Source organism: Pseudoalteromonas sp. Angola-30 (genome assembly GCF_028599215.1).
Taxonomy (GTDB): Bacteria; Pseudomonadota; Gammaproteobacteria; order Enterobacterales; family Alteromonadaceae; genus Pseudoalteromonas; species Pseudoalteromonas atlantica.
Genome location: NZ_JAQREI010000011.1, coordinates 57,672 through 115,342, shown reverse-complemented (window position 1 = coordinate 115,342; position 57,671 = coordinate 57,672). Strand labels below are relative to the sequence as shown.

Below are 57,671 nucleotides of genomic sequence, written 5' to 3'. Positions count from 1 at the left end.
TTAATTGATCCAGAGCTTGTGGCGTCAGACCCTGATGCGGTACTTGCCACATTACAAGCAGCGATGACTGCGCATGGTTCAAGCAAAACATTAAATGCACCTACTTCAAGTTCTGCAGGTTTTTTTGATATAGAAGAAACCACTCATGCGCTATATGCACAAGCTAACTTTGAGTACGAAATGGTACGCGGTAATATTGGTGTGCGTTACATTCAAACAGACGTAGAGTCTACGGGCAACTCAGTTACTCAAGATGGTAGTGGTAATGAACTGGTAACGCGTATTACCAATGAATCAGACTATGACTTTATTTTACCTCGTTTAAACCTTGTCGCTGATGTATCAGAAGATGTACTTGTACGCTTTGGTGTTGGTAAAGATATTCGTCGCCCTGATTATAACGACCTATCAACGTCTATTACCTACAGCACAAGTCCAAATGACGAAGTTGAATTTGGTAACCCAGCACTGAAACCTGAAGAAGTACTGTCTTACGATTTATCGGCAGAGTGGTATTTTGCAGAGGCAAGTGTATTTAGCGTAGGTATTTTTCATAAAACACGTAAAGACTTACACGTAAATCAGTTAACCTCGCCAGTTGAAGACCCTGTAACAGGGTATCGCGACTTAACAGAGCCATGTGAAGGTGGCGGTATATTTAACCCCATTGCAGATATAAACGTATTTGGCCCTGAGAATGGCCGTGGCGTATGTGTTGGTACAGAAACAAAAGTAAACGATAGTGGTGAAACTACCCAAAAAGGGATTGAGTTTGCCTTTCAGTATGACCTATCAGGCTTTGAAAAAGACCTAGGGTGGGCATCTGGCTTTGGTGTGCTAGCTAACTATACAATTCAAGAGTTCTCAGGTGGTGAAACAGAAAATTCAGCAACCTCAAGAGCAAGTAATGTATTTGCAGCAACCACAGGTACGCCAGGTATTGAAGTAAGTGAAATTCAAGGCTTACTTAACCTTTCTGAAAACGCGTATAACTTTACGCTGTACTACGAAAAATTTGGCCTATCAGCACGTATGCGTTACACGTGGCGTGAAGGGTATCGTTCAAATGACTTTGGTAGTACGTCTAGCTTCCCTTGGGGTTTCCCAGTGGTACAGGAAGACCGTGGCCAGCTTAATGCAAGTATTAGCTACGATGTGAACGAGCAACTTAATATTGGCTTAGAGGCTGTAAATATTACTGAATCTGAAATTAGCCAATCATGTGTAAACGAAAGCGCACTATTGTGTTTCCAAGGTTTAACTGACCGTCGTATTACACTGGGTGCAAGTTACCGTTTTTAAAAAGTATGTTGAGAGTGTGTAGCCTTTGAACGGGCACTCAAAAGCAAGCCACATGGCTTGCTTTTTTTTACCTAAAATTAGCGGCAGTTAGGTGGTTAATAAAGGGCCGTGGTTCTTTGTGTTGGGGGTAAAAATGCACCTGTTTGCAAAAAGTAAAGTGTGTGTTGTATTACTTGTTGGTTGTAGCGCATTCCCGTGTGGCTTACATCAAGGGTAATAAAATCACGCGTATTAGTAGGGCGTGTTGGTATTTTATGGTTAAATTTGCAGCAGTGTGTTTGGTTTTTAGGCAAGGCAGAGCCTGTGAAGTGTGGTTATTCCCCATAAATAGGCGATAACGCTGCATAAATGCCAAACATGTGCTGCCCTTTGGGTTCTGCCTAAGGGCGATAAACTCTTTGTTGCCTACATGGATGTAGGTAAGGGGCGTGAGCAGGACGCGGAAGCTTTACTCGGTTTTTACTTATTCTTACAGGGATGTAAGTCATTAGAATAACGCAGGAGCAGTTATCGAGCCCACTAGGTTACAAGCCTCGCGCCGCGATTTAATCGCCCCTAGATTGAACAAATTTCAATCCGCAAAAATCAACACGCCCTCAGTTTGGTTGATTCTACAGACACCAAGCCATCGTTTTTACTTTTAAAATAATGCTGTGTCAGGGTGGATGCTTTAGTACCGGCTATTACGCCTAAATTAATGTCCAGCTCATTTATGGTGTTGCCCAAACTCTTACTGCCTGTAATTAAAGATTGGCTTACACCGCCGGCTATATGCATTAACCATGAACCATTTAAATGATTAGCTAATTCGCTGCCTTTGTTAGGCGTACCAATTAACATGACATTTACAAGTGTATTACCATTAAATACCCGAGGGTTATTTTGCAAGTAGGCTCTAATAACTAAGCCACCTAGGGAGTGGCCGACAAAATGTACTTTACTCGCATTAGCAATACAGGCATTAATTTTTGTGGTTGTTTGCGTAAATACAGCCTCAACACTTTGCCCTAAAGAGGCGTAATTTAGGCTGCATACTTTATAATGAGCACGTTTAAGCTGCTGGGCAAAATATCGCATTGCCCAATCGCTTCTGCCTAACCCATGGGCAAGTACTACCAGCTCATCATCAGGTTTATACTGCACAGGAGGGTTATTGGTACTTTTACAGCCGGTTAGGAAAAGTAAAAGTATTAGGCCGATTACTAATGGTTTTTTCATTACTTTTACACCCTACACACGTTCGCTATTAGTAATTATATTGTCCATTTAAAAGCAGTGTGCTGCTCAGTAACCGCCCATAATTTGCTAAGTACAGGCTGATCTAAAGCAAACGGCTCAAGTTTGCATGTTCCTACGGGGCCGCTCCAATTCCATCTTCCTGATGGGCCATAATACGCACGTTGTTTTAGGTTATGCTCGGTGGCACACATAACCTCAGGGTATGCACCTTGCTCTGCCGATTGCGCTAAGCCCATTTTTACTATTAATGACCAGGTAAATCGGGTTGCAAAGTTAACATTATCGCCAATAAGAGAGGTATTAGCTGCACCTGGGTGACACACAAACACCTGCACATTTTTATTGGCGGCGGCTATTTTATTTTGCAGCTCATAAGCAAACATCATTTGTGCAAGTTTACTGTGGCAGTAGGTCTTATTTGGGTGGTAGTTTTTATTCCAATTCATGTCATCAAATTGAATCGTTTTAAGCCCCATTTTGTAGCCTTCACTGGCCACTACAACAATACGCCCGCTAGATTGCTCTATTTTGTTAAAAAGTAAACCACACAGTAAAAAGTGCCCATAGTGGTTAACCCCTAACTGACTTTCAAAGCCGTCTTTAGTAAATTGCTGAGTCGCGACCTGCGCAATGGCACCGTTACAAATAAGTGCATCTATGTGTGGCACAGTTTGTAATACCTCGTTGGCTGCATGGCGTACTGATGCAAGCTCTGCTAGGTCCATTTTTATAAAGCTCACATCGGTACTATTGCCAAACTCCTGTTTTAACTTAGCAATAGCTTCATCTGATTTTAAAGTGTTACGATTGAGCATAACTACTTTTGCGCCTTTAGCGAGTAATAGTCGGGTTGCTTCAAAGCCTGCGCCTGTATTTGCTCCCGTTATTAGATAGCATTTACCAACTAAAGAACTGAGTTGGTCGGGAGTCCAGCCAGAAGGGCCAAATGGGTTAGTTGCGCTCATTAGTTAAATTCCTATCAATATAAGTATAAATATGCAGTACAGGGCTATGCGCATTGTTCCACATTGCTTGTTAGGTAATATAACTCTCGCTACTAGGTGTAACTAGGCGATATCCTCTTTAAAATATGCCTATTTGTATCGCTGCATTGAGAATGTGTATTTACGGTGCTAGATTGGATTTATTCTATATTTAAAAGGTATGGGTGAATGAGCAAACACCACATTAAGCAACTTATACAAAATAGCCTGTCTTTTAACGATGTAAACAACGATGAAAATTATACCCAAGGGCTAATAGAAACGGGTATTAAAGGTGTTCAGTTGTTTAAAGTAACGCATGCTATGCGCTGTGCACCTGCGGTATACGAGCCGTGTATTGTTGCTATAGTCAGTGGCGCTAAAGAAGCCATACTTGATGGTAAGCATTTTATATACGATGAAAATAATTATATGTGCTGCCCTATGTCTATGCCGGTAGAAGCGGGTACACCCACGGCTTCACCTGAGAACCCCTTGCTAGGCGTTATTGTATCGCTAGATACAAAAGTGATGACCGAATTATCTATTACCATGGCTGCACAAGGTGTAAAAAAACACGCATCAGGCCCCAAAACGCAAGGGCTTACACTCGCTGCGTGGGATGACTCATTTACCGATTCATTACTACGATTGCTGCAACTTGTAGGCAACCCTGTAGATATTGCGGTTTTAGGTGAAGGGCGACTGCGAGAATTATATTACGCCATATTAAACGGACAGGCAGGTAGTAGTGTGCACCAAGCCTTTGGCGTAGGAAACGACATAGCACGCTCAATTGATTATTTGGCATCTCGATTAGATGAGAGCATAACCATAGACGATATGGCAGCAAAAATTGGCGTAAGTAGGGCAGTTTTGCATCGAAAATTTAAGGATGCGACCAGTATGTCGCCGATTCAATTTGTTAAATCTATGCGCTTAAATACCGCCGCGATGAAAATTGCAGCGGGTATGAACGTAAGTTCGGCGGCCATGTCGGTAGGCTATGTTAGCTCATCACAATTTAGCCGAGAATTTAAACGTATGTATGGGAAATCGCCAAAGCAGTGGAGCCAAGCAAAGGAGTTACCTCAGGAGCTTGTTGAGCAATCGATTGTTCAAACAGTTGATCAAACAACCAGCCTGAGGGATTGATCATGGATAATATAGTCATTTTTAGGGTTGTTGGTGCGGTATTAATTATTTTTGGCATAGTGTTAGCTGCCAACCCTGAGCTGATAAGCAATAAGCCAGTTCCTAATGATATTTTTAAGGCCGTAGAGCGCAGAATTTGGTGGGGGTTATTTATTGGTTTTGGCTTATTACTGCAATTTCATCATCAGCTTGTACCTTGGCAAGCTAGCATAGCGGCAACACTGTCATCGTTACTCGTAGGGCTTTTAATTGCAAGGCTTATTGGCATTATGTTAGATGGCTCGGTAGCAAAACAGTGGCTAAATGTGGGTATTGAATTAGTAATACTCGCGCCTTTAATTTGGTGGTATTTAAAAGTACGCAGCTAGTATCAAGATTGTTAATTTTAGAAACTAAAAGTAATTTTAGTTTCTGTGTTTCTTAAAGGAGCGGTAAAGTGAAACTAATCTGTCGTTTACTTTTACCTATGAACTAAATAATGATGAACCTCGATTACCTAAACTTATTTGTCAGAGTAGCTGCAACTAATAATATATCAAAAGCTGGAGCTGAACTTGGCTTGTCATCGGCTGTAGCAAGTGCTCACCTTAATAAATTAGAAGAGAGTATTGGAGTTCGGCTAATACACAGAACTACACGAAAAGTATCGCTTACTGATGAAGGAAAAGAGTTTCTGCCCCACGCGAAGGATGTGCTTGTTACTGCTGATATCGCGCTAACGTCTGTAAAGAGCGAAAGGGCAAAAATAGCAGGCAAATTGAGAATAACAGCCCCTGTTTCTTTTGGTCATATTCATCTCATTCCTGCGCTAAATAAGTTTATGGATCTTTACCCTGATTTAACCGTAGAGCTTCGCCTTAGCGATACAATAGTAGATATGGTTGAAGGTGGGTTTGACATTGCTATTCGTAACGCAGAGCTTAAAGACTCTACATTAGTCGCAAGGAAGCTCGCAACTGACAACAGAATTATATGTGCATCACCAGATTACCTTAACAAGCATGGTATACCTACCAATCCCGAAGCGCTTTTACAACATAACTGTATTAATTTAATAGGCAATGAGCATTGGCATTTTAAAACGCCTAGTGGGTCAAAGACGGTTAAAACCAAAGGGAGCTTTGCCTCAGATAATGGAGAGGCGGTGCGCAATGCGGGTATTAATGGCATGGGGGTAATCATGTGCTCTACTTGGATTGCCTATGAGCAATTAAAAGCAGGTCAATTAGTACAAATTCTAAGGGATTACCCGTTAGAGTCTCATGCTTCTATATGGGCGGTTTACCCGTCTTCAAAATTAGTGGCCCCAAAGGTGCGGGCATTTATCGACTTTTTTTCAGCCAGCTATGGCAGCCCGCCTTATTGGGATAAAGTATTGGAGAGTCAAAACGGTCAGTGAGCGCTGACCGTTTTGAGTGCATCATTATTTTAAATACACTGTTGATATAGTAAACGGTGCGTCAGCTTGCGTGTTGGCCATGTTTGGTGCATCAAACACTGCATCAAAATTTGTAATATACACGGTGTTGCCTCTAACAATCGCTTCTCCAGGTCCGTCTAACTCATTATTTGTACCGTCGCTGTCTTTATTTTTTGTCAGTAAAGTTGTTTTACCATTTACGTCAATACTATAAGCAGCATTGTCAAATAGGTCAGTAATATATAAAGCCTGAGAGTCTTCACTCCACTGAATACCGTCACTTGCAATCAAGCCTTCACTAAATAGCGTGGTTGATTGTTTAGTGCCATTTTTACTAATGGTGGTTTTATACACCGTCCCTTCTTCCATAATACCGGTATATAAGTTACCAAGCCCATCAACAGCTAAACCATTGGCACCAAAGCCTAGGCTTCCATCTGAGTAAAAGACTTCAAATAAATGTTCGTCAAAATTATCTTTTCCTTTATACGCAGCGATCTGTAATGGATTTTTTGGGTCTAATTCCTCTAAACTTACTTTGTACACACCGCTGGTGGTTGAGCTGCCTTTTTCAGTTGCAAGCACTGTATCTGAGATGAATAAGTCGTTACCGTGCCACGCTATGGCATTAGGAAAAGAAAACCCTTTAGCAACAACATCAACTGTGGTTGCTTTGCCGTTTTGTACATTAACGCGTAATAAACGCGATTCGCCACCAAACCATAATTGCATATCGACTACGTAAATGTTGCCATCTGGCCCCATAGCAATACCCATAGGCGTAACAACTCCGCTGGTTGGTTCAAGATCGCGGGGCTTAAATGTATACCATACTGATACGCGATCGTTTTCATCAATTAGGCCAATCGTTGGCGCTTGGGCATTTTGTATGACCCCTTTTTCGATAAGTGTTTGATTATGTAAATTTGGTGAAGTAAATAAAATATTGTTATTAGCATCAAGTGCAAAGCTGGCAGGAGAATTAAACTGCGCAGGTAAATCTTGTAGTGAATAAGTTTGTTGTGCTGGTGGTGTTTGCGTACAAGCAAAAAGTACACCTGAAATAAGCAGTAAACTTACTATTTTTGTGTATTTATTTAAACTTTTCATAGTATCCCTTTAAATGGCAATGGATGTTTAAAACATGGCCGGTAATCATAATCGATATAAAAACCGGCATTTGGAGCTACTAGTTATTTAGCAAAACCACCCAATGGTTTTAGTAATAGTGGCGAAAGTGCAGCATGCATATCTCGTAACTCTTTAGGTAAGTCACCTAAATGGACCATACGTGTTGGGGTTGCTGCTTTAATCCACTGCTCGGCATGGTCGTTCCAATTTTCAATATGAGTGAAGGATGACTCTAAATCACGAAAGCGCTCATAAACCAATACGTCACCTTCATCAGATAGGTAGTATTGATAGTTTAAAGTGCCAGGCTCTGTTTTAGCTCTTTCTACTTGCGAATTCATTACCGCCTTGAATGCTTCAAGTTGGCCTTCGTTTAGTTTAGCTTCAACAATCCAACCAAAATTTTCGAAGGTTGTGCCATTGTCAGTGTTAATCATGCTTGTTTCATCTACTTCTCGAGCAAAGCCACCTAATGGTTTTAGCCATGTTGGTGATAGCGCAGCGTGACGCTCTCGTACATCATCAGGTAAATCGCCAAGATGAAGCATACGAGTTGGCTCAGCAGCGGCTATCCAGCGCTCAGCATGTGCATCCCAGTTTTCAATGTGTTCGTGTGAAGCGTGTGCATCAGCAAATCGCTCGTAAACTAAAACATCGCCATCATCAGACAAATAGTATTGGTAATTAAGCGTACCTTCTTCAGTCAATGCGCGGTTAACTTGCGAATTCATCACCGCTTTAAAGTTCTCTAATTCGCCTTCTTTAAGTTTTGCCTCAACGATCCAACCAAAATTCTTAAACATAATATTCTCCACAGTATAGGAAGATACATTTCTTCCGAATTAATCTACATTGTCTTGAGTTGACGAAAGAGAAGATAACAAAGTTAATTGGTGTTGATAATGAAGGTAATTAAGAATCACTTCGTAGTTTTTGTTGATAATTTATTTTAATAATAATTGTGATTATTTTAGCGATACTGCGAATAACTAAATAAGAAGGTTAGGTGAGTATTATGGTAAAGCTAAAATGTTTATATTTAACCGTGTACAGGTTTCGTTGAATAGGCCAAAGCGCCGCACTTTATTACTTTTAAAAACAGATGCATTAGCACTTAAACACAATAAAACTGCGATGAAAAAATACGTGATGAGATTAATTTAGATGATGGATTTATGCGTAAATGAACACCAATAAAAAAGCACTGTTTGCTCAAACAATGGAGCAGCATAAAGGCATTATTTATAAAGTTGTAAACTCTTACTGTCAAAACCAACACGACAGGCAAGACTTAGCGCAAGAAATACTCACCACCATGTGGCTTGCTTATGATAATTACGACAAAGACTATAAATTTTCTACGTGGATGTATCGAATAGCACTGAATGTGGCGATTTCATATTACCGCAAAGACAGTAAACGAGAAGATAAAGCCAATGAAAGTGAGCAGTGCATTGTGCACATAGCCGACCTATCAGCGCACAATGATAAAAGCGAAGAGGTTAAGCAGCTTTATGAATTTATAGCAAAGCTCGATAAGTTAAATAAAGCCATAGTATTGCTGTATTTAGAAGGCGAATCCCATCAAAGCATAGCGACGAGTTTAGGCATAAGTAAAACCAACGTCGCTACGCGAATTGGCCGAATTAAAGAAACACTAAAAAATCAATTTGAAAAACAGGGGGCTTAAAATGAATTTAGATAACATTAAAAACACATGGCAGCAGCAAAATAGTGTTAACGAATCGGTCATTACAATAAACCAATCACTGCTGAGCGAAACAAAAGTGAATAACCAAATGAAAGAGCTTAATACTATGAAGTGGGCACGTATTATTGAAAGCGCAGCCTTCTTTTTTATTATTGTTTTATTGGGGCAGTACATTGCAAATAACTTTAGTGTTTCAGCGCCTTCAATATCTGCGTTGATACTGAGTGTATTTTCCATTGCTGGCCTTGCAGGTAATATTGGCCAAATAGTGCATATTGCTAACATTGATTATGCAAAGCCAATTAGCCAACTTCAAAAAGACGTTTACCACCTTTGCTCACATAAATTACAACTAACTAAGTTGTTGCTTATGTCAGTTCCTTTTTATATGGCTTATGTGTTTATTGGCTTTGATGTGCTATTTGAAATTGACTTGTATGCACACCTAGAGCAACACATGGTTTGGATTTACAGCGTGTCATCGCTTCTACTTTTAATAATTACAAGCTGCGTCTTAGCTAAACTAAACTACACAAATATCGCAACTCCTTGGGTTAAACGCACCATTGCATTTATTGTCGGTGAGCGTTTAGTAAATATGGCGCAATTTATAAATAATATAGACTCGACAGACAGCTAAACGATTAGATGCCGGATTACTACAGTGCGACTAGAAGTGGATTAGCTAAGGCTTAATCTGTTAGTTATCAAATACGATAACTTGATTTTTACCAGCAGCCTTAGCTTTATATAATAGTTGGTCTGCGTTTTCATATAACCTTTCAAACTTAGAGAGTTTTGTATCACCTTTATCTACACCCGCACTAATTGTGACTCCTGTTAATTCAGGTGATATGTCATTTAAATTAAGGCTAGCAATGGCTAATACAAGCCTATGTGAAATCTTTTTTACGGTTTCAACATCATTGCTTGGAAAGAAAACTACAAACTCTTCTCCGCCATATCGTCCAACAATATCTTTTTCTCTAGTTTGAACTTTTAAAGCATGAGCGACCCTTTGAAGAACTTTATCACCAGCATTATGTCCAAATCGATCATTAATGAGTTTAAAGTTATCTATATCTGCAATGAGTAAAAAACCACTTTGTTTATCTAAGCGTGAAACTTGTTCATGAAAGCCTTTTCTATTTAACACTTTTGTCAGAGGGTCGATTAACGATTCATTAGTGATTGTTATATTAAGTCGTTTTAATTTTTTAATATGACGAATTGAGAAAAACAAAATGAGAATGAAAAGGCCAAGGTTAATAAACAGAATTATATTTAACCTAATATGATCAGCCGCTTTGCTTTGCCAATCAATTTCGCTTGCAAATGCAAAGCTACTAAATAAAGAAAGACTAAATAGTACTAATTTTAAAATATACATTTTTTGATAAGGTAAAAACACAAATTAGGCAACTTATAAACGAATGTAATAACAGGCCTTGAATGCCAATACTTAAATAGGGTCCAATCATCTTAGCATCAGATACATCTAGCAAAACACCCCATGAAACAACCAAGTATAAAAACCCAATTAAGAGTAATGATAAAGATATTGTTTCAGATTTTAATTTACTGACATACATAGAAAATAAAGCTATGAGAAGTAATGAGCCTAACGAAGATACAATAGTCATCGGCTCAAACCATAAACCAGGGGCCTCAATGAAAGAGTGATTTGCATTAGCTTCCCAAAACTCAGGAAAAGCCAAAACTTTTAGAATATCGACGTGTGAAAATATGAGCAAAAGTTCTTCAAATTTCACTCCTGCAACAGACTCGTTAAAAGCAATAAAGGTGATAAAGCCATTCGAGAGCCATATAAAAAACGCTGAAGTAATGGCTAAAAGCAAATTGTATAATTGTGATTTATTGCTATAGCTTTTCAATTATTAGTCCGTTTTTTCTTTAAACTCACACAAGTCTTCAATAATACAACTGCCGCATTTAGGCTTGCGTGCTACGCAGGTGTAGCGCCCGTGTAGTATTAACCAGTGGTGTACGTCTACTTTAAATTCTTTAGGAACAACCTTTTCAAGTTTTTGCTCAACGGCGACTACATCTTTGCCCATAGCAAATTTGGTGCGGTTTGAAACACGAAAAATATGCGTGTCTACGGCAATGGTTGGCCAGCCGAAAGCTGTGTTGAGCACGACATTTGCGGTTTTTCGGCCAACACCGGGTAGGGCTTCTAGAGCTTCGCGGTTCTCGGGAACAATGCCGTTATGTTGATCAACCAATATTTGGCACATTTTGTACACGTTTGCGGCTTTTGAATTAAACAAGCCAATGGTTTTTATATAATCGCGAAGCGCATCGTGGCCAATATCTAAAATGGCTTGTGGCGTATTAGCAACCGGAAATAATTTACGGGTGGCTTTATTTACCCCTACATCGGTGGCTTGTGCAGAGAGCGTAACGGCTACTAGTAGCTCAAATGGGCTTGAATATTCAAGCTCGGTTTCTGGGTGTGGGTTATCATCGCGTAGGCGCGAGAGTATTTGGTGACGTTTTTCTTTATTCATGCAACTTAAAACGCATTAGCTAATAGCGTTAATGCGTTTTCCCCTTAAGTTAAGCTAGTAACACGTGCGCGTGGGCCTTTTTCGGCTTCTGGCGGCGTTACTTGTTTTGATTTTATTTGTGCGTCAATAACATTTTTTGCTGCTATTAGCAGCCCAAGCCCTAAAAAGGCGCCGGGTGGTAAAATAGCGAGTAAAAACTGGCTATCGAAACTAAATATTTCCAAGCGTAGGCTTTGTGCCCATGGCCCTAGAAGCAAATCGGCTCCATCAAATAATGTACCTTGGCCTATCAGTTCGCGCATTGCACCGAGTACTAACAGTACGGCCATAAAGCCTAAGCCCATCATTAGGCCGTCGAATGCAGACAGGTGAACAGGGTTTTTAGAGGCATATGCCTCTGCACGGCCAATAATGGCGCAGTTAGTTACTATTAGTGGAATAAATATGCCTAATGATTGATACAAGCCAAAGGTGTACGCATTCATAAGTAGCTGAACTATGGTCACAAAGCCTGCAATAATCATGACAAATACCGGAATACGAATGTCTTTAGGCACCCAATTACGCACAACTGAAACAGTAATATTAGAGCCTACTAAAACTAATAAAGTAGCTAACCCTAGGCCGAGCGCGTTGGTTACAGTTGATGTAACAGCTAAAAGCGGGCATAAACCGAGTAGCTGTACTAGCGCGGGGTTATTAGCCCATACGCCTTCTTTGTATAAGGTTTTTAACTCACTCATTGGGTTACCTCTTGGCAAGCATTAGGCTGTTTAAAAATGGCGTCAAAGTTAGTTTTTGCAAATAATACGGCATTTTTTACCGAGCCTACCACGGCGCGAGGGGTAATTGTTGCGCCGGTAAATTGGTCAAACTGGCCACCATCCTTTTTTACCGCCCAACGGGCATCGTCTTCACTTTGAACCGTTAAATCGTTAAATGTAGTGATCCACAGCGACTTTTTAACTTCTACTTTATCGCCTAAGCCGGGCGTCTCTTCGTGCTTAGTAGTACGAACGCCGGCAATGGTGCCATCAGCAAGTACGGCGGTTAATAAGTTAATATCGCCACTGTAACCACTAGGTGTTATGTGTCTTATTACAAGTGCAACAGGTTGCTGATTTTTATAAGCGCGGTAAATAACTTGCTCGGGGTAAGGACCCAGTTGTTCATCGCTCATAATTACGCAATTTGTATTGAGCTGATTATCGTAGCTGCTTGGGTTTAATACCTCTTGTAATTGTGAGGTTAGTTGCAAGCGTTCTTGCTCGGCAATCTTATCGGCGGTAAAGGCATCAATTGAGGCAACTAAGCCTGTTGTTATCAGTGCAAAGGCGGTTAATATCGCGCCATTTTTAGCCATTGATGAAATAATCATTTTACTGCTCCGTGGCCATAAGTGCGTGGTTGGGTGTAGTAATCAATCAGCGGTACGGCAATATTAATTAATAATACACTAAAGGCTACCGCATCAGGGAAGCCACCAAAGGTGCGAATTAAATACACCAACAAGCCAATTAACGCACCATAAATTAAGCGCCCTTTATTGGTGGTTGCAGCCGAAACAGGATCGGTGGCGATAAAAAATGCGCCCATCATGGTTGCGCCACTTAATAAATGAAATACCATACCCGGCTCGGTACCCGGCGCGGCAATATAGCCAATGGCACTGCACAGCGCTAGTGAGCCTATAAAGCTTACTGGAATATGCCAGTTTATAATTTTAGCTTTTAATAGGTATAAACCACCGGCTAAAAAGCTTAGGTTAACCCATAGCCAACCAAGCCCAGCCCATTGAGAAAAAATCGGTTTTTGCATGCTTTCGCTAACAGTTAGACCATGAGCTACATCGGTTTTAACTGTATCAAGCGGGGTGGCCATGGTGAGGCCATCAACGCCGGCACGGACTTGATCAACACTAAAGCCCAGAGCGGTAAAATCAGTAAATATAAGGCGTAATTGGTCAATAAAGCCAATTGGGGCATTAAGTAAATCGGTAACGGGTAACCAAGCGGTCATTTGCACCGGAAACGAGACTAAAAGTAGTACGTATGCGGCCATTGCTGGGTTAAATAAGTTAAACCCAAGCCCACCATAAAGTTGCTTTACAATCACAATGGCAAATAAACAGCCAATAATAATGACCCACCAAGGCGCCAGCGGCGGAATACTCAGTGCTAACAGCACACCAGTAAGCCAAGCACTACCATCACTCAATGCAGGCCAAACAGGGCGTTTACGCATTAACATAATGGCTGCTTCAAATACGCTTACAGCAACAAGTGCCAGTACTAACTGAATAAGTACGCCAGTCCCAAAAAATACCACTTGCGCTATTAGCCCAGGAATACACGCAGCAATTACGGTTAGCATTAATCGCGTTAACGACTTATGGCTATGGTTGTGCGGCGAACTGGCCATGGTTAATTTCATGACTGATCATTTCCTTCTTTTTGTAACTTTTTAGCTTTGGCGCGCGCTATTGCGGCGGCCACGGCGGCTTTTTTCTTCTCTGCTGCAGTTTGCTCAGAGGCCGTTTTCTCAGAGTTTGAACCGCTGCTGGTTTGTGGCTCATTGCTGTGTTCAGGTGCGCTGTGTTCACTTGCTGCTGATTGCTCTGCTTCTTTAGCGGCTTTTTTTGCTTTAGCACGGGCAATAGCAGCAGCTACGGCCGCTTTTTTGTCATCAGCAGGAGAGCGTGTTTGTGAGTTTTCAGGCTCAACTTCACCTGTTTGCTCAGCAGCACTTGGCTCATCTGATTGCTGGGATTGCGCAGCCGCTTTAGCGGCTTTTTTAGCTTTAGCACGCGCAATAGCTGCAGCTACCGCTGCTTTTTTATCATCTGCGGCCGCGGGGGCTTCATCGCTTTGTGGCTCTGCATTTTGCTCAGCTTGCGCCGCTTTTTTAGCTTTAGCACGCGCAATAGCAGCAGCTACCGCAGCTTTTTTGTCATCAGCTGGGGCGGGCGCTTCATCGCTTTGTGGCTCTGCACTTTGCTCAGCTTTCGCCGCTTTTTTAGTTTTAGCACGGGCAATGGCAGCAGCTACCGCAGCTTTTTTGTCATCAGCTGGGGCGGGCGCTTCATCGCTTTGTAGCTCAGCATTTTGCTCAGCTTGCGCCGCTTTTTTCGCTTTAGCACGGGCAATAGCAGCAGCTACCGCTGCTTTTTTATCATCAGCTGGGGCGGTTGCTTCATCGTTTTGTGGCTCTGCACTTTGCTCAGCTTGCGCCGCTTTTTTCGCTTTAGCGCGGGCAATAGCAGCAGCTACGGCTGACTTTTTATCATCAGGTGTTGGTGATGACTCGCCCTCGGCAGCTTTTTGTTCTTTATATTTACGTGCTTTTTCTTTACGTAGTGCACGCTCTTTAGCTACTTCACTGTTATCTGGCTCTAGCTCTTCACCTTGCTGTTTTTTTGCTTTGGCGCGGGCAATTGCAGCGGCTACAGCTGATTTTTCATCGCCATCCGATGATTTGCTCTTAACGCGGGCAAGGGCATCGGCTACTTTTTGTTTTTCATCTGATGTTTTTGCCGCTGGTTTACGTTTATGGCGGTTTTGACGTTCTTGTTGCTCGCGCTCTAGGCGCTCTTTACGGGCGTCAAAACGCTCTTTTGCTCTATCGGCTTTAATTTTTTCGGCTTGCTGCTCTTTTATTTCTACTTTTGCTACGCGGTAATACTGCACCAATGGAATTTCGCTTGGGCATACATACGCACACGCGCCACATTCAATACAATCAAATAAGTTGTGCTCTTGTAATTTGTCGTATTCTTTTGATTTTGCAAACCATTGTAGTTGCTGTGGCAATAACGAAGCAGGGCAGGCATCTGCACAGGCACTACAACGTATACAAGCTTTTTCAGGGCCAGGCTCTGCCAGCTCTTTATGATCGGGGGCTAAAATACAGTTGGTGGTTTTAATTACCCCAATACGCACAGTCGGTAAGGTAAAGCCCATCATCGGCCCGCCCATTACAACGCGCTGCTGGGGTACGGGTGAAAAACCTTGGCAATCAAGCAGGTGCTTAACTTCGGTGCCTAATAGTGCCCATACATTACCTGCATTATGGATGGTGTTACCTGTCACTGTAACAACGCGTTCAATAAGCGGTTTACCTTCGTACACTGCCTGCTGCACAGCAAATAAAGTTCCTGTGTTGTGCACTAAAATACCAATATCGGCAGGAATACCGCCACTGGGTACTTCACGGTTTGTAAGTAATTTAATTAATTGTTTTTCGCCACCCGATGGATAAACAGTAGGCACCGTTTGAATAACAATATTGGCGTTGTGCTCTGCGGCAGTTTTCATAGCCGCTATGGCTTCGGGCTTATTATCTTCAATGCCAACAATACACAGTGTCGGGTTTAAAATTTGTTGCATTAGCTCAATGCCTTGCACTACTTGCTTGGCATGTTCACGCATTAACACATCGTCGGCTGTTATGTATGGTTCGCACTCAACAGCATTAACAATTAAAAACTCAATAGGTTGTTTTATATCGGCTTTTACATAAGTAGGAAAGCCTGCTCCACCCATACCACTTATACCTGCTTGATGAATTATATCGACTAATTCATCGTGGCTAAGCTCACTTGGGTTAGGTGTTGGGGTGAGTTCGCACCATTGATCTTTGCCATCAGGCTCAATAATAATACTTAGCTCAGGTAAAGCCGATGGATGCGCTGAAGGCATAGAAGCAATATCTGTTATGGTGCCAGAGCTGGGCGCATGTACAGGCACAGACCAATTCGCAACGGGGACGGTAAGTGCTTGGCCTTTTAATACCTGTTGGCCTTTTTCTACAATTAATTTACCGTTAGCACCAATGTGCTGTTTAATTGGTACAACTAACTTATCAGGTAGAGGAAGCCTAGCAATACGCGCACTGTTAGAGAGTGTTTTTTGTTGTGGTGGATGCACGCCGCCCGGGAATGCCCAAACAGTGCCTTTTTTAATTTGTTCAAGTAACTTTTCCACTCAAACCTCTAATCTATTTGCGTGACAGGAATAGCATCAAGTTGCCATTTCCAGTTTTGTTTTGTTTCGGCTATAGGCAGCATATCAATGCAATCTACAGGGCAGGGCTCTACACATAAATCGCAGCCGGTACATTCTTCTATTAGTACAGTGTGCATTTGGCGTGTAGCACCGACAATGGCATCCACAGGGCATGCCTGAATACACTTAGTACAGCCTATGCACTCGTCTTCGCGAATATAGGCCACTGTTTTTATCGGCTCTGCTTGTTCGCCACCGGCAAGCGGTTTAGGCTCTACGCCCATTAAATCGGCTAGCTTTTTAACCGTTGCTTCTCCGCCTGGTGGGCATTTATTAATTTCATCCCCGTTGGCAATTGCCTCAGCGTAGGGGCGACAGCCCGGATAGCCACACTGGCCACACTGGGTTTGCGGTAAAATGGTATCTATTTGCTCAACAATTGGGTCGCCTTCTACACGAAAGCGAATAGCTGCAAAGCCTAAAATAAGTCCAAAAACAAGCGCTAGCGAGCCAAGCGCTATCAAGGCATACATTAAGGTCATATTAAAACTTCACTAATCCGGTAAATCCCATAAACGCCATCGACATTAAGCCGGCGGTGATCATGGCTATTGAGGCGCCTTTAAACGGGGTAGGAACATCTGCAGCAGCAAGGCGTTCGCGCAGCGCTGCAAATAATACAAGTACTAATGAAAAGCCAACGGCTGCGCCAAAACCATACACGGCCGATTGTAAAAAGGTGTGATCTTCTTTTATGTTAAGAAGCGCAACACCTAATACCGCACAGTTAGTAGTGATCAGCGGTAAAAATATACCCAGTAAACGGTATAAAGTCGGGCTAGTTTTACGCACAACCATTTCGGTAAATTGCACCACAACGGCAATCACTAAAATAAAGCTCATGGTGCGTAAAAATTCGATATCTAGCGGCGCTAAAATATATTGATTAACTAAATAGCTTGTAACAGAGGCAAGAGTAAGCACAAACGTGGTTGCTAAAGACATACCAATAGCGGTATCAAGCTTGCCTGATACACCCATAAATGGACATAAGCCTAAAAATTGTACTAATACAAAGTTATTAACTAGAACGGTTCCAATCAATAACAAGACATATTCTGTCATGTGTGCCTCGCGCTATTAAAATCCTGTGTATTATCCTTTTTTCTGCCCCGATAAACAACATATGCGAGTCGTTATCAGTTAAATAAACACAGTAAAATAATTAAGCGATCACAAAGCTGTAAAATTTATGTGATTTTAAAGTAAGCGAAAAATTAAACAGCTAAACGCAAAAAAGAGCACATGTGCTCTTTTTTACTTTAATTAAGGAGAGGTGCTAAATATCTTTAGGTTTTTCTATGTAATAACCTTGTACGCCGTCTAGGCAAAGCGTTTCTACTATGTGTTTTTCTTCTTGGCTTTCAACGCCCTCTGCAAACACACTCACACCAATGCGGTGGGCTAAATCAACCATTAGGCGCATAAAGTATTGATTGTTTTTATCATCCTCTAGGCCGCGGGTGTAACTTGCATCCATTTTAATAAAGTCTGGTTTTAAATCACGGAAAAACTTAAACGACGTTAGTCCTACACCAAAGCGTTCAACCGTTACGCGGGCACCTACGCGATGCACCATATCAATAAAACGTTTACTGGCTTTAATATTTTGCTGTAGGCCAAACTCACTTACTTCAAATACTAATTTAGAGGCTATATGCGTATCTTTTAATAAGCGGCGCTCTAACCAAATAACAAATTGATCGTTATGTGCACTTGAGGCGGTTACATTCAGGCCAAAAAACTTTTCAGAGAGGTTACGGCTTTTAATTTTTTCAAGTGATGAGTCAATAATTAAGCGGTCAATTTCTATGGCCATATCGAGTTTTTCAGCCATGGCTAAAAACGAGGCCGTAGGAAGCACTTGGTTATCTTCGGTTTTAAAGCGCACTTGTATCTCTGCATACGCCTTAATGCTTTTACCCAGCGGCATAATATTTTGCATTACTAAGTGAACACGTTTTGATTCAATCACTTCGTTAATCACTTTACGCCAGTTTTGGTTACCAAACCCTGCACTTACATTATTAACTAAATCGGTTTCGCGCTGCACATGCCATGCATTTACTTGCTTAGATTGCGCCATGCTCATTGCGTTATCGACAACCGATAATAGCTCACCCAGCGGTTTGCCTTTTTCGTAGCCCACAATACCTGTGTTAGCCACAGAGCTTAGCTCTTGGTTTTGTTGATATTGAGTAAAGCGCGATTGCAGGTTTTCACCAAAACGCTCTGCTTCTTTAAGTGGGGTATTAGGTAGTACAATGGCAAAGTCTGAGCTATTTAGCCTAAATACTTGGCTGCCGGTGTAAGTGCCGCTTATATGCTTAATTATATCCGCCACACCTTTAACGTAGTCATCACCTTTTTGGTAGCCACGGCTTTGGTTTATAGTTTGCAGCTCACTACAGCGTACAAGCGCTAACGATCCAAACGTACTGCGCTCACTGTTTTCGATGTGTTTTTCGTAATATTCAACAAACATATTACGGTTACCTAATTCGGTAATTACATCTTTATAGGCTTCTTGTTTGATACTTAGGGCAGCGTTTTGAATATCATCATTTTTATTTTTTAAAAAATGCGAAAGGCGATTAAAGCTCGGGACTAAATCTTTACCTAGCTTTTTCATTTTACTGGCATCAAGTGCGGTGTCTAAGTCGTCGCCAATTTGATTTTGGTTAATGTAAATGTCTATTACATCGGCTACGGTCATGCTGATATTTTTATTTAAGCTAAGAAAAATAGACTTCATTAATATGATAGGAATAATCACTAAAAAGGCAGAAATAAATATAACTATAAATAACGAGGTTTGTAGCTGCTGCGCTAAACGTTCAATGTTGAGGGTAAATTCTACTTTTATATCTGCAGCGTCGTTAACGGCAAACTGTGGGCGAACCGAATTAAAGCTAGATTGAATAAATTCAGCAAACATGGGCAGCTGGGTAGGGGAGTTAACTGAAAATACCTCAGCCCCTTGGTAGTCTCTTAGTATAAAGCTTGAAAACGTTTTACCATCGCCAATCGCTTTTTTTATACTTTCAGGCGAAAGCTCATCACTTGTTAAGCTGTTAATGTAACGTGTTACGCTGGTTTGCGCTGAAGTTTGTGCTTCACTTACTGCATTATTAAAGCTTACAGATATGAAGTAGCTTCCAGCCGCAACACATACAAGCCAAGACAGGATTTGTATAAAAATAAGTTTTTTAAAGCCAGCCATGTTATCAATCTTTTAATAGTTCAAAAGGAAAGGAATCAGGTCCTTGATCATTCAACTAATAGCAACACATTAGAATAGATATTATGTTTTAGTTATAAAGCAGAAGAGTAGTGGAAAATTACTGAAATGTCTATGAAATTCTTATGATTGGCTCCCCCTCCCCGACTCGAACGGGGGACCTGCGGATTAACAGTCCGTCGCTCTAACCAACTGAGCTAAGGGGGAACAAATAGAGATGTCATTTTATGATTTGGCTCCCCCTCCCCGACTCGAACGGGGGACCTGCGGATTAACAGTCCGTCGCTCTAACCAACTGAGCTAAGGGGGAACTACATCATAAACATAAACTTGGCTCCCCCTCCCCGACTCGAACGGGGGACCTGCGGATTAACAGTCCGTCGCTCTAACCAACTGAGCTAAGGGGGAATCGTTTATGATTGAAAAACTTGGCTCCCCCTCCCCGACTCGAACGGGGGACCTGCGGATTAACAGTCCGTCGCTCTAACCAACTGAGCTAAGGGGGAAGCGTCATGCCTTTCAACGGGGCGAAATATTAATGATGGAGCCGCAAAGTGTCAACATATAAAAGTCATAAATTTAAAAAAGAAGTTTATTCGTTGTTTTTATGTTCGATCTGCGCATTTTATAACTCTATTTATGCAAAACACGGCGGTAAATCTCTATTTAGACTCACACCAATGTGAAAAAAACATCGCCGATAAAATAGCCATTGTTTAATTTATGTGTAAAAAATACCGCTGAGACAAAATTTATCGCGGCAAATCAGTAAATTTGTATTTAACCTGGTTGTCATAAAACCGAGTATAAATTTAGCTAGCAGATCTTTTTAAAAAATCCAGTAGGGTAGTTTTTTCGTATTACGGTATTTAAGAGGGGTTAAACTAATAAAGCCGTGGCTGAAAACTTTATTTTAAAAAGCTGTACAAAAACAAAACAATCAATAAGTTGCTAAATATTTGCGTTAACTAATTAAGTCACTTATAGCTGTATTAGGCACAAAGATTTGGCTTAGCTTAATTTTTTGTTTGCAAGCATCGATAAGTTTTTAACTTTAACTTTGAGCAAAGGTTGGACCTGAGCTGAATTTTAGCCAGCGCGCAAGCCTTTATAAATGCGGGCTCAGCTGAGTTATCCACGGTTTCTGTGGATAACTCTGTTTATGAAACTTTAAGAACACTGTCCCGACCAGAGTTTTAGGGCGCTACAACGATTTCAAGCTTTTAAAACGATTTTTTTATTACTATAAAAAACATAGGGTTATAAATGCATGCCGAATTACCATGCAACGATGAGTAAATTAATTCGTTACGATAAAGATTAATACCGCGCTGTGTAAAAATTCAGCGAATTTGCAGGGTTAAATGTTAAAAAAGTAATAAAAATGTTCACTTATTGTTTTTTGGCGCTCTAAGGGCGTATTTGTGCACAAATGCTTAAAAATTCAACTTTAGCTATTTTTTTAATTGTTGCTTTATTATTAGTATGAAATCCATTGATAAATCCGTGGCTTGAATTGCTATGATGCTTTAAAATGGCTCGCTCAGTAAAAGAGGCTTATTTATTCCATGCGCGAAACTTCACATTCTCAATCACGCCCAGATTTACTTAACGATCCCATCTTGCCTACATTGAAAAAAATGACCATCCCGATGATATTTGGCATGGTCACGCTAATGATGTTCAATATAGTCGATACATTTTTTATCAGTATGTTGGGCACAGAGCCCCTTGCGGCGGTAAGCTTTACGTTTCCGGTAACCTTTACGGTAATAAGCCTAGCCATAGGTTTAGGTATTGGTACATCTGCGGTAATAGCGAAAGCCTTAGGCTGTAATAAAATAGAAGAGGCGCGTTTTGATGCCAGTGTGTCGCTTATTGTGGCGCTACTATTAGTTATTTTACTTTCGTTTGTTGGATATTTACTAATCGACCCAATATTCACTTTATTAGGGGCCGGACAATTAGTGCTGCCACTTATTCATGAATATATGAATATTTGGTTTATTGGCAGCGTATTTTTAATTACCCCCATGATAGGTAATTCGGTATTACGAGCCAGTGGCGATACTAAAACACCCAGTATAGTAATGGGTGGGGCAGGGCTGATTAATGCCATACTCGATCCTATTTTGATATTTGGCTGGGGCCCAGTACCGGCATTAGGCATTCAAGGGGCCGCTATTGCCAGTGTTATTGCCTGGGGCGTAGCGGTTATCATTATTTTATATGTGCTGGGTGTTAAAAAGCGGCTATTAAGCTTAAAAGCCGGTAATCAAACTGCGGCCAGTGCAATTAAAAAAGTACTTAAAATAGGTTTACCCGCAGCGGGGGCTAACATGCTTACCCCAGTAGCAATGGCAGTGATGACCGCACTCGTTGCCAATCATGGGCCCGAAGCGGTTGCCGCTTTTGGTGTGGGCAGCCGTATTGAATCAATTGCCAGTATTTTAGTGCTGGCCTTATCGATGACATTGCCTCCTTTTGTTAGCCAAAACTTTGGGGCGGGTAAATTAGGCCGCGTAAAAGAGGCGTACATTGGTACGCTTAAATTTGTGATGATATGGCAATTTGCTATTTATATTTTACTCATTGCGCTGTCAGGGGTAATAAGCCAATTATTTGGTAAAGAACAAGCTGTAATCGATGTTATTAAGCTCTTTATATACACCATACCGCTAAGTTATGGTTTTCAAGGGGTGATCATTTTATCAAATTCATCGTTTAATGCTTTACACAAACCTATGAATGCATTGTTTTTAAGTATTATTCGTTTGTTTGTTTTTTACCTGCCTTTTGCTTATGTAGGCAGTATGCTAGGTGGCTTGATTGGTTTATTTATTGGCGCTGCAATCGGTAATGTATTCACAGGGTTAGTCGCGTACAAATGGTTTGTAAAAGAGCTAGATGCAATATGCAGTAACACGGTAACGGAGTAAATGAATGAGTGATCACTTTGAGCTAAAGTCACAATTTAAACCCGCGGGCGATCAACCCACAGCGATTAAACAGCTTGAAGAAGGCTTAGAAGCCGGGCTTGCGCATCAAACCTTACTCGGTGCCACAGGTACAGGTAAAACATTTACCATGGCCAATATTATTAGCGATTTAAATCGCCCAACAATAATAATGGCGCATAATAAAACACTAGCCGCGCAGTTGTATGGAGAAATGAAAGAGTTTTTTCCTAATAATGCAGTTGAGTATTTTGTATCTTACTACGATTACTACCAGCCAGAAGCCTACGTGGTTGCCAGCGATACGTTTATAGAAAAAGACGCCTCTATTAATGAGCACATAGAGCAAATGCGTTTAAGTGCTACTAAGGCATTGCTTGAGCGCCGCGATACCATAATAGTGGCCTCTGTGTCGGCTATTTATGGTTTGGGCGACCCCGACTCATACATGAAAATGATGCTGCTTTTAAAAGTAGGCGAACAGGTTGACCAACGCGATATGCTGCGCCGTTTAGCTGAGCTGCAATATACCCGTAACGACATTGACTTTAGCCGTGGTACTTACCGTGTACGTGGCGAAGTTGTTGATATATTTCCTGCCGAGTCAGACACCTATGCAGTACGCGTAGAAATGTTTGATGACGAAATAGAGCGCCTTAGTATTTTTGATCCTCTTACCGGTGCGGTAGAAAAACACATAGTTCGTGCCACTATTTACCCTAAAACGCACTATGTAACGCCACGCGAAAAAATTCTTGATGCCATAGAAAAAATAAAAGCCGAGCTTAAAGAACGCAGAGCGCAATTATTAAGTGCCAATAAATTAGTAGAAGAGCAGCGCATAGCGCAGCGTACACAATACGACATAGAAATGATGACCGAGCTTGGTTATTGCTCGGGCATAGAAAACTACAGCCGTTATTTGTCGGGGCGTACACCGGGCGATCCACCACCAACATTACTCGATTATCTTCCTGATGATGCATTGATGATCATCGATGAATCGCACGTAACTGTATCGCAAATAGGTGCCATGTATAAAGGCGATAGAAGCCGTAAAGAAAACCTAGTTGAATATGGCTTTAGAATGCCATCGGCGATGGATAACCGCCCATTGCGCTTTGAAGAATTTGAAGCCATAGCACCGCAAACGATTTATGTATCGGCAACGCCGGGTGATTTTGAGTTAGAGCGCAGCGCAGGCGAAGTAGCAGAGCAAGTTATACGCCCAACAGGCCTGTTAGACCCAGAAATAGAAATACGCCCAGTAGGCACTCAAGTAGATGATTTACTTTCAGAAATTTATAAATGTGTAGAAAAAGGTGAGCGAGTACTGGTAACTACGCTTACCAAGCGCATGTCGGAAGATTTAACCGATTACTTAAGCGAGCACAACGTAAAAGTGCGCTACCTGCACTCAGACATAGACACCGTAGAGCGCGTTGAAATAATTCGTGATTTACGCGCCGGTGTGTTTGATGTGTTAGTAGGTATTAACTTATTAAGAGAAGGCCTAGATATGCCAGAAGTGGCGCTAGTTGCCATTTTAGATGCAGATAAAGAAGGCTTTTTACGCTCGGCACGTTCGCTTATTCAAACTATTGGCCGTGCTGCACGTCACCTTGATGGGCGCGCCATTTTATACGCCGACAAAGTAACTAAATCGATGGAAAAAGCGATTAGTGAAACGCAGCGCCGTCGTGAAAAACAGCATGCCTACAACATAGAGCACGGCATTGAGCCGCAAGCCTTGGTTAAAAAGATCACCGATATTATGGATGTGGGCGAAGAAGCCGCACCACAAGATAACCTTAAGCTGGTACGTAAAGAGTCTAAAAAAATACTCAGTGCGAAAGAAATTGCCACACAAATTAAACAGCTTGAAAGCAAAATGCATGCTTATGCCAGCGATCTTGAATTTGAAAAAGCCGCGTCTGTACGCGACGAAATACACGAACTACAACAACAGTTGATTAACTAAATGACACCCGATTTTTCGCCCCTAATAAGCGCGCTTGAAGATGCGCCATTACTACAAAACGAACTATGCCGCGTATTTCATGGCCGCGGCCATAGCGTGGCATCGCTAAGCCATATTAATTTAGACTTTTATCCGCCAAGCTTGTTTTTAATTTCGTACGATGAAATTGACGAAGCCACGTTAAATACACTGACCAGCACCCTTTGGGGGTGGGCGCAGCAGCATCACCCTGAATTAATATCTGCATTGGTGTATCAACAGCGCGCGGGTGTACAAAGCAGTAATCGTTTAGTGCATGGTAATCTTCCCTCGCCACATGTGGTAAAAGAAAACGGCATTGGTTTTTTAGTGGATTTAACAAGCCGCCAAAACACCGGGATATTCCCCGATATGCGAAGTGGCCGTGAGTTTGTCTCTGCCAATAGTAAACATGCAAAAGTACTTAATTTGTTTTCATACACGTGTGGTTTTTCGCTTGCGGCAATGCAAGGCGGGGCCGATCATGTTATGAACATGGATATGAGCAAAGGCGTACTTAAAGTAGGTAAGCAAAACCACCAACTTAATGGTTTTGAGCGCGGAGTGAGTTTTTTACCGCACGATATTTTAAAGTCGTTTGGTAAATTAAAAAAAGCAGCACCGTTTGATTTAATTATTGTAGACCCACCAAGCTTTCAAAAGGGCAGCTTTATTCTAACTAAAGATTACCAAAAGGTGCTGCGCAGATTGCCCGAACTACTGTGCGATACCACACAGCTTTTATTATGCGCTAATAGCCCAGAGCTTAGCGAAGATGCGTTTAAAGCTTTAATAAACGAGCACACCCAAGGAGCAATAGAATTTGTTGAGCGCCTTGCACCAACGGCCCGTTTTGTAGAAGTAGACAGCAATAAAAGCTTAAAAGCGTTAGTGTATAAAACGGCGCATACCGCAACTTATACCAACTCGCAATAATACTTAATCATTTTAAGGGGCTAAACGTGTCGCTATCTGTGTTAAAAAACTCTCATTTAGAACAACTAAATAGCGAATTTTTTGCCTAGCTATCAACACGTTTTTCCAGCCTCAAAATAGATCACTTAATTAAGCTAATTGGTATTAAATGAAACTGAGTAAGCGTTTAAACGCAATTAATGCGTTAATTACTAACCCCGTTGATGTTATTTGGGATTGCTGCTGCGATCATGGTTACTTAGGCATTGCACTATTAAAGCGCCGCGCTGCAAAACAGGTTAATTTTGTCGATGTGGTAGATAAAATAATGGCCGAGCTGAGCGAGCACCTTACAAATATTAGCCAAACACTGCCAAGTAATGCGCAATATAAAGTACATTGCCAAGATGTAAGAGAAATAAAGCTCGTTCCAAATGCGTTAAATACTGTAGTTATTGCAGGTGTTGGCGGCGAGCTGTTACTAAAACTTGTTACTGGCATTATTAAAAACAATTGCGTGGCATCTGTAGCAAGCACCCGCTTTATAGTTTGCCCTATACACCATACTTATCATTTGCGCAGTGGTTTAGCCAAATTAGGCTTTGGCCTTGAAAGCGAGCAATTAATCACTGAAAACAACCGCTATTATGAGCTTATAGAGGTAAGTCAACGTAGCACAGCGTTGCTCACATCTACCGGTAACAGCATGTGGGATTTAAATAATGCATCGCACAAGCAATACCTTAAACAGTTACTCACTCATTATAATAAAATGCTTAATAAAGATGAGCTTTATTATCAAAAAGTTATAACAGATTATAAAAAGCTCAGCGACGCTTAAAAATGGCTTATTTAGCGCTAATAGTGTGATCTAATGCAAGGCGCAAAAACGTAACATTAACATAGATTATATCGCCTTGAGCGAGTTTATTTGGTTTATGTATGTCAGATAAAAAAAGTCGCATTGAGCCGCTGCTCAGTGCAGAGCAAAAATGGCAAAACAGTTACGAGCAGCCAATTTCGTATGCTCCATTAGTGCAACTTGCTAATAACAGCTGGATAGTTCCACAGCACTTTTTACGCTATAAACACACCTTACAAAGCGTTAATCAAGTACTAGAAAATATTAATTTTTCAGCGCACTTTAGAGTGCTTGCTGCACAAAAAGATCAGCAACTTTATTTACAAGTTGCCGTACTCAGCCCCGATAATTACAAAACCAGTAGTTACGCGGGTGAGGGCACAGCAAAAAAATTACTGTTTGGCAGGCGCTGGATAGTAGAGGAAAACTTACCAACCTCCGAGCTTATTCAAACAGCGTTTTTAGCGCTTAAAATAGCGCGAGAGCATGAAGTAAGAGAGCTGTTTCAACTTACTCACAGCAATAATACCACCAGCACGCCATTTAATAATCATCATGATTTACCGGTTATGGCACAAAATGCAGAGCTTGTTATTACACACGCGGCGCAGGGCAATGAGCAACATTGCACAATTGAGCAGCTATTAAAACGGGTAGTATTTGCAGGTGCTAAGGTATCGCTAAGTGCTATGCAGCAACTAAGCTCGCAGCAGTGGTTATACATCTTAAAATTACATTGCGACACTTGTCAGCTTACAGAATTTAATAATAAAACCTTTGCATTTTTAACCAGTGATAGCAGCGCAAATAGCTTTTTACATGGCTTTATTAATGCCCTGGTTGATATTAGTAATGAGTATGTGAGTGAGCAATTTAAATACCAAGGGTTTTCCCGATTTAGTAAACACAATTGCATAGAAAAAATAGGTGCACTTAGTGTGGCAATGCGCTCGCCAAAAGTGTTGGGGCTGTGCTCACTTGGCAAGCAACATGCTAATAAGCTTAATTTTGAAATTGATAGTTCGCGTGCGCCACAAGGTTGCGGCCAAGCTATAGATGGGTTTTTAGCTGCCCACGGTATAGAGCAGCCAGAAAATGCACATTTATATCGTTTTTAAAGGCGGTTAATTTCTTCTTTTGTGGTGTAGCTTGAGTCTGTCACTATGGCCTCAAGCGTTTGCACGCGCTCTTTTAAAGCAACTACTTGCGCACTTACCTCGGCCAGTTGTTTATTTGCATCTTGGTTGCTATCTTGCATTTTGTGTTTAAATTCAAGGTGCTTTTTGTACATATCGTAAATAACTCCAGAGCCAACCGATATAAGCACAATAAGTACTATCATTGTAGTGCCTGACATAACCACTTCCTTTTTATAGTTTTAACTGTTGCATAAAGTATAACCATATTTACCAGCGGTTAAACCTGACAATTGTAACTTTATTTGTCGATTGCAGCGTGGAGTTGTGTTCATCATTGATACACCTGCGTTATTGTTTAATAACTAATGGCGTAATTAATAAGTCTATTTGAGATTAAACCGTGTGACTTTAAAGCCAACATTTTTATTGTGTTGCTTTGATCAGCAGTTTTAACGCGCTCTATGCCAGCGTTAACCTTGTATTTAATTGTGTATTAATGCAAACGGGTATAGTGTTTACAGACTTATAGAACTTTATTTTATAATCAATACAGTGAGTTGCTATGTTAAATAATAAAATACCTCCGGTTATTGTCGTGCTCGTTTTTGCAGGCATTATGGCGTTAATAGCGCATTACAGTGTGATTGATTTTACAGCGTTTATTGCCTACTTAGCAGCAAGCTTAGTCATTATAGGGTGCGCATTTTGTATAGCCGCAGTGGTAAGCTTTAAACTTGCACGCACCACAGTTAATCCAAATAAGCCCGAGCAAGCATCAAAGTTGGTAACCAGTGGTGTATATAAAATTTCACGTAATCCTATGTATGTAGGCTTTGCGTTTATTTTAGCTGGCTGGGGTATTTGGCTTAGTTCGCTGTGGGCACTTTTATGTGTTGCTGGGTTTATTGCTTATTTAACGTTTTTTCAAATAATTCCTGAGGAGCGGGCGCTTAGCAAATTATTTGGCCAAGAATTCACAGAGTATAAAAACAAAGTAAAACGCTGGTTGTAATTTACAAGCAAATACAAAAAAGGCTATCGAGATGATAGCCTTTTTGCGTTCAGCGCTAATAAATTAACCGTGCTTTCACTGAAAACCCCGTAACTAGCGGTTATTCGTACTCGATTGGATCAGTGACGTTATTAAGCGAAAATGCCTCTAAACGTTCTTGGCAGGCGCCACATTTACCACAGGCTTTTTCGCGTCCGTTATAACAAGTCCATGTTTGGCTGTAGTCTAAGCCCATTTTTATGCCATCGGTTAAAATATCAATTTTTGTGTTATTTAGGTATGGGCTAAAAATTTCTACAGCGTCGTAATTAGCAATACGACATACATCATCCATTTTTTGCACAAATTCAGGACGGCAATCAGGGTAAATAGCATGATCCCCCGAATGCGCGCCATAATATACTTTGCTCGCTTTTAAAGACACAGCGTAACCAACCGCGAGCGAAAGCAAAATCATATTACGATTAGGCACTATGGTGCTTTTCATGCTTTCTTCTTCGTAATGACCTTCTGGTACATCAATATCATCAGTCAGTGATGAGCCACCAATAAGCTGGTTAATAGCTGATATATCTACAATTTTATGCGGAACATTAAGTTTTTCACACACGTTTGCAGCCACTTCAAGCTCTTTAACATGACGCTGACCATAGTCAAATGAAAGGGCATAAACATCATGGCCTTGTTGTAAGGCTTTATTTAATACGGTAAACGAATCCATACCGCCGGAATAAATAACAACTACTTTTTGCGTCATATCTGGATTGCTCTTTAGTTTTAATAGAGGTTTATATCAGGGCGCGATATACTACACGGCCGCAGCTTAAATAACAATTTTTGGGCAGCGCTTTTTCGACTTTTATAGTAGCAATTTTGCAGCTAGGCAGTAAGTGAGATCTCTTTTGTACAAAATTAATGAAGTGTTTGAAACCATCCAAGGTGAAGCAAGTTTTACCGGCACACCCTCAATATTTTTGCGTTTGCAAGGCTGCCCAGTGGGCTGCGCATGGTGTGATACTAAACAAACTTGGGAAGTCGATAACGTGTACAAAGTATCGCTTGATGAAACGGTAGAAAAAAAAGCCGATTCAGATCATTGGGCCGATGCCAGCGCCGAGCAAGTACTTGAGCTGTTTAAATCGCGTGGCTATACAGCAAAGCATGTTGTAATTACCGGCGGCGAACCGTGTATGTACGATTTAAACCCAGTGTGTAAGCTATTGCACGATAACGGCTTTACGACACAAATAGAAACCAGCGGCACCTTTGAAATACTTGCCCCTGAGCAAACCTGGGTTACCGTATCGCCTAAAATTAACATGCGTGGCGGCTACGAAGTACTTACCAGCGCCATGAAGCGCGCCAACGAGATAAAGCACCCAGTAGCGATGCAAAAGCACGTAGATGAGCTTGAAGCGCTATTTGCCAAAACAGGTGTTAACCCGAAGCTTGTATACTTACAGCCAATCAGCCAAAAAGTGTCAGCCACCAAATTAGCCATCGACACCTGTATTGCCAAAAACTGGCGCTTATCAGTGCAGGTACATAAGTATTTAGGGATTAGCTAAAGCGCAAGGGCAGCTGTAAGTGCTTAGCTGTAAGCGATAAGCTGCTCGGCGTTAAGTTATATTACGTAGATACAAGGTTGGGTTGAGTGAAACGAAACCCAACACCATAACCCCATTACTCACTCTTTATATAAACCACCACACCAGCTTATTTAAACGCGTAGGTCGGATAAGCAAAGCGCCATCCGACACAGTAACTTATTTAAGTTTCGGCGAATATCAATAGCTAATTAATTTATGATGTATGAAGCCAAAATTTGACCCCTCAGGTTCTCTAGTAGGTTGGGTTGAGTGTAACGAAACCCAACACCATAACCCCATTACTCACTCTTTATATAAACCACCACACCAGCTTATTTAAACGCGTAGGTCGGATAAGCGAAGCGCCATCCGACGCAGTAACTTATTTAAGTTTCGGCGAATATAAATGGCTAATTAATTTATGATGTATGAAGTCAAGATTTGACCCCTCAGGTTCTCTAGTAGGTTGGGTTGAGTGAAACGAAACCCAACACCACAACTCCATTACTCACTCTATATATCAAGTACCACACCAGCTTATTTAAACGCGTAGGTCGGATAAGCAAAGCGCCATCCGACACCGTAACTTATTTAAGTTTCGGCGAATATCAATAGCTAATTAATTTATGATGTATGAAGTCAAGATTTGACCCTTCTGGTTCTGACCCTTCTGGTTCTCTAGTAGGTTGGGTTGAGTGTAACGAAACCCAACACCACAACTCCATTACTCACTCTTTATATAAACCACCACACCAGCTTATTAAAACGCGTAGGTCGGATAAGCGAAGCGCCATCCGAAAAGGCTAATTAATTTTTTCCCCGCAGTGATAGCATTTATTTTTTGGCAGGCGATAGCTAGTAGCTGATTGCATTACCTGGTTTTTCTTACAATTTGGGCAAAAGTAATTAATAACATTCACAATTAGCGCGATTGCAAAAATAAAACTGCCAATATAAAACGGGTTTGTATAAAACTGGCTACTCGCTGGTAAAAACATAAAGCCAATAACACATATAATCAATGCGACTAAATACACTCTAAACTTGATTGCCTTACTCGAAATAAAATTCTCCTTTTTTATCTTTTTTCAAATAGATTGGTATTTAGCCACTTAATTTTAAACAGAGAACTCTTATAAAACTACCAGCCCCATTATTTTCAAATGCTTTTAAGAGTGGGTTTGTATTGCTATACATTTATCAAGTACAGCTAATCTGTGATACGGTCTGTAGTTAATTTAATAAAAGGATTTAGATATGGAACTTCTTAGTTCAATACTCGCATTTGTAGTTTTAATCATTTGTTTTAGCTGGTACAGCACGGTTAAAAACCTAAAGCAGCAATCTAAAAAAAATATAGATTCATTGAATGACAAGCTTGATGTGTCAAGAGCAGAAATTAAGAACACATCAATTAAAAATAAAGAGTTACTTGATAAATACAGCCCAATTATTCAAGTAGAAAACTATATTAAAGACCTTCTAGAAAAAGCTGAGTTGGAAGCAAAGACTATAAAACAAAATGCAATGGATTTAGCGAATGACATTGAACTAGAAGCTGTTACTACAAGAGAAACCCTGAAAGGGTATAAAGCCGAAGGGAATCAAAAGCTTAAAGAAGCAAAAGAAAAAGCTGAGAAAATTCGCTTTGAGGCTAATCAAGAGGCAGATCGAATTACATCATTTGCAGTTCAGCAAGCTAAAGAAATTGCTGGTGATGCTTACGAGGCTAAAGAAAAAGCAGATATCTATGAACAAGCAATTAAAGCTATGCGAAATACTATCGATGGCTATAAAGACGACTACATAATACCAAATCACTCAGTTTTAGATGATTTAGCTGATGAATTTAGCCATAAAGAGGCTGGAGTCGAGTTAAAATTAATACGTCAAAACATCCGCCAAATGGTTAAAGATGGTTTTGCAGGCGATTGCGATTATGTCGAGCACCATAGAAAAACATACGCAATACATTTTGTGGTTGATGCTTTTAACGGCAAAGTAGATAGTGCATTATCCAAAGTAAAACACGACAATTTTGGGAAGATAAACCAAGAAATTTTAGATGCTTTTGCATTAGTAAATCACAATGGCGTACCGTTTCGTAGTGCGCGGATTAATGAAAAGTATTTAAACGCTCGTTTAACAGAGCTGAAGTGGGCAGTCGCGGTCAGTGAACTTAAAAGAATTGAGCGAGAAGAACAAGCTGAAATTCGGGCACAGATACGTGAAGAGGAAAAAGCGCTACGAGATATCGAAAAAGCAAGAAAAGAAGCTGAGAAGGAAGAACGATTAATTCAAAAAGCGCTAAAAAAAGTCAGGGAAGAGCTTTTAGCTGCTAATGATGAACAAAAAGCTGACTATGAAGCCAAGTTGTTTGATTTAGAAAATCAATTAAAAGAAGCTGAGGATAAAGGACAAAGAGCTATTTCTATGGCACAACAAACTAGACGTGGTCATGTTTATGTCATCAGTAACATTGGTAGTTTTGGTGAAGAAGTATTTAAAATAGGTATGACTCGAAGGTTAGAACCAATGGACCGTGTTAAAGAGCTTGGAGATGCATCTGTCCCGTTTTCTTTTGATGTTCATGCAATGATATTTAGTGAGGACGCACCAACTTTGGAAAAAGAACTTCATCGTCGTTTCAACTTATGCTCAGTTAATAAGATTAACTCAAGAAAAGAGTTTTTTAAAACAACGATATCTGAAGTGAAACAAGCTGTAGAAGTGAGTGGTATTTTAGATGTTCATTGGACGCTGAAAGCAGAAGCTGCTGAATATCGAGAAAGCCTATCCATAGAGAAAAGCATGCGAGAAAGCGCAATTGCATAATTACAGCCAATAATTCATATAGTGTTGATTCAAATAACACTATATGAATTAAATACTCCTTCCAACCACCATCACAAAACGTAATCATTAATATCATATTTGATAATTTTTTGTCCTTACTACATTCATTTATCATGGCTAATTAATTCCTTTAATTACATTTAACGCCTTTGCCGTTAAGGAACATGCCATGAGTAAAAAAGAGCTAAATCGAAGAGACTTTATGAAGTTATCGGCTGCTGGGTTGGGTGCGGCGGCGCTGCCTATGCTGTTTACAAGTTTAAATGCTAATGCCAACCTGCAAGCAGCTGATAAAGGCGAGCAAGCAAATGGCTTAGCTGATTCGCCAATGCCTTATCCGCGCACGTTTTCGCATATTGGTGTGTCAGTGCCAAGCCTAGAAAAAGCCGTTAAGTTTTATACTGAAGTGCTGGGCTGGTATTTAATTATGAAACCCACACAAATAACAGAAGATAAATCACCGATTGGTGAAATGTGTACTGATGTATTTGGTGCTGGGTGGGGCAGTTTTAAAATAGCCCATTTATCAACAGGGGATAGGGTGGGGGTTGAGCTATTTGAATTTAAAAATCAGCAAAACCCAAAAAATAATTTTGAGTATTGGAAAACGGGAATATTTCATTTATGCGTACAAGACCCTGATGTAGAAGGACTCGCTGATAAAATAGTGGCCGCGGGCGGAAAAAAGCGTATGAAAGCGCCGCGCTATTATTACCCAGAGGGAAAACCATACCGCATGATTTACATGGAAGACCCGTTTGGCAATATTTTAGAAATTTATAGCCACAGTTACGAGCTTATATATTCAAGTGGCGCTTATGGTTAATTAATTATGTAACGAGTCACTGTGCTTCACTGTACTTCATTGAATAAACGCTAATAAAAAAGCGTTGCCCTAGAGCAACGCTTTTGTATATTTTTTACAGCTTACAGCTTACAGCTTACAGCTTACAGCTTACAGCTTACAGCTTACAGCTTACAGCTTACAGCTTACAGCTTACAGCTTATTCCGCCGCTAAGTAATCTAAAACCACTTGGTGGTGATCTTTGGTTTTAAACTTATCAAATAAGTGTTTAATTTTACCGTCTTGGCCTACTAAAAATGTAAGGCGGTGAATACCATCGTATTCTTTACCCATAAACTTTTTGTAGCCCCATACGCCAAATGCTTCAGCAATGGCGTGATCTTCATCGGCGAGTAAATCAAAGTTAAGCTCTTTTTTAGTTTCAAAGTTTTTAAGGCGCTTAATAGGATCTGGGCTAATACCTACAACGCGGGTGTTAAATTGAGCAAGCTGCGCTTGTTGGTCACGTAAGTTTTCGGCTTGAACCGTACAACCCGGTGTAGAGGCTTTAGGGTAAAAGTACACCAGTACTTGTTGCTCTTTTAACAGCTCACTTAGGGTGACTGTTTCGTCGTTTTGATTTTGTAAGCTAAATTCTGGTGCTGTATCACCGGCTTGTAATGGACTAATTTTGTTCATGCTGTGCTCCTTAGCGAATACGTTTAAAAATATAATCTACGTTAAGACTGTGCGAAAGGTTTTCAAAGGTCACTTTAAATTGGTCTATATCAACCTCTACTGGGATATTAAACTCAATTTCGCAGCGCATTTTAGTGTCGGTTTCTTCATCGTAAGTGTCTGACTTTAATGAGCAGATACTAATGTGGTGATCGGCAAAAAAACGCGTTACTTTACTCAGTGTACCTGGGGTGTCTATCCCTGTGTATTCAAGGGTATAGCCTGCGCAAAATTCACTTTCGGTGTGGCGAGTGGTGCTGCGCTTCATCATGGTGAGTAGGCCTAGCTCCATGCCTTTAGTAGGCAAGGTGTGCTCTATGCGGCTAATGGCCGACATATCGCCGCTTAGCAGCATGGTAAAGGTAAATTCGCTGCCTAAAATAGCTATTCGGCTATCTATAATGTTGCAATGACAATCACTTACAAGCTGTGTAAGTTCGCTTACAATTCCCGGTCTATCTTCGCCAATAGCGGTTAAAACAATTTGATGATTTGAAAATGCAGTCATGAAGTTTAATACCTACGTTTTTTGAAATATAACAACCGAGTTGGTATAGCCCGCTGCGCATACACTACGTTGCACGGCGGCGAAGTTTAACACAAAAAGCACCCTAAACTACATAGGCGCTTAATTAAAGGCGCTTTAAAGCGTTGTGTTCCTTGTTTTTACTGGCACAGGAAAGTACCATAGCTAAAATTTGTCTTTTTGTTGTGATTGATTTTATAACACTTAGGTGTGAACTTTATTGCAATTAGACAGCCAAATAATAAATGTAAAGTTAATGTTGATTTTACACTGAACCAAATTCGGTATTACCCACTCATATACGTGTAAAACAATTAAAGGGTATGCTAAGGAGAAATATCTGTGCAGTATTGGATCCCAAAAGCACTTGCAGTGAGTGTATTGGTAAGTTTATCAGGGTGTAATGTTTTTATTAATGAAGCGCACAACGAACGCAATTATCGTACGCATGAAGGTGTTAAAACCCCGCCATCGTTATCTCAACCAGCGCAAGATCCGGTTTATAAAATGGATGTGGGCCAATACGATAACAACCCTGAGGCAACAAACTATCGTCCACCAGCACAGGTTTTAACTGTTGCTAAAGGTAGCTGGGTAGAAGAGGGCGATAAACAAGCGCGTATTTACTTTGATAAAAACGATGGCATTGTTGATTTAGATGAATTTGTTTGGGACTCAATTAAAGCGGTTATTGCCGAAAATAATGCAACAACCACAAAAGAAGATAAGCTACTTGGTATTATCGAAACCGACTGGTACTCAATAATTAAAGCTGAAGAGAGCTGGTTATGGGGCGATGAGGTAAGCGAAAACCAAGAGCGCTTTAGATTCACAATTGAAGAAAAATCGCATCAGCGTACTGCTTCGTTACGCGCTGAACTTATTGACTTTAAAGGTGATGATACGTTAACCGATTTACTTAAGCAGCAATTAGAAGTACGCGCGCTTAACCAAGTTGTGGCTGAATTTGATTATCGCTATCGTCAGTTAGAAGTAGAAAACCGCAAGCGCCAAGGTATTATTTCTTTAGAAATGGGCTTTGATAACAAAGGCAATGCTGCACTTGTTACTGAGCAATCATACGATGCAGTATTCGATCGCTTCTCGGGCTTTTTAGAGCGCCTATCGTTTACCATTGTTGAGATTAAAACCGATACCGGCTTAATAACTGCCGACTACAACAAGCCAGAAAGCAGTGTATGGGATTCTATTTGGGGCGACGAAGTTGCGCAGCTTCCAATTGAAGAAGGCCAATACCAAATTTTAGTGAGCAAAACTAAAGAAGGCGGTACAAGCTTAACCTGGATGGATGACAAAGGTGAAACACTTGAGCCTGGCACCATGAATGGTTTACAACAAGCGTTAGAAGCAGCACTTATTCAGCGCGGCATCAAAATTTAATAATTAATAATAAGTTTTTACTACAAAAAGAGCGCTTTGCTCTTTTTGTAGTTTTTATGGATTAAAAAATATGTCTCAGTTACCTCCTCGCGGGCACTATACGTGGCGCACTTGGTTTACTTTTTTAGTACCGTCGTTAATTGGTGTGTTTTTATTTATGACACCCATTCCTACCGCAGACGGGATGACCATTCCTATTGCGTTAATGGCTAAAGGCGTGCAAGCGTTGATGTCTGGCTCTGCGCAAGCAATTATTACCCTTATTATTTGTATTACTGGCGTTATGTCGGTGATCACCAAAGTATTTAAACCCGCCGCTATTTGCCAATCACCCCTGTTAAAGCATTTATTTGATGTAAGTGTAGTGTGGTTAGTGGTGCGTTTATTTGGTACGGCGTTTGTGCTAATGACCCATTTAGGGTTAGGTAGCGAGGCAATTACCTCTGCAAACACAGGCGCTTTGGTATTAAACGACTTATTACCTGTTTTGTTTTCGGTATTTATACTGGCCGGTTTATTACTGCCTTTACTAATTAACTTTGGGTTATTAGAGCTTGCAGGCACTATGCTAACCAAGGTAATGCGCCCTGTATTTGGCGTACCTGGGCGAAGTGCAGTTGACTGTACTGCGTCGTGGTTAGGTGATGGCAGTGTTGGTATTTTAATGACCGCAAGGCAGTACGACCAAAAGCACTACACGCAGCGCGAAGCCGCTATTATTGGTACTACGTTTTCGGCGGTTTCTATTACCTTTAGCTTGGTGGTTTTAGGCCAAGTGAAATTAGAGCACTTATTTGCCCCATTTTATGCCACCGTATGTTTAGCCGGTGTGGTTGCCGCTATTATTGTGCCGCGCTTACCGCCACTTCGCTTTAAAAAAGATTTGCTTATTGATGGCAGTGAGCCAAATCGCGATGCTGAGGCTATCCCATCGGGTAAAAGCTTAGTAGGGCATTCACTTGATGTAGCATTAGCAAAAGCCAATAACTCGTCGGGCTTTAAAGGTACCTTAAAAGAGGGTGTACATAATGCGCTTGATATGGTGTTTGGTGTACTGCCTGTTGTAATGGCCGTAGGAACATTTGCACTTATTATTGCTGAGCACACGCCGGTATTTCAATATTTAGGTATGCCGTTTGTGCCATTTTTAGAGTGGTTACAAGTACCCGAAGCACAGGCCGCGGCACAAACTATTATGGTGGGATTTGCCGATATGTTTATTCCGTCAATTTTAGCTGCGGGCACCATTGAAAGCGATGTAACTCGCTTTATTATTGCCGCAATGAGCGTCACTCAGCTAATTTACATGTCTGAGGTTGGCGCACTTTTACTGGGCAGTAAAATACCGGTAAACATTGTTGAGCTGTTCGTTATATTTATTTTACGTACACTTATTACGCTGCCGGTTATTGCCTTAATGGCGCATTGGTTAGTTGGCTAGTAGTGTATTTTAATTATAAAAAGCCCTGATTTATCAGGGCTTTTTTGTGGCTAGTTATTTCAATTTAACCTAATATTTAACCACTTTTAAGTGGCAAATTGATACTAAATACGAATGAAGATTAAAAACGCCTTGCCACTGAAAGAGTTAAAAAGTTTAAACCTGGGTTAGGCTCTTTAAATCCGGCGTTTGAGTAATGAATAACCCGAAGCGCTACGTTTGTGTGGCCAAAGTCTGCAACTAGGCCAATACGGTCTTCAAATTGGTAGTGAGTACTAATATTTTTGCCCGCAAATTTAGTTTCATCAATAAGCGATACGCCAATACCTGCCTCAATATAAAACGGGGTATTATGAAAACTAAAAGCAGGAAACTGCAGTACGGGCGACATAGCCAAAACAAGATTAGATTGCGAGTTGTCACCATGGCGGTATTCCCACATATTAACGCTGGTTTCAAAATAAAAGCGCGCATCGCCCACTAAGTTTTGTAAGCTAGGGGCATGATATTGATAAGCCAGCTTAACGCCATTCACGTTGCCTTCGCCCTTGAGAACATCTACGGCGTAACCATGATTAGACTGCGCAAACGCTGTGTTACCCCATACTGAAATAACTAAAAATAGAATAAGTGTGAAAGTTTTATATACCGTTTTCATAACTGCCAAATTGGTGTGTGAGTCGAATGAGTAAATAAATGATAAGGGCGGGCCATTCACATTTTCAATGAAGACAAAATGCCGCTTGTTTATGGGGTGTTAACAGGGAAGGCTTAACTATTTGAAAATAAATAGTTTATTTAATTGGTGCTGTTTTGGCATTAATAAGGTGCATTTTTGTGTCTGTTTTTGTGGCTTAAAATCGCGTAATTTAGCCACATCTTAATCACACACATGGTCACGCTCATGAAACTTTTTAACACTATTTTTATTGCTGTTGCCTTTTTTAGCAGCGCGTTATTTGCGCAAACGGCGCAGTCGCCTCAACATATGCTTGAGGGCGTTGCCGATACACTTTTTAGCGATATTGCAAAAGTAAATGCACAAGGCGATGCAAGCAAAGCCGACATGGCGCGCATTGTAGAGACGCGTTTAATGCCAAACATAGATATTAAGTTTGTGTCGTTTAAATTGCTTGGTAAGCACATTAAAGGCATTGAGCGTGAGCAAGCTGTACGCTTTATTGATGCGGTAGAGCATTATTTAACAGGTACTTACGCAGGTGCGCTAATGAAGTACACCGGCCAGCAAGTGGTATTTGAACAAGATACCGCGAAAAGCGACTCTGAGTACGCGACGGTTAAAACGCAAATTATTGAGCCAAACGCGCCCGTGATTGATCTGCATTTTAAGCTGCGCCAAGGTAAAGATCAGCAATGGAAAGTTTACGACATTGTTGCCGAAGGTATTTCGCTTTTAAGCGCTAAGCAAAAAGAGATCATTCAACGTATTTCTGATGTAGGTTTAGAGCAAGTAATTACCGAGCTAAAAAATAAATAGTTCACTTCCTGATTAAGACCCTCTCCAACCACAAAAGCAGCCGCACTAAAGTGTATTGGCTGCTTTTATATTTTCTTAATATTCATCTACTTTAAGCTCGCAGCAAAAAAAAGGTGTGATAGAATATCACCACGTCGATTAAGCGTGGTGTCAGCTAAAAACTGCTATAACTGACGCCTCATCAAGCTACACTGGAGTTGTGCTGTTTTAATGGAAAATGTACTGATTTGGCCAAAGGAATACCCATTACTTATTAAAGGACTTGTAGAACAAAACGGTGCCTTTATTTTAGATGCTTTAGAAGCTTGGCCTGCATGTCGTTCTACTATTGAAGATGACGGTGTATGCACCACTGTGCTACCACCCATTTACTATTTGATATGGTTAACCCCGCTTGAACCCTTTGAAGAGTGTTATTTTCAGCATATTAGTGAATATGACGAAGATGCGCACGCTTACATTGCTGCTGTTAAAAATCATTATTTAGATAACGAATACACCAGCGAATCAATGGCGCTAATGCTGTGCCAGCGCCTAGAAAAATACGCCAGTGTGGCGGCGCAAAACGCACTTGATACGCCGCTTTCGTTGTTTAGCTTATTATTTAGTAAACGCTATTTTTCGTTAATTGAACATGCCCTAAATAGTGGCAGCAAATTAAGTGCACACGATACGCTAGCACTGTGGCAAGAAGTTGATTTTAGAGAGCGTTTAAGTGCTTTTTTACCTGAATCGGTTGCTGATTTAAACGAACTTACAGAGCTTGCCAGTCAAAAAGTAGCAAACGGTAAAGACTATTTTACGTTGTTAACGCAAGTATCGCCTGATGTAGATTCTATTGTATTGCTTGAAAAAGCATTACTTGCTCATTTAAGCCAAAAAAGCGCAAAGCAAACCATGGCGATGCGTTTTATAGAGCAAGGTGCCACTGGTACATTGACTGATGAAAACAATAAAACAGCGTTTATGTGGGCAGCCGAAAAAGGCTATGTAAATGTGATAGAAACTCTGTTGGCTAAACAGGATCAAAAAGCGCAAGACACCTTAGGCAATACCGCACTGCATTATGCAGTGTTAGCTAAAAACGAAACCCTTATGGTGCTATTACTAAAAGCTGGTTACGACTTTAGAGCACGTAATAACGAGGGCTTAAGCTGTTACCGGTTAGCAGTAAGTATTAAAGCAAGCAATTTAGTTAAATGCCTTGAGCGCGATTTTGGTATAAAAGAGCTTTCGCCAGAAGGGCAGTTTAACCGCATTAAAAAGGTGCACGCCTTACACGCAATTGTCACTATTTTATTGCCATTGCAGCTGTATTTCTTTTTTGATGAAAGCATTGCCATAAAAAGTGAGCTGACTTTAATTTTTACATTGATTGCATCGGTGTGTTTTTTCTTTGCGGCGAGCTTAAAGCGCTGTGCGCTCTATCCACATATAAAACACCCGTGGGGATTATTTGTGTTGCGTGTTTTTTCGTTGTTAAGCTTAATAGCTCAGCTTGGATTAGCCAGCATAGTTGCACTGGCTGCACTGAGCGAATTAGTGTAGCGACTGCCATTGCAAACTAAAAGCCTAAAAAAAACGCGCTTACATTGTTATGTTAAGCGCGTTTTTTGTATGTATAAGCTATTATACCAATCCGCAATAATATCTAATCATTTTGCGGGGCTAAACGTGTCGCTATCTGCGTTAAAAAACTCTCATTTAGAACAACTAAATAGCGAATTTTTTGCCTTGCTATCAACACGTTTTTCCATCCTCAAAATAGATCACTTACTTATGCGGATTGGTATTATTTCAACTTTCAACTTTCAACTTAAATAATTTATTTTGCGAATTAGTATTATTTATTGTATTCGTTAGCGGCTTTTTCCTCTGCGAGCTCTTCTTTAAGCTTACGTATTTTTAAGCCTTGCTCTTGCCCACGGTGCCTTGCGTAATATGTGCAGCCAATAAACATGGCAGAGGCAAATACAAGCTCTAATAACACCCATATTAGCTCATCAGGTGCAGCCCATAACATGGTTAAGCCATGTATAAAGTACAACATAACAACAAAGTTAGCCCAAGCGTAAGTGTAAGTGTTGTCTTTAATAAAGCCTCTTAAGGGCAACAGTAAAGGGATTATAGGCACAAACAAGGATACAACACTTGCGTTGCCATTTAGCGGAGGTACAAAGTACATCCACAGAGGAAATAAAAGTAATAAACCCACATAGCCAAAAATAGCGGTGCGCTGAAATTTTACAGTAATTGGCTTTTTAGCAGGGGTGTCAGCGGTATTCATTGAAGTTTTCTCGCAATGTGAGTGAGGCGTTTACCAACGCTTTGGCATATTTTAATTTCGTCTTTACTTAAAGTATTCGTATTACTACTGCCGGCTACATGTGTTGCCCCGTAAGGTGTGCCGCCGGTTTGCGTAGCTAGTAACTCTGGTACTTCGTAAGGTACCCCTAATAACATCATGCCGTGGTGTAGTAGCGGCAATGATAAATTAAGTAAGGTGGCTTCATTGCCGCCATGCATACTGCTTGATGATGAAAACACACAGGCTGGTTTATCTATTAACTGGCCTTTTAGCCATAGATCGCTGGTGGTTTCCCAAAACGTTTTTGCTTGCGATGCCATCATGCCAAATCGGGTAGGTGTACCAAACGCAAGGCCGTCGCAATTTATTAAATCATCTTTTGTAATTACTATATCGTGCGGATTTTTAGCAACAAAGGTACGCAATACGGCTGTGGCACCCTGTTGCTCTATAGATTCGGCTATTTCGTGCGCCATAGCCTCAACCGAGCCATGGCTTGAGTGATACAGGACAACAATGCGAGTCGTCATTATAATACGCTTAATACGTTTTCAGGCGGACGGCCAAGGGCTGCTTTACCGTTGTTTTGTACAATAGGGCGTTCAATAAGTTTAGGGTTGTCTACCATGGCGTTTATTAGCGCTGACTCGTTGGTTTCTTCTTTTAGGTTAAGCGCTTTGTATGCATCTTCTTTTGTGCGCATTAGCTGGCGAGCTGAGCTAAACCCTAATTGTTCTAAAAGTTGGCTTATTTGCTCATGGTTAAGCGGTGTTTTTAAATACTCTACTACGCTTGGTGTTACGTTGTTTTGTTCTAGTAATGCGAGGGTTTCACGCGATTTAGAACAACGTGGATTATGATAAATAGTAACTGACATACAATTAGTTCCAAAATGTAATTTGCCGCTATTTTAGGGCAAGCGCTGACAGACTTAAAGCCTTGCCAGCTCTTTTTGTAAACGGCGATACTGAGTAAGCAAGGCTTTTAGGCGTTGCTGTTTAACCAGCTCTGTGGGTTCTACGAAGTTAAGCGCTTTTTGGATTTCGTCTGCGGCTTTAATATACGCGCCATATTGCGATAACACATCAGCATTGGCCTCGTGATAAGCGGCAAGCTTGTCTTGCTTTTTATAGGCATCGGCTAATAGCTGTTTACCTAAGTTGTGGTCGGGTTTTTCAAGTAAAAAGCTTTTTAAAATGTTTTCAGCTAGTTCAAACTGCTCAGCCTCTAATGCTGCATTTGCATAGTTTAAAGTAATAACTTGGTTGTTAGGGCGATAGTTGTTTAGTTCAGCCAAAAATTTTACCGCTTCGTCGGCTTTTTTTTGCGCTATTAGTAAATCGGTATGGGTATCGATATAAAATAAATTTTTAGGACTTTGCGCTAATAGCGGCTCTAAAATTTCGGCGGCTTCATCTAGTTTATCTTGATCAAGTAAGCTTATGCCCAAGCCGTATTTAAGCGCGGTGTTGTTGTAACTGTTTTCGCGCATTAATTTTTTAAATAACGCTTCGGCATTTTCGGGCTTATTGGCATAACGAGCAAGTACTCGGCTTTTTGCTAAATTAAACTCAAGGCTTGGGTTTAAATGGCGCACAGGGAATTGCTCTGCACGTAGGCGTACGTCAGATACACGGCTCTCTGGCAATGGGTGGGTAAGTAAAAAAGCGGGTGGTTTGTACTTATATCTTATTTGCGCTGAAAGTTTAGTTAAAAATTCACTCGATGCACGGGCGTCAAAACCGGCGTTATTAAGGGTTTGCATACCAATTCTGTCGGCTTCTTGCTCGGCAGCACGGCTGTGAGTTAGTTGGCTAAACGCGGCTTGGGTTTGGTTAGCCGAAATAATAGCAATACCTGCGTCGGGAGCAACCACGGTGGCTAAGATACCGGCTATCATGCCTGCAATAGTCAGAGCGCTGTTATCTTGTTGTTGCTGAATACGACGAGCTAAATGGCGCTGAGTTACGTGCGCTATTTCGTGCCCAAGTACAGAGGCAAATTGGCTTTCGTTATCTGATTGCGCAATAAGCCCAGTATGCACACCAACATGCCCGCCGTAAAAAGCAAAGGCGTTAATTTCGTTGTTATTTACCCAAAAAAACGAAAAAGGAAAACGCACGTCGTTTGCATTAGCCACAAGTTTTCGGCCAAGTGTGGTTAAGTATTCGTCTAAAACGGGGTCGTTTACTACCGGTGATGAGCCTCTTATTTGCATCATCATCACTTCGCCAATGGCTTGTTCTTTTTCAAGTGGCAAAACTTGTAGCGCAGACGTGCCTAAATCGGGTAGCGTAAAGTTTGTTTGTGCCTTTAACGGCTCACTAACCAGTAGGCTAAAGGTAAGCGCGGCACTGCATAAAGTGATAAAGGCTGATTTTAGCTGCATTTTATTCCTTGTTAATTTGTTCACCAATGGCAATTTTTGCTATGTCAATTTCATCGCTGCTTGCACGGCTGTCTTTTTCGCACAATTGGTAGAGTTCTTTTATTGTGACTCCATCAAGCTTTACAACGTTCAATTCCTGCTGCAAAAATTTAATAATTTTATGTACTACCTTATGTGCATGTAAAATAATGGCTTTATCAGCCTTGTCGCCGCGCTCAAAATAAAAGCCAATAAACTTATGGAGCTGATTTATGCGGATCAGGTTTTTCATTGAATGCGGATCCCATACTTTAAACTCCATAAAGCGGTTATCTTTAACGTATTGATCAATAATTATATCTTTAGCATAGGGTTGCGCCCAAAGCTCAAAGCCACGGTCGGTAAATACTTGGTGTAGCGCTATACGCGGCTTATGCTTGGTGTGTATTTCACCAAAATCATCTTCATAGCCTTCAAGTAAGTCTAAGTTCCAATTGCGTTTATTGATCAGGCTTTTTACAGCGTTATCAAATCCGTGCTCCAATATTCCTTCAGATTCGCTGACCGAAGAAGCAACAAGATGATAAAAAGGCGGGAGCTCTCCCCAGTTTATCTGCTTTTTATACCAATTAATCTCTTTGAGAGTTGGATTACTAGGTAGTTGCGCTTTATTATGCGTGCCAGGCATTAACTTATCCTTACTGCTAATTATGTTATAAGGATAAACCATTGCAGGAATGGTTTTAAGAAAAAGTTACTGCTGTTCACATTTTATAAATAGAATGACCGACAATATGCGACTTATTATTCATTTTACTTAGCGAGTAAAGTAGTTATGTTAGAGTGCGATTTAAAAAAATTTAAATGCCCACAACAGTTTGTACAATTTAAATTAGCGCTTCGTAATGCGCAGTCATCTAATAAGGCAATAACGTTTAGTATAAATAACGATGAAAGCGCAGATGATATTACGCGTTTTTTAAGCAAAAATGCATATACATATAAATTTGATCAACACCTAGGACTATTACTAGTGGAGCCATTGCATGTTTGAATACGTTAAAACATGGTACGAAAGAAAGTTCTCAGATCCTCATTCAGTCACCTTACTTTTTTTACTCATTGCCTCTGTGGCATTACTGTACTTTTTTGGCTCGTTAATTGTTCCTGTGTTAGTGGCATTGGTGATTGCTTATTTACTTGATTGGCCGGTTGTACACTTAGAGCGCTTTGGGTTAAAACGCTTTAGTGCCACAGTCATTGTAATGCTGATATTTACCGGGGTTATGCTTACCCTTATTTTGGTTATTGGCCCCGTACTTTGGAAGCAAACCAGTAATTTAGTACAAGAAACCCCACACATGGTAGAGCAAGGTAAGTCATTTTTAATGGCCTTACCGCAGCAATACCCCAGTTTAATTAATGCCGAGCAGGTCCAAGCTATTGTGGCAAGTGTAGAAGCAAAGGCGCTCGAATTTGGCCAAGTTATTGTCTCGTTTTCACTTACTTCGCTAAAAGATGTTGTGGCATGGCTTATTTATTTGGTGCTCGTACCCTTACTTGTATTTTTTATGCTTAAAGACAAGCTTGAGCTTACAAGCAGTGCCGCTACGCTTATTCCGCAGCAGAGACGGTTAATTTTGCAAGTGTGGCACGAAATGAACCAGCAAATAATGAATTATATTCGAGGCAAAGTATTCGAAATTTTAATTGTGGGTGGCACCTCGTTTATTGCCTTTACTGTACTTGATTTACGTTATGCAGCTTTACTTGGCGTGTTGGTTGGGTTTTCGGTGTTAATTCCGTTTGTAGGTGCGGCATTGGTTACTATACCGGTTGCGGCGGTGGCGCTGTTTCAATTTGGTATCGAAACGCAGTTTTGGACCATATTAATAATTTACGGGGTCATTCAGGCGCTCGATGGCAATGTATTAGTGCCCTTGTTGTTTTCTGAGGCCGTTGATTTAAATCCCGTATTTATTATTGTTGCAGTGCTATTTTTTGGTGGCTTATGGGGATTTTGGGGCGTGTTTTTTGCCATTCCGCTCGCATCGCTTGTAAAAGCGCTAATAAATGCCTGGTCATCTACGCATGGAGAAATAACAAAAGAGCGGGCAGAGTAACGTACTTTTAGTTTAAAAAAGCATAGTAAACGCACCTAAGTTACTAATTGATTATTACCCAATGAGAACAAACTTATGTACTATTGGGTATAAGATATATTTTTTAGTAATAAAGGTGCATTTTTAATGTCTGAGTTTTTATTGCACGATGAACAAGCAGCCCAAGTTTATCTTGATGCAAACGCTACAACACCTGTTTTACCCTGTATTGCCGATGTGGTGTCGCACACCATGCAAATTTGTTTTGGTAACCCTTCAAGCCCCCATATTAGCGGTATACAAGCTAAGTATTTATTAGAACAAACAAGGCAAAATGCACGCCATGTTATTGGTGCGCCCGATGGCGATATTCTTTTTACCTCAGGCGCAACGGAGGGCATACAAACAGCCATTGTTTCAACGCTCATTCATGCTAAAAATCATACGATTAAAAACCCTGTATTATTGTACGGGGCAACTGAGCACAAAGCGGTGCCTAATACGTTAAAACATTGGAATAGCGTTTTAGGCATTAACGCCCAATTACTGGCTATTCCTGTTGATAGTAAAGGGATTTTAGATTTAGCGTTTATTAGTGAGCACATAAATAACGCGCTAATGATTTGCACCATGGCGGTTAATAACGAAACCGGTGTTTATCAAGATTTAAACGCTATAGAACATACTATTCGCAGCCGTAATAAATCAGTGTCTTGGATGGTTGATTGTGTACAAGCCTTAGGTAAACAAGCGCTAGCGCTTAGTAGTACCAGCATAGATTATGCCCCGTTTTCGGGTCATAAACTCTATGCACCAAAAGGTATTGGTTTTTTATACATTAAAAATGGCAGTGCCTATACGCCATTTATTGCGGGGGGCGGGCAAGAAAGCGGCATGCGCTCTGGCACCGAAAACCTACCAGGCATAGCAGGGCTTAACAAACTGTTTAACTTGCTGCTAGATAAAAACGATGACACGTTTAAGTCGGTTGAGGTATTAAATAGCTACAGAGCGCAACTGCTTAATGCGCTGCAAAGTACCTTTGGTGATATAACCTTTAATCACGATTTTTCACATTCTGTACCTACCACCCTTAATTTTGCTGTTGATACGCTCACCTCCAAAGAGGTTATTGATTTATTTGACGCAGCAGGCATTAGAGTGAGCGGTGGTTCGGCATGCAGTACAGGGGCAACACGCAGTTTTGTGCTTGATGCAATGGGGGCAACTAATTGGCAAAGTGAAAACGCCATTAGGCTGTCTTTTGGACCTGCTGCAACCGAGCAGCAAATTAGCCAAGCATGCAAGCGAATATGCTCGCTAAAGGCGGTATTAGAGGCCAATTGCTTAATTGTTTCTGACAGTGCCTCGCCAAAGCAAGAAGTATGCGCGCTAGGATTAACACAATTTAGGCATAAAGGGGCGTGTAGCTGGCTGTATGTTAGTGACGATGACAGCGCTGTTATTATTGACCCGGTAATAGAGCTTATTCCGCGCTTTGAAAAAATAGTGAGCACACAACAGCTCAACGTAAAAGCAATTTTAGATACCCACCAGCACCAAGACCGTCCAAGCGCAGTGGCTTTGTTAAATGAAGTACTGGGCACAACGCATGCGCTGCAAAATAGCATTGAGCTTGGTACAAAAACGCTAACCATAAAGCCAACCCCAGGGCACAGCAAAGACAGCGTTAGTTATTTATTAAAAGAGCGCACCACAGGCCATATTGATTATTGTTTTTGCGGTGATTTAATTTTACCTGCAGGACTTGGCAATACCTCGCTTGAAGGGGGCATTGCAACGCAAATGGCACACTCACTTATTACCCTTGCTGAGCAAATAAGTGACGATACGGTTATTTGTTCGGGGCATGACTATCAGCAATGCTTTGCCATTAACTGGCGTACTGTACGTGCACAAACGCCTTTGCTTAGCCCGTTATTAAATGGAGAACTAAGTACGGCGCAATTTGCACAGCTAAAAGCACAACACGATCAGCTACATATGCAAACTAGTAACCAATTGTGTGGCTATGTACAGGCGGCGGTGCAAACAGACACTAAGCAGCTAGACTTTACGCAAGCTAAAGCGTTACTAACGCAAAAAAATGTGTATTTAATTGATACCCGTGAGCCGTATGAACATGGCGCAATTAATGTGGCGGAGCTTTTTGCCGCGCCTTTATCTAATACGCTTAATATTTCACTTAGCCGTATGGCTAACGCCATAGTACAAAATCAATTAAACCCGCAGCACACCTATATATTACTGTGTAGAAGCGGCAATCGTTCTAAAATTGCAGCGGCAAATTTACAGCAATTAGGCTTTGCGAATATTTATAACGTAGCGGGTGGCTTGGCGTTGGTGAGCTAATTATGGGCCTAGTTTTGAGGATGTTTTAACCACCTATAAAGCTAGGCGAGTGCATACGATGCATTTTATGCTTTGGGCCTATAATGTTTCGAAGTTTAATTTGCAGCAGTGTGTTTGGTATTTTTATATGGATGTAAGCCACTAGCGTAACGTAGGAGCAGTTACTGAGCCCACTAGAGAACAAACCTCGCGGCAGGATTAAATTGTTCCTAGTTTGTACAAATTTTAATCCTAAAAGGTCAACAGGCCCTAATTCATGAATATTTAATAAATGTTGTTTAAACTATTAAATGCTTAAAATTTGTGGGTAATTAATTCATAAAATTTTTATGATACCGGTGTCAAAAGTAAAAAATTGCGTTATTATCTGCATCATAAATTATAAAAACAGCATTTTTATTGCTTTTTTCGTTATACTAAGCGCTTGCTTTTTTACTAGCACTACGCGCAATTAGCGAAGTCTTTTTACCTAAAACTGTTTTTAAATCATTAATTTAAATATTTTAGAGGATATTTACATGTCTAATCGTTCGCAATTAGCAAGTTGGCAAGCACTGCAAAATAGTGCCGCGCAGATGAAACAAACCCATCTAAAAACGTTATTTGCACAAGATGATACACGATTTGATGCATTCTCTACTCAGATTCCGGGTGTGTTGTTTGATTATTCAAAGCAGCGTATTGATAAAACTATTTTTGCACAACTCATCGAGCTTGCTAAAGAGTGTGACATTGCCTCTTGGCGCGACAAGATGTTTAGCGGTGAAAAAATCAATATTACAGAAGAGCGTGCTGTTCTTCATACTGCTTTACGTAATCGTGCCCATACACCTTTAGTTGTTGACGGCGAAGACGTAACACAAGCGGTTGATAACGAATTAGCTAAAATTAAAACCTTTGTAGAAAAAGTACGCAGTGGGCAATGGGTAGGCTACACAGGTAAAGCAGTAAAAGATGTGGTAAGCATTGGTGTAGGTGGTTCAAACCTAGGCCCGCAAATGGCAACCGAAGCGCTAAAAGCACTTGCTGATGACACTTTAAATGTTCATTACGTATCTAATGCTGACGGTGTTCAAATTGCCTCTGTGTTAAAAGCAATTGACCCAGAAACAACCTTGTTTGTTATTTCATCGAAAACATTTACCACATCAGAAACCATGACCAACGCCAAAACGGCCGTTGATTGGTTTTTACAAACAGCAAAAGATGACAGCGCCATTGCTAAGCATTTTGTTGCTGTTAGCACAAACTTAGAAAAAACCGCAGCCTTTGGTATTAGCGATGAAAACGTATTCACTATGTGGGATTGGGTAGGGGGTCGCTTTTCACTTTGGAGTGCGATAGGCTTACCTATTGCGTTATACCTAGGTTATGACGCGTTTGAAGCTATTTTAGAAGGCGCATTTGAAGTAGATGAGCACTTTAAAGCAGCCCCATTTGAGCAAAATATTCCGCTTATAATGGCACTACTTAGTGTATGGAATACCAGCTTTTTAGGCTTTACGTCGCAAGCTATTTTACCGTACGACCAAGCGCTTCATATGTTACCTGCGTATTTACAGCAAGGTGAGATGGAAAGTAACGGTAAACACGTAAACTTTGCAGGCGAAACCGTACCTTATACAACGGTTCCTATTATTTGGGGTATGACCGGTATTAACGGCCAACATGCGTTTTATCAGTGCTTACACCAAGGTAATGTAATTGTACCTGCTGATTTTATAGCCTCAGTTAAGCCGCAGGTAGCCGTAGATAAGCATCACGATATTTTATTATCTAACTTTTTAGCGCAAACAGAAGCAATGATGAGCGGTGTAGATGCACAGCAAGTCACAGAAGATTTAGCCGCTAAAGGTAAAACACAAGCGCAAATTGATGAGTTACTAAATCATAAAATTCATCAGGGGAATCGCCCTACAACATCTATACTGCTAGATACAGTTGATGCAAAAACAGTAGGACGCTTAATTGCGCTGTACGAACATAAAATTTTCTGCCAAGGCATAATTTTAGAAATTTGCTCATTTGATCAATGGGGTGTAGAGCTTGGTAAAGGCCTTGCCTCTAAAATTGAAAGCGAACTAACCGATGACAGCGTAAAACACGCCCACGATAGTTCAACAAATGGCTTAATCGCGTACTACAAGCAACACCGTACGCAGTAATATATTCGCTTATGTAAATAAGCAAACCGAGTACCTTTGAACGGGTAGCGCTGGAGTTCTTAGGGCCTGTATTTTTGTGAGAGGATTTACAGGACTCCTAAGACTCATTTAATTGTGCGAACAGTCAAATAATAAATAAAACGCCATAGCGTAAAACATTCAATAGGCTTTTATTAACACTAAGAGCCACTGTCATTCAAGCACTAAACCTGCATACCAAGCGGCTTATGGAAGTCGCTTTTAGGTATTACAAACGTAGAGAGTAACTATGCTTAATCCTTTTGATATTATAATTTTTGGGGGCGGTGGTGATCTTGCGTTACGCAAATTGCTACCTGCAATGTACAGAGCATATCAAGAAGGCAACTTACCAGAAGGCTCGCGTATTCTGCCTACAGTGCGTGAAGAAAGTAAGCGTGCTGACTACATAGAAACAGCACACAACGCACTGAAAGAATTTTTAAGTAAAGGCGAATTTAACGCTAAAGATTGGAAAGCATTTTCTACTTACTTAGTGCCTGTAGTAAGCAACGTAACCGAAGCTGACGACAACTGGGATGTACTTAAAGGCATTTTAGATGAGCACGACAGCAATAAATCTCGCGTATTTTATTTATCACTTCCGCCTGCTGTTTACGGCACATGTTGTGAAATTTTATCAACGAAAGGTTTAATCACACCCACTTCACGTGTGGTTGTTGAAAAGCCAATTGGTTACTGCGGCGAATCAGCAGAGGCTATCAATGGTAAAATTGCAGAGTTTTTTGACGAAGAGCAAATTTTCCGTATTGACCACTACTTAGGTAAAGAGACAGTACAAAACCTAATGGCACTGCGTTTTTCAAACTCACTGTTTGAAAACATGTGGGATGCTAAATCTATTGATAATATTCAAATTAGTTTATCTGAAACGGTAGGTCTTGAAAGCCGTGCTGGTTTTTACGATAAAGCCGGTGCACTGCGCGACATGGTGCAAAACCACCTATTACAGTTATTGTGCTTAGTGGCAATGGAATCACCAAATAAACTAAACGCAAATAGCATCCGTACTGAAAAACTTAAAGTATTAGAAGCACTTCGTCCGTTACTTGAAGGTGACGTAGATGAAAATATCGTTCGCGGTCAATACGTACCAGGGGATTTAAACGGTAAAATTGTACCAGGTTACTTAGAAGAGCTTAACGAAGGTTCAAGTAAAACAGAAACCTTTGTGGCTATTCGTGCACACATTGATAACTGGCGCTGGGCGGGGGTACCTTTTTACCTTCGTACTGGTAAGCGTATGGCTAAACGTTGTGCAGAAATTGTGGTTGAGTACAAAAAAGTATCACACAATATTTATGAAGAAAACGTGGGTAATATTGAGCCAAACCGCCTTGTTATTCGTTTGCAGCCGGAAGAGACGATTCAATTAACGCTTATGTCTAAGCGCCTTGATAATCTTGAAATGCAATTAGAGCCGGTAACGATGAATATTGAGCTTTCTCAAGCATACAGCAACGGTTTCCATTCTGATGCGTACAAACGCTTAATGCTTGATGCTGCAGCTAATAACCCATCGTTATTTATACACCGTGACGAAGTTCGTCAAGCGTGGAAATGGATAGATCCAATTATTGAGCGCTGGCAAACCAAAGGCAAACCTGCACTTTATCGTGCTGGTAGCTGGGGACCGGATGATGCTGATGAATTATTAGCTGAAAACAACCACGTGTGGTTTAACACAGGCGATAAGGCGTAAGGTATGGCAACACTTGTTGAAAAATTTTTTGACTCAAAAGATGAGTTAACCGCTGAGCTATCACACACGCTTGAGCAATCTTTACGTGATGGCATAAAAAGTGATGGCCGTGCTGTGCTAATGGTATCGGGCGGTTCGTCTCCGGCGCCAGCGTACAAGCACTTATCAACGCTTGATTTAGATTGGCAAAATATTGATGTAGCCATGGTTGATGAGCGCTGGGTTGAGCCAAGCCACGAAAAAAGTAACGAAGCGTTTATAAAAAGCACCTTGTTACAAAATTACGGCAGTGCCGCTAATTTTATTACCATGAAAAACGATGCAGCAACGGCCGAGCAAGGTACACAAGTATGTGAAGCCGCTTATGGCGCTTTAAAAGCACCGTATGATGTAACAATTTTAGGCATGGGTCCAGATGGCCATACAGCGTCATTGTTCCCACATGCGCAGGGCCTTGAGCATGGTTTAACAACACAGCAAACTGTATGCGCTATTAATGCAATAGAAAGTGACGTGACAGGCAGCATTACAGAGCGCATGACACTGACTTTAAATGCAATAGCAAACTCTAAAGTGGTTAAACTTCTGATCAGTGGTGAAGAAAAGCTAGCGGTTTACAAGCAAGCTAAAGCGGGTGGCGATGTAAACGATATGCCACTTCGCGCTGTGCTAAACCACCCAAGCATAAATATTGAAGTGTATTGGGCGCCTTAATTTAGCCGCTCATTTACAGTTTAAAAAGGCAGCTTAATTAAACTGCCTTTTTATTTGGCTAAATAACATGCTAAACCCATTTAAAAAATACCGTCAAACTGTTAACCAATGTTAATGGTTTTTATGGTGCTGTATTAAAATCACCCGTTATTTGTACTGTTTTTGAGCGTATTAGTTGCGTTTTTATTGTCTGTTTTTTAGCAACGCCCAGATTTAGTTAAACTTTATTTTTTCATGACGGTTGTCATAAAACTTTCCCTTCCTTTTTTCGTTCAAAAGCATTAGCCTAAAGGCATTAACAATGAAACATATATATTAAAAATAAACGGAGCAGTAACATGGCGGAGCAACAAGTACAGCCTTTACACAACGAAAAGCATGCCAACACTAAAATTCAAAACGGCATCAACGTTGAATTTATGAAAACTCAACATTTAGTGCCAGTAGTTGCACATGAGTTTGCACGCGTAGCAAATGAATTCCCAATGTCTTTTGTTAAAAACAACGAAAGCGGTACTTTCCAAGCAGTTGCAATGTTTGGCCTAGAGCCAGGCGAAAACCTGTTTGTAGAAGATGGTAAATGGACAGCAGCTTTTGCGCCTATGGCATCAACGCGTTACCCATTAGGTCTAGTAAAGCACCCTGAGCAAGATCAGTACGGTATTGTGATTGACGAAGCAAGCTCGCTTGTAGGTGAAGAAGAAGGCAACGCATTATTTGAAAACGGTGAAGAAACTGACTACTTAAAGCGTCGTAAAGAGTCTTTAGTGTCTTTCATTGAGTTTTCTCAAGTAACAGAAGCATTCACTAAATACTTAGCTGATAAAGAGCTACTAGTAGCGCAAACGCTAACAGTAGACATTAAAGGTGAGAAAAAAGACATCAACGGTATTTACCTTATTGATGAGAAAAAACTTAACTCGCTTAGCGATGAAGAATTTTTAGAGCTTCGTAAGCGCGGTTACTTAGCACCTATTTATTCGTTCTTAACATCTACTCACCAAGTAGCACGTTTAGCACGTTTAAAAGCTAAGCAAGACGCGTAATTACATACACGTTTAGTAAAAAGCGCCTGATGGCGCTTTTTTTGTGCCATTAAACTTACTCTATGCCAATTGGGTTAAAAAGTAGGGGTGATGAAGGGAAATAACGCCCTCGTATTTCGCTTTGTTATTAGGCTGTTTATTGGCTGCTTAAATAAAGCGCTAACTTAATGCCGTTGATATTAGTTGAAAAAATACGCGTAACCATTCAAAGTAAATTCAATACTAAATTTAAAAAAGAGCGCACTATGAAAAAAACATTCTTATTGTCAGTTTTAGCCAGCGGCTGCTTAACATTAAGCACGCAAGCATTAAGTGAACAAGCCCCGTTTGCTATAGCGATTCATGGTGGAGCAGGCACAATTGAAAAAGCAAAATTTACCCCAGAGCAAGAAAAAGCCTACCGAGCAAAACTAGCCGAAGCTGTTGAAGCGGGTTACACCGTACTTGAAAAGGGCGGCGAAAGTTTAGATGCAATCACCACTGCTATTGAAGTATTAGAGCAGTCGCCTTACTTTAATGCTGGGCGCGGTGCAGTGTACACCTATGATGGCAGCCATGAACTTGATGCCTCAATAATGGATGGGCGAAACCGTCAAGCGGGTGCGGTCGCTGGCGTTAAGCACATAGAAAGCCCAATTCAATTAGCCCGCTTAGTAATGGATAACTCAGTACACGTAATGCTTAGTGGTCAAGGCGCCGAAGAATTTGCAAAAGAACAGGGCGTTGCGCTGATAGAAAATAATATATTTGATACTAAGCACCGTTATGAAGCACTTTTAAAAGCAAAGCAAAAATTAGAAAAAGAAAAAGCAACCAGCAAAAACTACCAAGCTGCGCATAATGCCCTGCCAACAAATTATAAAATGGGCACCGTAGGCGCAGTGGCACTTGATAAAAACGGCAATTTAGCCGCAGGTACATCTACAGGTGGCATGACCGCAAAACGCTTTGGCCGCATTGGCGATTCCCCTGTTATTGGCGCGGGTACATTTGCTGAAAACGATTCGTGTGCGGTGTCGGCCACCGGTCACGGCGAGTATTTTATTCGCTACAGTGTTGCCAGTGATATTTGTGCACGCGTTAAATATCAAAATAAAACCATTGAACAAGCTGGGGATGAGGTTATTAACCAAGTACTTGCGCCTATAGGTGGTACAGGTGGGGTTATTATTGTGGATGCTAAAGGTCATATTAGTATGCCATTTAATACCTCGGGCATGTACCGAGCGAGCAAATCGAACACGCAAGCAACCTTTGTGGGCATTTTTAAAAACCAATAGCGTGATATATAAGCCTTATAGGGATTGTAGGATTAACGCTGCGCGTTTATTTTGATACTATTAGCCCTCATTTATTAAATTTATAAGGTGTGCGGGTGGTAAACCTAGGTCAGTTGTTTGGCGAGCTTAAAACGTGCTTAAAAAAAGATCAGTTTATATTTAAAAAACGCTTACATGGCGTAAAAAAAATACAAGACGAGACTAAGCAGGCCAATGCCCTTGAAAAAATAGCGGCTGATATTACCCGCAGCCAGCAGCTACGTGAAAAACGTTTAGCTGAGCTGCCCGCTGTAACGTACCCTGAGCAATTACCGGTAAGTCAAAAAAAGGATGTCATTAAAGACGCCATTGCGAATAATCAAGTGGTGATTATTGCCGGTGAAACAGGCTCAGGTAAAACCACGCAAATACCAAAAATGTGTTTAGAGCTTGGCCGTGGGGTTGATGGCTTTATTGGCCATACCCAGCCAAGACGTTTAGCCGCGCGCAGCGTAGCTAACCGCATTGCTGAGGAAATGAAATGTGAGCTTGGCCAACAAATCGGTTTTAAAATACGCTTTAGTGATCAGGTTTCTAATAATACGTATGTAAAACTGATGACCGACGGTATTTTGCTCGCCGAAATACAACAAGACCGTTTTTTAAATCAGTACGACACCATCATTATTGATGAAGCCCATGAGCGCAGCTTAAATATCGATTTTATTTTGGGGTATTTAAAAAACTTACTGCCAAAGCGCCCCGACTTAAAAGTTATTATTACCTCGGCGACCATTGATCCTGAACGTTTTTCAAAGCACTTTGATGATGCGCCAATTATTGAAGTGTCGGGACGTACATTCCCCGTTGAGGTGCGCTATAACCCTATAAGCGATATAAATAAAGACGCTATGGAAGCCGAAGGCGACCAACTGCAAGGTATTTTTGATGCGGTAGATGAGCTGTGCGCTGAAGGGCCAGGGGACATTCTCATATTTTTAAATGGCGAGCGCGAAATACGCGATACCGCAGAGGCGCTCTCTAAACGTAATTTAAAACACACCGACGTATTACCACTTTATTCGCGCTTATCTAACGCAGAGCAAAACCGTATATTTGCCCCGCATTCGCGCCGCCATATCATTTTATCAACCAACGTGGCCGAAACCTCATTAACGGTGCCGGGTATTCGCTATGTAATAGACCCAGGTACAGCGCGTATTAGCCGTTACAGCTATCGTACTAAAGTACAGCGTTTACCTATTGAGCCTATTTCTCAGGCAAGTGCGAACCAACGTATGGGACGCTGTGGCCGTGTTGAAGCGGGTATTTGTATTCGCTTGTATTCGCAAGATGACTTTATATCTCGCCCAGAATTTACAGACCCAGAAATACTGCGCACTAATTTAGCCTCTGTTATTTTGCAAATGTTGGCATTAGGGCTTGGCGATATGAGCGAGTTTCCGTTTGTACAAGCGCCAGATAGCCGCAATATTAACGATGGTTTAACCCTACTTGAAGAACTTCAGGCGATTAAGCCGAGTAAAAAGCGCCATCAAACGAGTTTAACGCAATCAGGGCGTGAGCTTAGCCGCTTACCGGTCGACCCGCGCTTAGCTAAAATGGTGTTGACGGCTAATAAGCTCGGTGCACTACGAGAAGTTATTATTATTGTGGCAGCGCTGTCGATTCAAGACCCCCGAGAGCGCCCGCAAGAAAAACGCGCCGCAGCGAACGAAAAACACAGCCGCTTTGATGACCCTGACTCGGATTTTATTGCTTTTTTAAATCTTTGGAATTACCTAGAAGAGCAGCAAAGTGAGCTGACAAATAGCCAGTTTAGAAAGTTGTGCCAAAAAGACTTTTTAGCTTATATGCGTATTCGTGAGTGGCAAGACATTGTTTATCAAATAAGCACTGTGTGCAACGAAATGAAAATTAAAGCCACCACGCAAGTGGCTGACTCTGAGCTAATACACAAAGCGCTACTGAGCGGCATGTTAAGTCACATAGGCTTTAAAGACGAAAAGCAAATATATAAAGGCGCTCGTAATAGCCAGTTTCATATTTTTCCGGGTTCTGGATTATTTAAAAAGAGCCC

52 protein-coding genes, 4 tRNA genes and 1 pseudogene (2 of these 57 cut by a window edge) are annotated in these 57,671 nt (G+C 40.9%); 29 read left to right on the top strand and 28 right to left on the bottom strand.

What is annotated here, in order from left to right; genetic code table 11:
- A protein-coding gene (locus PSH54_RS14155; RefSeq protein ID WP_273606394.1) for a TonB-dependent receptor crosses the window boundary here: on the top strand, positions 1–1,302 show its end. It extends 1,656 nt beyond the left edge of the window; the window shows 1,302 of its 2,958 coding nt (coding positions 1,657–2,958); the start codon falls outside the window, past its left edge; it ends in the stop codon at positions 1,300–1,302.
- Positions 1,303–1,887: 585 nt separating this feature from the next.
- Here PSH54_RS14155 and PSH54_RS14150 read toward each other — a convergent pair.
- Complete coding sequence (locus PSH54_RS14150; protein ID WP_273606393.1) at positions 1,888–2,520, bottom strand: alpha/beta fold hydrolase; 633 nt, start codon at positions 2,518–2,520, stop codon at positions 1,888–1,890.
- A 35-nt stretch (positions 2,521–2,555) separates the two neighbouring features.
- On the bottom strand, positions 2,556–3,506 hold the full coding sequence (locus tag PSH54_RS14145; protein ID WP_273606391.1) for an SDR family oxidoreductase: 951 nt from the start codon (positions 3,504–3,506) through the stop codon (positions 2,556–2,558).
- A 207-nt stretch (positions 3,507–3,713) separates the two neighbouring features.
- On the opposite strand from PSH54_RS14145, the gene PSH54_RS14140 reads away from it, so the two are divergent.
- The 3 genes from PSH54_RS14140 (at position 3,714) to PSH54_RS14130 (ending at position 6,078) form a co-directional block, all read left to right on the top strand.
- A complete protein-coding gene (locus tag PSH54_RS14140) occupies positions 3,714–4,679 on the top strand; it encodes an AraC family transcriptional regulator (protein WP_273606390.1) in 966 nt (321 codons plus the stop codon).
- Between the two features lie 2 nt (positions 4,680–4,681).
- On the top strand, positions 4,682–5,047 hold the full coding sequence (locus PSH54_RS14135) for a DUF4345 family protein (RefSeq protein WP_248462823.1): 366 nt from the start codon (positions 4,682–4,684) through the stop codon (positions 5,045–5,047).
- Positions 5,048–5,157: 110 nt separating this feature from the next.
- Positions 5,158–6,078 carry a LysR family transcriptional regulator gene (locus PSH54_RS14130; RefSeq protein ID WP_264390211.1) on the top strand — a complete coding sequence of 307 codons (921 nt, stop codon included), beginning with the start codon at positions 5,158–5,160 and terminating at the stop codon, positions 6,076–6,078.
- Positions 6,079–6,102: 24 nt separating this feature from the next.
- Here the strand turns inward: PSH54_RS14130 and PSH54_RS14125 are convergent, their stop codons facing one another.
- Together PSH54_RS14125 and PSH54_RS14120 are read right to left on the bottom strand one after the other, a co-directional pair.
- Entirely contained in the window at positions 6,103–7,209 is a 1,107-nt protein-coding gene (locus PSH54_RS14125) for an SMP-30/gluconolactonase/LRE family protein (protein ID WP_273606388.1), read from the bottom strand.
- A gap of 83 nt (positions 7,210–7,292) precedes the next feature.
- The gene (locus PSH54_RS14120) at positions 7,293–8,033 is read right to left on the bottom strand and encodes a putative quinol monooxygenase (RefSeq protein ID WP_273606386.1); all 741 of its coding nucleotides are present in this window, start codon (positions 8,031–8,033) and stop codon (positions 7,293–7,295) included.
- A 380-nt stretch (positions 8,034–8,413) separates the two neighbouring features.
- Here PSH54_RS14120 and PSH54_RS14115 point away from each other — a divergent pair, with 380 nt between their 5' ends.
- Both PSH54_RS14115 and PSH54_RS14110 read left to right on the top strand, forming a co-directional pair.
- Positions 8,414–8,920 (top strand): RNA polymerase sigma factor, encoded by a 507-nt coding sequence (locus PSH54_RS14115; protein WP_273606384.1) that lies wholly within the window; start codon positions 8,414–8,416, stop codon positions 8,918–8,920.
- Position 8,921: 1 nt separating this feature from the next.
- Positions 8,922–9,581, top strand: coding sequence for a hypothetical protein (locus PSH54_RS14110; protein WP_273606382.1), 660 nt, complete (start codon positions 8,922–8,924; stop codon positions 9,579–9,581).
- Between the two features lie 60 nt (positions 9,582–9,641).
- Here the strand turns inward: PSH54_RS14110 and PSH54_RS14105 are convergent, their stop codons facing one another.
- The 14 genes from PSH54_RS14105 to PSH54_RS14040 all read right to left on the bottom strand — a co-directional run bounded on the left by PSH54_RS14105 (position 9,642) and on the right by PSH54_RS14040 (position 20,282).
- Positions 9,642–10,352 (bottom strand): GGDEF domain-containing protein, encoded by a 711-nt coding sequence (locus tag PSH54_RS14105; RefSeq protein ID WP_273606381.1) that lies wholly within the window; start codon positions 10,350–10,352, stop codon positions 9,642–9,644.
- Entirely contained in the window at positions 10,303–10,836 is a 534-nt protein-coding gene (locus PSH54_RS14100; RefSeq protein WP_273606380.1) for a hypothetical protein, read from the bottom strand. Before PSH54_RS14100 ends, PSH54_RS14105 begins: the two co-directional genes overlap by 50 nt.
- 3 nt (positions 10,837–10,839) lie before the next feature.
- Complete coding sequence (gene nth / locus PSH54_RS14095) at positions 10,840–11,472, bottom strand: endonuclease III (RefSeq protein WP_273606379.1); 633 nt, start codon at positions 11,470–11,472, stop codon at positions 10,840–10,842.
- A gap of 44 nt (positions 11,473–11,516) precedes the next feature.
- Positions 11,517–12,215, bottom strand: a complete 699-nt coding sequence (locus tag PSH54_RS14090; protein ID WP_004589483.1) for an electron transport complex subunit E — start codon at positions 12,213–12,215, stop codon at positions 11,517–11,519.
- Positions 12,212–12,850: an electron transport complex subunit RsxG gene (gene rsxG, locus PSH54_RS14085; protein ID WP_004589482.1), complete on the bottom strand. Its 639-nt coding sequence runs from the start codon at positions 12,848–12,850 to the stop codon at positions 12,212–12,214. The genes PSH54_RS14090 and rsxG overlap by 4 nt, the downstream gene beginning before the upstream one ends.
- Positions 12,847–13,905, bottom strand: coding sequence for an electron transport complex subunit RsxD (rsxD, locus tag PSH54_RS14080; RefSeq protein ID WP_064386453.1), 1,059 nt, complete (start codon positions 13,903–13,905; stop codon positions 12,847–12,849). The genes rsxG and rsxD overlap by 4 nt, the downstream gene beginning before the upstream one ends.
- Positions 13,902–16,454, bottom strand: coding sequence for an electron transport complex subunit RsxC (rsxC, locus tag PSH54_RS14075; RefSeq protein ID WP_273606378.1), 2,553 nt, complete (start codon positions 16,452–16,454; stop codon positions 13,902–13,904). Before rsxC ends, rsxD begins: the two co-directional genes overlap by 4 nt.
- An 8-nt stretch (positions 16,455–16,462) precedes the next feature.
- Positions 16,463–17,017: an electron transport complex subunit RsxB gene (rsxB, locus tag PSH54_RS14070; RefSeq protein WP_273606377.1), complete on the bottom strand. Its 555-nt coding sequence runs from the start codon at positions 17,015–17,017 to the stop codon at positions 16,463–16,465.
- 1 nt (position 17,018) lies between these two features.
- Positions 17,019–17,600, bottom strand: a complete 582-nt coding sequence (gene rsxA, locus PSH54_RS14065) for an electron transport complex subunit RsxA (RefSeq protein ID WP_004589478.1) — start codon at positions 17,598–17,600, stop codon at positions 17,019–17,021.
- Between the two features lie 214 nt (positions 17,601–17,814).
- Positions 17,815–19,758, bottom strand: coding sequence for an EAL domain-containing protein (locus PSH54_RS14060; RefSeq protein ID WP_024034192.1), 1,944 nt, complete (start codon positions 19,756–19,758; stop codon positions 17,815–17,817).
- A gap of 148 nt (positions 19,759–19,906) precedes the next feature.
- Positions 19,907–19,983 (bottom strand) — tRNA-Asn (locus tag PSH54_RS14055).
- Positions 19,984–20,009: 26 nt separating this feature from the next.
- Positions 20,010–20,086, bottom strand: a tRNA-Asn gene (locus PSH54_RS14050).
- Positions 20,087–20,107: 21 nt separating this feature from the next.
- Positions 20,108–20,184, bottom strand: a tRNA-Asn gene (locus PSH54_RS14045).
- A gap of 21 nt (positions 20,185–20,205) precedes the next feature.
- Positions 20,206–20,282: transfer RNA gene (locus tag PSH54_RS14040), tRNA-Asn, on the bottom strand.
- A 1,062-nt stretch (positions 20,283–21,344) separates the two neighbouring features.
- Between PSH54_RS14040 and PSH54_RS14035 the strand changes: the two genes are divergently transcribed.
- The 5 genes from PSH54_RS14035 to PSH54_RS14015 all read left to right on the top strand — a co-directional run bounded on the left by PSH54_RS14035 (position 21,345) and on the right by PSH54_RS14015 (position 27,627).
- Positions 21,345–22,715, top strand: coding sequence for an MATE family efflux transporter (locus PSH54_RS14035; RefSeq protein ID WP_273606376.1), 1,371 nt, complete (start codon positions 21,345–21,347; stop codon positions 22,713–22,715).
- Positions 22,716–22,719: 4 nt separating this feature from the next.
- On the top strand, positions 22,720–24,714 hold the full coding sequence (gene uvrB / locus PSH54_RS14030; RefSeq protein WP_273606375.1) for an excinuclease ABC subunit UvrB: 1,995 nt from the start codon (positions 22,720–22,722) through the stop codon (positions 24,712–24,714).
- Entirely contained in the window at positions 24,715–25,668 is a 954-nt protein-coding gene (locus PSH54_RS14025) for a class I SAM-dependent methyltransferase (RefSeq protein ID WP_273606374.1), read from the top strand.
- Positions 25,669–25,816: 148 nt separating this feature from the next.
- A complete protein-coding gene (locus PSH54_RS14020) occupies positions 25,817–26,488 on the top strand; it encodes a tRNA (adenine(22)-N(1))-methyltransferase (protein WP_273606373.1) in 672 nt (223 codons plus the stop codon).
- A gap of 101 nt (positions 26,489–26,589) precedes the next feature.
- Positions 26,590–27,627 carry a hypothetical protein gene (locus tag PSH54_RS14015; RefSeq protein ID WP_273606372.1) on the top strand — a complete coding sequence of 346 codons (1,038 nt, stop codon included), beginning with the start codon at positions 26,590–26,592 and terminating at the stop codon, positions 27,625–27,627.
- Here the strand turns inward: PSH54_RS14015 and PSH54_RS14010 are convergent.
- Positions 27,624–27,866, bottom strand: coding sequence for a hypothetical protein (locus PSH54_RS14010; protein WP_024034198.1), 243 nt, complete (start codon positions 27,864–27,866; stop codon positions 27,624–27,626). The two genes, PSH54_RS14015 and PSH54_RS14010, sit on opposite strands and share 4 nt — an antisense overlap.
- Positions 27,867–28,210: 344 nt before the next feature.
- On the opposite strand from PSH54_RS14010, the gene PSH54_RS14005 reads away from it, so the two are divergent.
- Complete coding sequence (locus PSH54_RS14005; protein WP_004589470.1) at positions 28,211–28,660, top strand: methyltransferase family protein; 450 nt, start codon at positions 28,211–28,213, stop codon at positions 28,658–28,660.
- 100 nt (positions 28,661–28,760) lie between these two features.
- Here the strand turns inward: PSH54_RS14005 and queC are convergent, their stop codons facing one another.
- Entirely contained in the window at positions 28,761–29,417 is a 657-nt protein-coding gene (queC, locus tag PSH54_RS14000) for a 7-cyano-7-deazaguanine synthase QueC (protein ID WP_004589469.1), read from the bottom strand.
- 145 nt (positions 29,418–29,562) lie between these two features.
- Between queC and queE the strand changes: the two genes are divergently transcribed.
- The 4 genes and pseudogenes from queE (at position 29,563) to PSH54_RS13980 (ending at position 33,931) form a co-directional block, all read left to right on the top strand.
- Positions 29,563–30,228, top strand: coding sequence for a 7-carboxy-7-deazaguanine synthase QueE (queE, locus tag PSH54_RS13995; RefSeq protein WP_055255637.1), 666 nt, complete (start codon positions 29,563–29,565; stop codon positions 30,226–30,228).
- 1,278 nt (positions 30,229–31,506) lie between these two features.
- Complete coding sequence (locus PSH54_RS13990; protein WP_273606371.1) at positions 31,507–33,084, top strand: DUF4041 domain-containing protein; 1,578 nt, start codon at positions 31,507–31,509, stop codon at positions 33,082–33,084.
- 190 nt (positions 33,085–33,274) lie between these two features.
- Positions 33,275–33,355: pseudogene (locus PSH54_RS13985) on the top strand (twin-arginine translocation signal domain-containing protein); the annotation flags it as partial.
- Between the two features lie 78 nt (positions 33,356–33,433).
- Positions 33,434–33,931, top strand: a complete 498-nt coding sequence (locus PSH54_RS13980; protein ID WP_273606403.1) for a lactoylglutathione lyase family protein — start codon at positions 33,434–33,436, stop codon at positions 33,929–33,931.
- A 178-nt stretch (positions 33,932–34,109) separates the two neighbouring features.
- On the opposite strand, the gene bcp is transcribed toward PSH54_RS13980, so the two are convergent.
- Both bcp and PSH54_RS13970 read right to left on the bottom strand, forming a co-directional pair.
- Positions 34,110–34,589, bottom strand: a complete 480-nt coding sequence (bcp, locus tag PSH54_RS13975) for a thioredoxin-dependent thiol peroxidase (RefSeq protein WP_029774548.1) — start codon at positions 34,587–34,589, stop codon at positions 34,110–34,112.
- A gap of 10 nt (positions 34,590–34,599) precedes the next feature.
- The gene (locus PSH54_RS13970) at positions 34,600–35,136 is read right to left on the bottom strand and encodes a glycine cleavage system protein R (RefSeq protein WP_029774547.1); all 537 of its coding nucleotides are present in this window, start codon (positions 35,134–35,136) and stop codon (positions 34,600–34,602) included.
- Positions 35,137–35,496: 360 nt separating this feature from the next.
- Here PSH54_RS13970 and bamC point away from each other — a divergent pair, with 360 nt between their 5' ends.
- Both bamC and PSH54_RS13960 read left to right on the top strand, forming a co-directional pair.
- Positions 35,497–36,555 (top strand): outer membrane protein assembly factor BamC, encoded by a 1,059-nt coding sequence (gene bamC / locus PSH54_RS13965; protein WP_029772477.1) that lies wholly within the window; start codon positions 35,497–35,499, stop codon positions 36,553–36,555.
- A gap of 70 nt (positions 36,556–36,625) precedes the next feature.
- Positions 36,626–37,996, top strand: a complete 1,371-nt coding sequence (locus PSH54_RS13960; RefSeq protein ID WP_273606370.1) for a YjiH family protein — start codon at positions 36,626–36,628, stop codon at positions 37,994–37,996.
- Between the two features lie 121 nt (positions 37,997–38,117).
- Here the strand turns inward: PSH54_RS13960 and PSH54_RS13955 are convergent, their stop codons facing one another.
- Positions 38,118–38,654 (bottom strand): acyloxyacyl hydrolase, encoded by a 537-nt coding sequence (locus PSH54_RS13955; protein ID WP_029772479.1) that lies wholly within the window; start codon positions 38,652–38,654, stop codon positions 38,118–38,120.
- Positions 38,655–38,900: 246 nt separating this feature from the next.
- On the opposite strand from PSH54_RS13955, the gene PSH54_RS13950 reads away from it, so the two are divergent.
- Positions 38,901–39,494 carry an MlaC/ttg2D family ABC transporter substrate-binding protein gene (locus PSH54_RS13950; protein WP_273606369.1) on the top strand — a complete coding sequence of 198 codons (594 nt, stop codon included), beginning with the start codon at positions 38,901–38,903 and terminating at the stop codon, positions 39,492–39,494.
- 210 nt (positions 39,495–39,704) lie between these two features.
- Complete coding sequence (locus tag PSH54_RS13945; RefSeq protein WP_273606368.1) at positions 39,705–41,042, top strand: ankyrin repeat domain-containing protein; 1,338 nt, start codon at positions 39,705–39,707, stop codon at positions 41,040–41,042.
- A 295-nt stretch (positions 41,043–41,337) separates the two neighbouring features.
- Here the strand turns inward: PSH54_RS13945 and PSH54_RS13940 are convergent, their stop codons facing one another.
- From PSH54_RS13940 to PSH54_RS13920, 5 genes are read right to left on the bottom strand one after another with little or no spacing between them, the layout of a single operon-like run.
- The gene (locus tag PSH54_RS13940) at positions 41,338–41,781 is read right to left on the bottom strand and encodes a DUF2069 domain-containing protein (protein WP_024034209.1); all 444 of its coding nucleotides are present in this window, start codon (positions 41,779–41,781) and stop codon (positions 41,338–41,340) included.
- On the bottom strand, positions 41,778–42,332 hold the full coding sequence (gene wrbA, locus PSH54_RS13935; protein WP_004589170.1) for an NAD(P)H:quinone oxidoreductase: 555 nt from the start codon (positions 42,330–42,332) through the stop codon (positions 41,778–41,780). Before wrbA ends, PSH54_RS13940 begins: the two co-directional genes overlap by 4 nt.
- The gene (arsC, locus tag PSH54_RS13930) at positions 42,332–42,679 is read right to left on the bottom strand and encodes an arsenate reductase (glutaredoxin) (protein ID WP_029772483.1); all 348 of its coding nucleotides are present in this window, start codon (positions 42,677–42,679) and stop codon (positions 42,332–42,334) included. The genes wrbA and arsC overlap by 1 nt, the downstream gene beginning before the upstream one ends.
- Before the next feature lie 54 nt (positions 42,680–42,733).
- Positions 42,734–44,191: a M48 family metalloprotease gene (locus PSH54_RS13925; RefSeq protein ID WP_024034211.1), complete on the bottom strand. Its 1,458-nt coding sequence runs from the start codon at positions 44,189–44,191 to the stop codon at positions 42,734–42,736.
- 1 nt (position 44,192) lies between these two features.
- A complete protein-coding gene (locus tag PSH54_RS13920) occupies positions 44,193–44,858 on the bottom strand; it encodes a hypothetical protein (protein ID WP_273606367.1) in 666 nt (221 codons plus the stop codon).
- Between the two features lie 147 nt (positions 44,859–45,005).
- On the opposite strand from PSH54_RS13920, the gene PSH54_RS13915 reads away from it, so the two are divergent.
- From PSH54_RS13915 to hrpA, 9 genes are all read left to right on the top strand, one after another.
- Positions 45,006–45,224, top strand: coding sequence for a hypothetical protein (locus PSH54_RS13915; RefSeq protein ID WP_004589174.1), 219 nt, complete (start codon positions 45,006–45,008; stop codon positions 45,222–45,224).
- Positions 45,217–46,293, top strand: coding sequence for an AI-2E family transporter (locus tag PSH54_RS13910; protein WP_004589175.1), 1,077 nt, complete (start codon positions 45,217–45,219; stop codon positions 46,291–46,293). Before PSH54_RS13915 ends, PSH54_RS13910 begins: the two co-directional genes overlap by 8 nt.
- Before the next feature lie 126 nt (positions 46,294–46,419).
- Entirely contained in the window at positions 46,420–48,645 is a 2,226-nt protein-coding gene (locus PSH54_RS13905) for an aminotransferase class V-fold PLP-dependent enzyme (protein ID WP_273606366.1), read from the top strand.
- A 518-nt stretch (positions 48,646–49,163) separates the two neighbouring features.
- Positions 49,164–50,810, top strand: coding sequence for a glucose-6-phosphate isomerase (pgi, locus tag PSH54_RS13900; RefSeq protein WP_004589177.1), 1,647 nt, complete (start codon positions 49,164–49,166; stop codon positions 50,808–50,810).
- Between the two features lie 268 nt (positions 50,811–51,078).
- Positions 51,079–52,551 carry a glucose-6-phosphate dehydrogenase gene (gene zwf / locus PSH54_RS13895; RefSeq protein ID WP_004589178.1) on the top strand — a complete coding sequence of 491 codons (1,473 nt, stop codon included), beginning with the start codon at positions 51,079–51,081 and terminating at the stop codon, positions 52,549–52,551.
- 3 nt (positions 52,552–52,554) lie between these two features.
- Positions 52,555–53,265: a 6-phosphogluconolactonase gene (pgl, locus tag PSH54_RS13890; RefSeq protein WP_273606365.1), complete on the top strand. Its 711-nt coding sequence runs from the start codon at positions 52,555–52,557 to the stop codon at positions 53,263–53,265.
- Positions 53,266–53,603: 338 nt separating this feature from the next.
- The gene (locus PSH54_RS13885; RefSeq protein ID WP_004589180.1) at positions 53,604–54,311 is read left to right on the top strand and encodes a SapC family protein; all 708 of its coding nucleotides are present in this window, start codon (positions 53,604–53,606) and stop codon (positions 54,309–54,311) included.
- 245 nt (positions 54,312–54,556) lie between these two features.
- Positions 54,557–55,591 carry an isoaspartyl peptidase/L-asparaginase family protein gene (locus PSH54_RS13880; RefSeq protein WP_273606364.1) on the top strand — a complete coding sequence of 345 codons (1,035 nt, stop codon included), beginning with the start codon at positions 54,557–54,559 and terminating at the stop codon, positions 55,589–55,591.
- A 95-nt stretch (positions 55,592–55,686) separates the two neighbouring features.
- On the top strand, positions 55,687–57,671 hold the 5' portion of the coding sequence (gene hrpA, locus PSH54_RS13875; protein WP_273606363.1) for an ATP-dependent RNA helicase HrpA. 1,903 nt of this gene lie beyond the right edge of the window; the window shows 1,985 of its 3,888 coding nt (coding positions 1–1,985); its start codon is at positions 55,687–55,689; its stop codon lies off the right edge, out of view.

What these genes read in the sequence shown, in the direction of transcription:
- PSH54_RS14120 (WP_273606386.1), bottom strand. Translation starts at nt 8,033, where the DNA reads ATGTTTAAGAATTTTGGTTGGATCGTTGAGGCAAAACTTAAAGAAGGC.
- pgi (WP_004589177.1), top strand. Translation starts at nt 49,164, where the DNA reads ATGTCTAATCGTTCGCAATTAGCAAGTTGGCAAGCACTGCAAAATAGT.
- PSH54_RS14130 (WP_264390211.1), top strand. Translation starts at nt 5,158, where the DNA reads ATGATGAACCTCGATTACCTAAACTTATTTGTCAGAGTAGCTGCAACT.
- PSH54_RS13990 (WP_273606371.1), top strand. Translation starts at nt 31,507, where the DNA reads ATGGAACTTCTTAGTTCAATACTCGCATTTGTAGTTTTAATCATTTGT.
- PSH54_RS13905 (WP_273606366.1), top strand. Translation starts at nt 46,420, where the DNA reads ATGTCTGAGTTTTTATTGCACGATGAACAAGCAGCCCAAGTTTATCTT.
- PSH54_RS13915 (WP_004589174.1), top strand. Translation starts at nt 45,006, where the DNA reads ATGTTAGAGTGCGATTTAAAAAAATTTAAATGCCCACAACAGTTTGTA.
- PSH54_RS14135 (WP_248462823.1), top strand. Translation starts at nt 4,682, where the DNA reads ATGGATAATATAGTCATTTTTAGGGTTGTTGGTGCGGTATTAATTATT.
- PSH54_RS14110 (WP_273606382.1), top strand. Translation starts at nt 8,922, where the DNA reads ATGAATTTAGATAACATTAAAAACACATGGCAGCAGCAAAATAGTGTT.
- PSH54_RS14025 (WP_273606374.1), top strand. Translation starts at nt 24,715, where the DNA reads ATGACACCCGATTTTTCGCCCCTAATAAGCGCGCTTGAAGATGCGCCA.
- uvrB (WP_273606375.1), top strand. Translation starts at nt 22,720, where the DNA reads ATGAGTGATCACTTTGAGCTAAAGTCACAATTTAAACCCGCGGGCGAT.
- rsxA (WP_004589478.1), bottom strand. Translation starts at nt 17,600, where the DNA reads ATGACAGAATATGTCTTGTTATTGATTGGAACCGTTCTAGTTAATAAC.
- PSH54_RS14090 (WP_004589483.1), bottom strand. Translation starts at nt 12,215, where the DNA reads ATGAGTGAGTTAAAAACCTTATACAAAGAAGGCGTATGGGCTAATAAC.
- PSH54_RS13910 (WP_004589175.1), top strand. Translation starts at nt 45,217, where the DNA reads ATGTTTGAATACGTTAAAACATGGTACGAAAGAAAGTTCTCAGATCCT.
- PSH54_RS13955 (WP_029772479.1), bottom strand. Translation starts at nt 38,654, where the DNA reads ATGAAAACGGTATATAAAACTTTCACACTTATTCTATTTTTAGTTATT.
- zwf (WP_004589178.1), top strand. Translation starts at nt 51,079, where the DNA reads ATGCTTAATCCTTTTGATATTATAATTTTTGGGGGCGGTGGTGATCTT.
- PSH54_RS14115 (WP_273606384.1), top strand. Translation starts at nt 8,414, where the DNA reads ATGAACACCAATAAAAAAGCACTGTTTGCTCAAACAATGGAGCAGCAT.
- wrbA (WP_004589170.1), bottom strand. Translation starts at nt 42,332, where the DNA reads ATGACGACTCGCATTGTTGTCCTGTATCACTCAAGCCATGGCTCGGTT.
- PSH54_RS13970 (WP_029774547.1), bottom strand. Translation starts at nt 35,136, where the DNA reads ATGACTGCATTTTCAAATCATCAAATTGTTTTAACCGCTATTGGCGAA.
- rsxD (WP_064386453.1), bottom strand. Translation starts at nt 13,905, where the DNA reads ATGAAATTAACCATGGCCAGTTCGCCGCACAACCATAGCCATAAGTCG.
- PSH54_RS14035 (WP_273606376.1), top strand. Translation starts at nt 21,345, where the DNA reads ATGCGCGAAACTTCACATTCTCAATCACGCCCAGATTTACTTAACGAT.
- PSH54_RS14060 (WP_024034192.1), bottom strand. Translation starts at nt 19,758, where the DNA reads ATGGCTGGCTTTAAAAAACTTATTTTTATACAAATCCTGTCTTGGCTT.
- PSH54_RS13885 (WP_004589180.1), top strand. Translation starts at nt 53,604, where the DNA reads ATGGCGGAGCAACAAGTACAGCCTTTACACAACGAAAAGCATGCCAAC.
- PSH54_RS14140 (WP_273606390.1), top strand. Translation starts at nt 3,714, where the DNA reads ATGAGCAAACACCACATTAAGCAACTTATACAAAATAGCCTGTCTTTT.
- PSH54_RS13945 (WP_273606368.1), top strand. Translation starts at nt 39,705, where the DNA reads ATGGAAAATGTACTGATTTGGCCAAAGGAATACCCATTACTTATTAAA.
- PSH54_RS13880 (WP_273606364.1), top strand. Translation starts at nt 54,557, where the DNA reads ATGAAAAAAACATTCTTATTGTCAGTTTTAGCCAGCGGCTGCTTAACA.
- rsxG (WP_004589482.1), bottom strand. Translation starts at nt 12,850, where the DNA reads ATGATTATTTCATCAATGGCTAAAAATGGCGCGATATTAACCGCCTTT.
- PSH54_RS14015 (WP_273606372.1), top strand. Translation starts at nt 26,590, where the DNA reads ATGTCAGATAAAAAAAGTCGCATTGAGCCGCTGCTCAGTGCAGAGCAA.
- PSH54_RS14010 (WP_024034198.1), bottom strand. Translation starts at nt 27,866, where the DNA reads ATGTCAGGCACTACAATGATAGTACTTATTGTGCTTATATCGGTTGGC.
- PSH54_RS13940 (WP_024034209.1), bottom strand. Translation starts at nt 41,781, where the DNA reads ATGAATACCGCTGACACCCCTGCTAAAAAGCCAATTACTGTAAAATTT.
- bcp (WP_029774548.1), bottom strand. Translation starts at nt 34,589, where the DNA reads ATGAACAAAATTAGTCCATTACAAGCCGGTGATACAGCACCAGAATTT.
- rsxB (WP_273606377.1), bottom strand. Translation starts at nt 17,017, where the DNA reads ATGACCTTAATGTATGCCTTGATAGCGCTTGGCTCGCTAGCGCTTGTT.
- PSH54_RS14005 (WP_004589470.1), top strand. Translation starts at nt 28,211, where the DNA reads ATGTTAAATAATAAAATACCTCCGGTTATTGTCGTGCTCGTTTTTGCA.
- PSH54_RS14145 (WP_273606391.1), bottom strand. Translation starts at nt 3,506, where the DNA reads ATGAGCGCAACTAACCCATTTGGCCCTTCTGGCTGGACTCCCGACCAA.
- PSH54_RS13980 (WP_273606403.1), top strand. Translation starts at nt 33,434, where the DNA reads ATGCCTTATCCGCGCACGTTTTCGCATATTGGTGTGTCAGTGCCAAGC.
- PSH54_RS13925 (WP_024034211.1), bottom strand. Translation starts at nt 44,191, where the DNA reads ATGCAGCTAAAATCAGCCTTTATCACTTTATGCAGTGCCGCGCTTACC.
- PSH54_RS13960 (WP_273606370.1), top strand. Translation starts at nt 36,626, where the DNA reads ATGTCTCAGTTACCTCCTCGCGGGCACTATACGTGGCGCACTTGGTTT.
- nth (WP_273606379.1), bottom strand. Translation starts at nt 11,472, where the DNA reads ATGAATAAAGAAAAACGTCACCAAATACTCTCGCGCCTACGCGATGAT.
- PSH54_RS14125 (WP_273606388.1), bottom strand. Translation starts at nt 7,209, where the DNA reads ATGAAAAGTTTAAATAAATACACAAAAATAGTAAGTTTACTGCTTATT.
- pgl (WP_273606365.1), top strand. Translation starts at nt 52,555, where the DNA reads ATGGCAACACTTGTTGAAAAATTTTTTGACTCAAAAGATGAGTTAACC.
- arsC (WP_029772483.1), bottom strand. Translation starts at nt 42,679, where the DNA reads ATGTCAGTTACTATTTATCATAATCCACGTTGTTCTAAATCGCGTGAA.
- PSH54_RS13920 (WP_273606367.1), bottom strand. Translation starts at nt 44,858, where the DNA reads ATGCCTGGCACGCATAATAAAGCGCAACTACCTAGTAATCCAACTCTC.
- PSH54_RS13950 (WP_273606369.1), top strand. Translation starts at nt 38,901, where the DNA reads ATGAAACTTTTTAACACTATTTTTATTGCTGTTGCCTTTTTTAGCAGC.
- queC (WP_004589469.1), bottom strand. Translation starts at nt 29,417, where the DNA reads ATGACGCAAAAAGTAGTTGTTATTTATTCCGGCGGTATGGATTCGTTT.
- PSH54_RS14150 (WP_273606393.1), bottom strand. Translation starts at nt 2,520, where the DNA reads ATGAAAAAACCATTAGTAATCGGCCTAATACTTTTACTTTTCCTAACC.
- PSH54_RS14020 (WP_273606373.1), top strand. Translation starts at nt 25,817, where the DNA reads ATGAAACTGAGTAAGCGTTTAAACGCAATTAATGCGTTAATTACTAAC.